A 54,597-nucleotide genomic window follows, 5' to 3' on the forward strand; every position below is an offset into this window, starting at 1 on the left:
CCGCCGAGCGCGCCCTGCGCGAGGCGGGCATCGACGTCCGCACGGTGCGCGTCACCGACGACGTCGCGTCCGCCCCGGCCGCCGAAGCGCACAAGCGCCGCGGCATCGCGGGGGACCTCTGCGTGTTCAAGGTCGCCGGTGCCGCCGCGGAACAGGGCATGACCCTGGACGAGGTGACCGCGATCGCGGAACGTGCCAACGACCGGACACGGTCCTTCGGCGTCGCCTTCTCCGGCTGCTCCCTCCCCGGCGCCGACGAGCCCCTGTTCACCGTTCCCGAGGGTCGCATGGCGATCGGGATGGGCATCCACGGCGAACGCGGCATCGACGAAGCCGACGTCCCGAGCGCTGCGGACCTGGCCCGGCTCCTGGTGGAGCGCCTGCTCACGGAACTCCCGTCCGGCGTGGAACTGCCGGGCGCCCACGTCGTCCCGATCCTCAACGGCCTCGGCAGCGTGAAGTACGAGGAGCTCTTCGTCGTCTACGCCACCGTCCAGCGCCTCCTCGCGGACGCCGGCGCCGTGGTCGTCGAGCCCGAGGTCGGCGAACTCGTCACGAGCTTCGACATGGCCGGCGTCTCCCTGACCCTGTTCTGGCCGGACGCGGAACTCGAGCAGCTCTGGGCAGCGCCCGCCGACACCCCCGCGTACCGGAAGGGCGGTGCCGTACCGCAGGAACGCCTCCCCGAAGACGTCCTCACCGCCCACGTCGCCGCGCCGGTCGGACCCGCATCCGACGCCTCTCGCGCCTCCGGCAAGCGGCTGGTCGAGGTCGTCGCCGCCGTGCGCCGGGTCGTCGACGCCCACGCCGACGAGCTCGGCAGGATGGACGCCGTGGCCGGTGACGGGGACCACGGCATCGGCATGCAGCGCGGCTCCACCGCCGCCGACGCGGCCGCTCGGGACGCCGCAACCCGCGGTGCCGGAGCGGGCAGCGTCCTCGCGATCGCCGGGGACGCCTGGTCCGACAAGGCCGGCGGCACCTCCGGCGCCATCTGGGGTGCCGCCCTGGAGGCCCTGGGTCGCGTCCTCGGCGACACCGACCGGCCCGACCCGGCCACCGTCCAGAGCGCGGTGCACGCCGCGACCGACGCGGTCCTCGCCTTCGGCGCGGTCGTCGGCGACAAGACCATGGTCGATGCCCTCGTCCCGTTCGACGCGGTGCTCTCCGAGCGGATCGACGCCGGGGTCCCGCTCCGCGAGGCCTGGCGGGCCGCCGCGGACGCCGCGCAGGAGGCCGCCGACGGCACCGCCGCGCTGCTGCCGCGGATGGGCCGCGCGCGCACCCACGCCGAGGACGCGGTCGGGACGCCGGACCCCGGAGCGGTGTCGTTCGCGCTCATCGTCGACGCGGTCGCCGCGTGCTGACGATCGGCGTCTCGCTGAAGACGTACCTCGGCCACGCCAGCACGATCGCGTGGGCCGAGGCCGTGGCCGACGTCGCCCGGACGCACCCGGCCCTGCGGGAGGGCGTCGCGGAGCTCTTCGTCGCCCCGACCTTCCCGGCACTCGTCCCCGTGCGGGCTGCGCTGGCCGGGTCCGGGGTGCTGCTCGCGGCGCAGGACCTGGCGACCGCCGACGAGGGGGCCTACACCGGCGAGGTCTCCGGTCGGGAACTCGCGGAGATCGGCGTCGACCTCGTCGAGGTCGGCCACGCGGAGCGGCGCACGCTGTTCCACGAGGACGACGCGACCGTCGCGGCGAAGGTGACCGCGGCGTTCCGCAACCACCTGCGACCGCTGCTCTGCGTCGGGGAGCCGACCCGGGCCTCCCTGCCGGACACCGTCCGGGCGGTGACCGGCCAGCTCGACCGCGGTCTCGCACCCGCCCTCGGGGCCGGGCATGTCGGCCCGGTGGTGGTCGCGTACGAGCCGGTCTGGGCGATCGGCGCCGCGCAGCCGGCGCCGGACGACCACGTCGTCGAGGTGCTCCGGGGCGTCGAGGAGGCGCTGGCGAGCCGGCCGGCACTCGAGGGGAGCGTCGCGATCTACGGCGGCAGTGCCGGCCCTGGGCTGCTCACCCGGGGCGCTGGCCGGATCGGTGGCCTGTTCCTCGGCCGGTCCGCCCACGACCCTGCGGCCGTGCGAGCGGTCCTCGACGAGGCGCTCGCACTGCACCGGTGACGTCGCTGGCGTCCTACCGGCTGGCGGGCGAGTCCTCTGACGCGTCCGTGCGGCTCGTCTCGGCGTCGGCCTTGTCGTCGGCGTCGCTCGACCCCACGTCCTTGAGGTCCGAGCGGGTGCTGGCGTGGATCGGCTCGGCGTGACCGAACGTCCGAGCGGCCGCACGGAGGCGTTCGACGAAGTCGCCGTCCTCGTCCTCGAGCTGGTCGTCGTCGGCGTCCTCGACCACGACCTCGCTGGTCGGCCCGATCAGGATCTTCGTCGTGGTGCGCGTGCCGTCCGGGGCGATCGACGGCACCGCGACGGTGTCGGCTCGGTCGCCGCCGGCGAGGGCGGCCGCGTACTCGATCACCGCGTCGGCGATGTCGTCGCCGGTCAGGATCGTCGTGTTGTCGTAGTGGATGTGTTTCATCGTTCCCTCCCTGCGTCCATCTTCGCGCGGCAGTGGGGGACCGTCGTCCAGACGCCGCGCGATCCGCACAGGACGGAGCGCGGCGGCGTCACTCCCGGGCGCCGGCGAGGCCGTGGTCGTTCGCGTAGACGACGAGCTGGACCCGGTCGCGGAGCCCGAGCTTGCCGAGGACGCTGCTGAGCTGGGTCTTCACGGTGGACTCGGTGACGAACTCGCGCGCCGAGATCTCGCTGTTCGACAGGCCCCGCGCCGCCCAGCCGAAGACGATCCGCTCCCGCTCGGTCAGGGTGCCGAACTCGGCGGGCTGCGGGGTCGGTGCCCGTTCGACGTCCTGCCCGAAGAGCTGGGCGAGGTCGTTCGGCGCGATCACCGAGCTGCCCTCGTGCACGGCCCGGACCGCGGCGAACAGGAAGGACGGCGTCGCGTCCTTGAGCAGGAACCCGCTCGCGCCGAGCCGGATCGCGGTGGCGGCGGCGGGGTCGAGGCCGAAGGTGGTGAGCACGATGACCCGGGGCAGGGGCTCCGGGAAGGCGCCGTCGAACAGTCGGCGGACGGTCTCGAGGCCGTCCATCCGGGGCATGCGCATGTCGAGCAGCACGATGTCCGGGTGCAGCTCGGTGACCAGCGTCAGGGCCTCGGCGCCGTCGGAGGCCTCGCCGATCACCTCCATGTCCTCCTGCGCGTCGAGGACCACGCGCAGGCCGGCGCGGAACAGCGCTTGGTCGTCCGTCAGCAGGATCCGGATGGGGGTGGTCACGAGGCGACTCCTTCGTCGAGGTCGAGCGGGATGCGGGCACGGGCGGCGAAGACGTCCTCGACGACCGCTGCGTCGAACGACCCGTCCAGGGCGGCGAGGCGGGAGCGCATGCCGGCGATGCCCCGGCCGGAGCCGCCGGTCGCGCCGGTGCCGACGACGTTCTCGACCTCGAGCACGACGTCACCCGAGCGCCAGGTCTCGCGGACCGTCACGCGGCGCCCGGGTGCCCCGTGGCGCAGGGCGTTCGTGAGCATCTCCTGCAGCACGCGGCGGATCGCGGTGCCGGTGTCCGAGCGCATGGCCCTCGGGGTGCCGCGGACCGTGCGGTCGACGTCCACGCCGGCGTCGCGGATGCCCTGCACGATCTCCTCGAGCGACCCAGGGTCCACGCGGTCGCCGGTGCCGTCGATGTGCCCGAGCACCTGTCGGACCTCGAGCAGGGAGCTGCGGGCGGTGCTGGCGATGGTGGCGCTGACCTCGCGGATGCGGGCCTCGTCGTGCAGGAACGGGACCGAGTCGGCCTGGGCGATGATGACGGCGAGGGAGTGCCCGACGACGTCGTGGACGTCCCGGGCGATGGCCCCGCGGATGCGCTCCGACTCGGCCTCGTCGACGGCGCGGGTCGCGACCTCCTCGGCCTGCACGCGGAGCTCGGACTCGCGCACGCGGAGAGCGGACTCGCGGTTGCGCGACGTCAGCGACCGGACGGCCAGACCCGTCGCCCACACGACGAGCAGGGACGCGACCGGGGCGGCGAGGGCGATCAGCGCCTGGTCGAGCGGCCCGTTGATGAGCAGCGCGAACCGGAAGCCGGTGGTCGCGAGGTACACGGTCGCACCGACGCCCGCGACGACGGCGAGGGCGCCCGACAGGACGACCTCCACCTTGTTGCCGACGATGACCGTCGTGCCGATCACGACGTAGAGCGCGATGTCGACCAGCGAGGGCCGCTCGGACCCGACGACCTGCACGGCGCCGAGCACGACGACGGCGAACATCGAGCCGGAGGGGGAGATCCGACGGACCGCGATGGCGACGACGGCGAGCACGACCGCCCAGGTGCTCGCCTGCTCGAGCTCGACGTCGACCGGCGCGATGAACACCAGGCCGGCGACGAGGCCGAGCGTCAGGTCGATGACGACGGAACCGGGCGCGAGTGCCCTGATGAACCCCCGCCGATCCGTCACCACGCGATCATCGCACGGGCGCGTCCGGTCGTCGCGAGCAGGGCGGCCACGAGGTCGACGTACGGCAGGCCCGTCGCGGCGAACATCCGGGGGACCTGCGACTGCTCGGTGAACCCGGGCGCCGTGTTCACCTCGTTCAGCACGACGCCGGTCGGGGTGACGAAGAAGTCGAAGCGGGCGACCCCGGCGCAGCCGAGCACGTCGTAGAGGGTCCGTGCGGCCTGCTCGAGTCGGGCGTGCTCCTGGGCGGTGATCCGTGCGGGCAGCGTGAAGTCGGCCGAGCCGTCGTACTTCTGCTCGCGGCCGAAGACGTCGCCGGGTCCGACGCCGATCTCGAGCGTCGAACCGGCACGTACGCGGCCGTCGCGGTCGCGGAACAGCGCGATGTCGACCTCGCGCCCGGTGACGAAAGCCTCGACGAGGGCGTGCTCACCGGCCGAGAACGCCCGGTCCAGGGCGGGCCCGAGGTCGGCGACGTCGCGGACGACGGAGACGCCGTTGCTCGAACCACCCGTCGTCGGCTTGACGACGACGGGGAGCTGGACGGCGATGGCGGGCAGGTCGTCGCGCGCCCCACCGGGTCCGGCAGTGTCGTCCCGGTGCACGAGCTGGCTCGGCGCCGTGCGGATGCCGACCGCCTCGGCGATGGTCTTCGTCACCCACTTGTCCATCCCGAGTGCCCCGGCACGGACGGGTGACCCGACGAACGGCACGCCGAGCAGCCCGAGGAGCCCGGCGATCGCCCCGTCCTCACCGCCGACGCCGTGCAGGACGGGGAACGCCACGGCGCAGGACGTCAGCACGCTCACCGCGTCGGTCGGCGTGAGCACGGTGCCGTGCTCGTCGACCCACCCGCCGGCCCGGTCGATCGTCAGCGGGACCGCGTCGTGTCCGAGTTCCCGGAGCGCCCGGGTGACCGCTGCGGCCGATGCGAGGGAGACATCGTGCTCGTCGTTGGCGCCGCCGCCGATCACGGCGACGGTCTGCGGGGTGTCATGCACGGAGTGCCTCCAGGGTGCGATCGGTGCTCACGGTCTGGGCGACGCTCGTCGAACGGTGGACACGTGCCACCCGCGTCCCGATCCGCGTTACGATCTCGTGCTCGATGGTGTCCGACCACGCGGCCCACTCCGCCACGGTGGGTTCCCCGAGGCTGCCGGGACCGAAGACCGTGACGGGCTCCCCGGCGTCCAGGCGGTCGTCCCCGGTGTCGACGACGACCATGTCCATCGAGAAGCGGCCGACCAGGGGCCGCCGACGTCCGCGGACGAGCACCTCCGCCCGCTCGGACGCCGCACGGGGCAGCCCGTCGCCGTAGCCGATCGGCAGGAGCGCCAGGTTGGTCCGACGGTCCACGACGTGGTCCAGGCCGTACCCGACGCCGGTGCCCGGTTCGACCTGCCGTGCCGCGGCGACCTGCGTGGTCAGCGAGAGGGCGGGACGCAGCGCCGAGGAGGTGCCGGACGGGTCGATGCCGAACAGGCCGGCGCCGATGCGGTGCAGGTCGAAGCCGTCGCCGACGCCGGTGATGGTCGCGGCGGTCGCGGCGAGGTGGGTCACGGACGGCGTCAGTCCGCTGCGCCGTGCCGTCCGCACCGCGTTCCGGAAGAGCAGGCGCTCGCGGGCGTTCTGCGGGTGGTCGGCCCGGTCGGCGCAGGACATGTGCCCCATCACCCCGACGACGCCCACAGCCCCGAGCGCCTCGGACTCCCGGGCGAGTGCGCACAGGGACGGCCAGGCCTCGGCGGGGGAACCGTCCCGCGCCATGCCGACGTCGACGTGCAGGTGGACCCGGGCCCGCTGGCGCACCGCGAGCGCGGCGAGCCCCACGGCGTGCAGGACCGCCGGGCTCGACACCGCGACGTCCACGTCGGCGAGGACGGCCGCGGCGAAGTCGGCGTCCGGCGGGTTCAGCCAGGCGAGGATCCTGGCGTCGACCCCGGCGGCGCGGAGGGCCAAGGCCTCGTCGATCGTGGCGACGCCCACGGCCGTGGCGCCGCTGGCGAGCACGGACGCGGCGACGGCGCCGTGCCCGAACGCGTCGGCCTTGAGCACCGCCATCAGCCGGTTGCCGGTCAGCGCAGCGAAGTACGCGGTGTTCGCGCGGATCGCGTCGTCGTGGACGACGAGTTCGGACGGCGCGGACATCAGCCGACCGTGCCGGCAGGGGTGCCGACGGTGACGGTGACGACCCCGCGGGGGAGCGCGGAGCCGGACGTCGGGGAAGACGCGGGCGACGACATCGACGACGACGTGGTCGCGGTCGGGTGGCTGCCGTCGATCGCCCAGCACGCGGTCCCGATCACGACGACGATGGCGACGAGGGTGGCGGCGGTGCTCCTGGTGGTCCTGCTGGTCATGGGACAAGCGTCCGGCAGGGGACCCTGGCCGGGCATCGTCCTGCCGGTCGAAGCCCCTCAGCCCTCCGGGTGAGATCGACTCAGATGACGACGGACCCCAGCACCCTGTGCGCGATCGAGATCGACTCGCCCGACACCGCCGACAGCGGCGAGGACAGGAACGCGACCAGGTCGGCGATCTGCGTCGGGCTCGACTCCCCGCCGGCGCCGCGCTGGACCTCGGCGCTGGGCTCGTCGGTGACCGTGCCCGGGTTCACGACGTTCACCGTGACACCTGATCCCGCGACCTCGTCCGCCAGGTTCTTCGCGATCACGCTGACCGCCGTGTTCCGGAGCGAGGCCGTGATGTTGCCGGACAGGTAGGCGTTCTGGCCGCTCACCACGACGACACGACCGAAGCCCGCGTCCCGCTGCGCCGGCAGCACGGCGTTCGCGACCCGCAGGAACCCGAGGGCCTTGCCGTCGATCGCCTGCGCGACCTGGTCCGGGTCGGACGACTTCGCCGGGTCCAACGTGCGGGCACTCGGCGCCGCCGTCACGACCAGCACGTCGATACGTCCGTGCTCGGCGAGCACCCGCGCGACACCCGCGTCGACCGAGGCCTGGTCCGCGGTGTCCATCGCCACCGACGAGGTCGCCACTTCCTCGTCCTCCGACGCGCTCCGCGAGGCCACCACGACGGCCGCCCCCTCGGCCCGCAGGCGGTCGACCACCGCGGCACCGATGTAGCCCTTCCCACCGACGACGAGAGCGACACGGTCACTGAGCTGCAGGTCCATGCCCGTCACGCTAGCCCCCGGTGCCACGACCGTCCGAGCAGTTCGGTGCGCGAAACGTACAGTGACCGAACCGTTCATTGCGTGAACCGTTCACGTCCTGAAAGACTCTCACCCGTCCACTCCGGACGGCAGCTCGACGAGGAAGGCGGAACCAGGCATGCGCAGCACGTACCACGGGGCTCAGCGGAGCACCTCGCTCTTCGGCACCCACACCCGGGTCGGCCTCACCGCCCCCGCCGTGATCGCCGCCTACGTCAACGCCCGCATCGAGGACCCCTCGCTGCTCTCGACACGGACCGAGCCGTCCTACGCCGACTTCTTCGCCACCCAGCAGGCCTGAGCACCCGGAGTCCATGACCCCATGCCGTTGACCGTCGTCCGCCGCGAGCACCACCACCTCTACACCCGCGAGCCCCGTTCCACCGCCGCCCGCAGTGCCGTCGAGGCCATCCTCCGACTGCAGCACGCCGAGGAGCAGCAGATCGAGCACGCCCGCACCGAGAGCGGCCTGTCGAAGAACGAGTTCCTCGCCGTCCGGTACCTGCTCCAGGCGCACCGCGACCACCGCGCCATGGGGCCGAAGGACCTCGCCGTGATGCTCGCCGTGTCCAACGCGTCGGTCACGAAGCTCGTCGACACCCTCGTGGAGAAGGGCGACCTGGTCCGCACCGCCCACCCCACCGACCGCCGGGCACAGGTGCTCGAGCCGACGGAGCAGGCGGCCGCCAAGATCGACGCCTCGTACGCGCGATTCCACGAGGTGGTCGTCGAGGTCCTCGACCGGCTGCCCGCCCCCGAGAACGAGGCCGTCACGCGGGCGCTCGGCCAGGTGGTCGAGGCGCTCGCCGAGGCGGTGCCGGAACCCGAGGACGAGTACACGGTGACCGACGGCGCTCGCTGACGCGACCAGGATCCGGACGGGAGGCTCGTGGCGGCGCCGCCACGAGCCTCCCGTCTTCTGCCCCACCGGAAACCTTCCAGCGGTAAGTTGTCTGCATGACCGCCGCCGAGGACGCCGACGCCGCTCCGCGACGCGGGTACCGCAAGGGTGCCGAGCGGCGGGTGCAGATCCTCGACGAGATGATCCGGATGGTCGCCGAGCAGGGTGTCGACGCGTCCTCGTTGCGCTCGGTGGCGGAGGCGCTCGGGATCACCCACGCTGCGCTGCGGCACTACTTCCCCTCGCGGGACGAACTGCTGCTGGCGGTCTACCGGGAGCACGAGGTGCGCGAGCAGAACTCACCGGACCGGCTCGCGTCGGCGATCGGCGACATGCGGGACAGCGCCAGGCGCAACCGCGAGGTCCCTGGGCTCGTGCAGCTCTACACGACCCTGGCCGCGGACGCCGTCGGCGAGGGGCACCCGGCGACGAGTGACTTCATGCGCGAGCGCTTCGCGCGGCTGCGGTCGGAGCTCGCCGCGCTGATCCAGCGTGACCAGGAGCTCGGGCGGATCCGGGGCGACCTCGACCCGACGGACCTGGCGTCCCTGAGCATCGCGGCGTCCGACGGGCTCCAGGTGCAGTGGCTGCTCGACCCCGACGCGGTCGACGGCGAGCGGGTCCTGCGCCTGCTCGAGCAGCTGGTCCCGCCGCCCGCGTCCTGACGCGAGCACGTGCTGCATGCGCACGTGCCCCCGCACGTGCATCGAGGGAGCGGACGACGTCGGGTGCCCGGGGGCCACTCGACGTCGTCTGCTCCCTCGATGGGACGTGCGTGCGTCCTACGCGGTCAGCACCGCCGCGGCGGGGTCGAAGTCCTCGGGGAGCGGCGGGATCGACGCCACGGTGGAGGTGATGTCGACGGCCGTGTGCGACTCGGCGGCGTCACGGATGCCGAGCAGCACGTCCAGGACGTGCAGCGCGGTGGCACCCGAGGCGCGCTCGGGACGGTCCTCGGCGATGGCGCGGGCGAGGTCGACGACCCCGGTGCCGCGGCCCCAGGTCGACCCGACGGCGGCGATCGTCTCGGGCTCGTCCTGGCCGTACCGCCACAGGGTGGAGTCGCCCTCGAACGTGTTCGGATCCGGGAGCGAGATCGTGCCGAGCGTGCCGTTGATCTCGACGAAGCCCTGGCGCGGCATCGCGTGCTGGAACGAGAACGTCGACTGTGCTGACTGCCCGCCGGCGAACTCGATGAGGGCCGCGTGGTGCGTGGGGACCTCGACCGGGAACGTCTCACCCGCGCGGTCACCGGACGCGATGGTCCGACGCTCGAGCGACTTCGACGACACGGCCTGCACGCGGGTGGCCGCGCCGAGGGCGTGCACGAGCGTCGTCACGTAGTACGGGCCCATGTCGAACAGGGGACCGGCACCCGTGGCGAACAGGAAGTCCGGGTTCGGGTGCCACGCCTCGGGCCCGGGCACGTGGAACATCGTCGTGGCGCTGAGCGGCTCGCCGATGTCACCGCGGGCGATGGCCCGGAGCGCGGTCTGGATGCCGGCGCCGAGCACGGTGTCCGGTGCCGTCGCGACGCGGAGGCCCTTCGCCGTCGCGGATGCGAGCACCGCAGCGGCGGAGTCGTGGTCCGTGGCGATCGGCTTCTCGCTCCAGACGTGCTTGCCGGCGTCGATGATCTGCTGGTCGACCTCGGCGTGCGCGGCCGGGATCGTCAGGTTGATGACGATCTGGACGTCGTCGCGGGCCAGGAGCTCGTCGACCGAGCCGGAGGCCCCGACCCCGTACTCCGCTGCCTGCGCGGCGGCGCGGTCGAGCAGCACGTCGGCGACGAAGCGGACCTCGACGTCGGCGAACTGCGTCAGGTTCGTCAGGTACTGCGTGGAGATGTTGCCGGCACCGATGATGCCGATCCCGACACGGCTCACTTGTCGTTGTCCTTGAGCCACGTGAGGGACTCGGCGATACCCTCGAAGACGTCGCCCTTGTACGCGTCGAACTCGACGACACGGATCGCCTGGGGCGCCGCGGCGAGGATGGACGCCACGTCGACGTCACCCTGGCCGGCGGGGGTCTGGTTCTCGAAGGCACGCTGCAGGGCCTCGGGGACGATGAGGGCGCTCTCGGACGAGGGCAGGGCGTCGCGGATGTCGCCGTCGACCTGGCCGTCCTTGACGTGGATCGCGACGACGCGGTCGCCGAGGGAACGGAGCACGGCGGGGGCGTCAGCGCCGCCGACGGTCGCCCAGAAGGTGTCGACCTCGAGGACGGTCTCGGGGGCGAGCTGCTCGACGAAGAGCTCGTAGACCGTGCGGCCCTCGACCTTGTTCGTGAACTCCCACTGGTGGTTGTGGTACCCGAACTGCAGGCCACGGGCTGCGGCCTCGGCGGTGAGCTCGTTGACGCGGTCGGCGATGGCCTTGACGTCGTCGGCGGTCTGCCAGCGGTCGGTCGGGATGAACGGGTCGATGACCGTCGTGATGCCGAGGCGCTCGGCGGCGTCCCAGATCGGCGCGATGTCGGTGGCGTCGATCACGGCGACGTGGCCGGACGGGGCCGTGAGGCCGGTGGCGGCGAAGGCACGCTCGAGGTCGGCGGCACGCTCGACGAACGCGTAGGGCTCGACGTTCTCGTACCCGATCTCGCGCACGCGGGCGATGGCCGCATCGAGGTCGTCGGCGATGGCGTCTCGCAGCGAGTACAGCTGCACGGAGGTGATGGGCATTGCGCGGGGCTCCTTCGGTCCTGACTGGGCTGTGCTGACCCGTCGAGGACGCGATGCTCCGCGGCGAGATCGAGGACGACGCTACACCGAAAACCACCCGGTGGGTAGTTTTGCGTCGCCCGTGTCCGCGCCGCGGGCCACCAGCGTCCGCGCCCCGTCACCGGCGGCCGGCGTACCGGGCGCGCGCCGAGCCTCCCGGGCTAGCGTGGACCGGTGCTCCACGACGCGACCATGACCTTCGACAGCCCCGCCGGGCGCATCCGCGGCCAGCGCGAGGACGGGGTGGTGCGGGTCCGCGGGATCCCGTACGCGCAGGCCGAGCGCTTCCAGCCGCCGCAGCCGGTGCCGCCGTTCCCCGACGTGTTCGAGGCGGACACCCCGGCGCCCCTCGCACCGCAGTCGGCCTCCCCGGTGGTCGACCAGCTCCTGCACGTGGTCGAGGCCGAGGTCGACGAGCACTGCCAGCGGCTCTCGATCACGCTGCCGGCTGACGTCCGTGACGACGAGCGACTGCCGGTGATGGTCTGGGTGCACGGCGGCTCGTACGTCATCGGCGGCGGCGACCTGCCGATGAACGACCCGGTCGACCTGGTCCTGGAGCAGCGGGTGGTCGTCGTGACCGTCACCTTCCGGCTCGGGGTGCTCGGGTTCCTCGGCGACGGCGAGCGGGTGCCGGCGAACCTCGGGCTGCTCGACCTCGTCGCGTCGCTCCGGTGGGTGCACGAGAACATCGCCGCGTTCGGCGGCGACCCCGACCACGTCACCCTGTTCGGCCAGTCCGCCGGCGGTGACGCCGTCGCGCACCTGATGATCAGCGAGGGCACCGAGGGCCTGTTCCACCGCGCGATCGTGCAGAGTGCGCCGCTGGGCCTGTCGCGGGGGCGCTCCCGGATGAACCGCGCCATGGTGCGGACCATCGGCGCGGTCGGCTCGGAGACCACGCTCGAGGACCTGCTCGACCGGCAGGCCCGAGCGGAACGGATCGCGATGCCGTTCGGCCTGCGCGGCGGTATGCCCTACGGCACCCAGTACGGCTTCGCGCCGCTGCCGGCGGAGCGCGACCTGGCGGATGCCTGGCGCCGGGTGGCACCGCGCATCGAGCTGATGATCGGGTCCGCCGCGGACGAGACCGCGATGTACGTGCCGGTCCTGCCGGGCGTGCGCCAGGTCGCCCGCACCCGGGTCGGCCGGTCCCTCGTTCGGTGGTGGCTCGTCCGACCGCTGACCGAGGTCATCTACGGCCGCGACGCGCGACGGTTCGCCGAACGACACCGCGCCGGCGGCGGCACGGCGATCCGCTACCGGCTGCTCCGCGGCGCCACGCGGCGGCCGACCGGCGCGGCGCACATGGGGGAGCTCCCGATGCTGCTCGGCCGGCGCGAGGCCTGGGCCGGCAGCACGTTCGTGTCCGAGCGCGACTGGCCCGAGGCCGAGCGCCGTGGCCCCGGCATCCGGGCGATCTGGGCCGAGTTCGCGCGGACCGGGCGGGTCACGGCGCCGAGCGACGAGACGCTGGCGTTCGACCGGGGGTGACGGTCACGGGTGGCACCGGGCGGCACCGGGGTGGCAGCGGCGGGCTGCACCGGGCGGCGGTGGCGTGCGGCCCGGGGCGGCACCCCCTGAACTGGCGGTATCCACGGTCGTTCCACCCCCGGAGAATCAGGGCATGCCCGTGTCCGTGGATCCCGACCTCCGTGCCCGCATCGTGGCCGCGGGGATCTTCGCGTACCGTGCCGCCGACTTCCACCAGGTCGGACCCGAGGAGGTCGCGGTCCACGCCGACATCACCGTGGAGGAGTTCCGTCTCGCCTACCCGGTGTGGGAGCTCTTCATCGTCGCCGTGGTCGACCGCTGGAACACCGCCACGCGGCAGATCCTGCGGCCCATCGCCGAGCGGGAGGGCGCCGTCGCCTACGTCCGCGCCCGCCTGGAGACCGGCGAGGGCGACCCCGCACTCGTCCGCCTCCGCATCGCCCTGCTGAGTGCCGCGTCGAACCCCGGGCACGCCGCCGCCGGGTGGTTCCGCAAGCAGTACGCACGGTCGTTCGAGGACCTCACGCTGACCCTCGCCCGCGACGTCGTGATGGGGCGTGAGGCCCGCGGGACCGCACCCCGCCATGGTGCCGAGCAGCTGCTCGCGCTGTACGAGGGCCTGCAGCTCCAGTCCCTGCTCCGCGACGACGTCGACCTGCTCGGTGGGTACGACCGCGCGGTGGCGCGGATGCGCGTGGGCTGGGCGAGCGGCCCGGTCGCGCTGCCGGCCCGCTAGCAGCAGGACCGGGACCAGCCCGACGGGAGGCTCGGCGCGGCACGCGTGCGCTCGCGCGGCTTCCTGGGATGGTCGGGTCATGGAGTACACGGACTACGACACCCGGCTGGCGGCGTACGGCGTGGTCACGCACGAGGGCCGGGTGCTGCTGGCGATGCAGCGCTTCCCCGAAGCCGGGACCTGGGCGCTGCCCGGCGGCGGGGTCGAGTACGACGAAGGGGTCGAACAGGCCGTCGTCCGCGAGTTCATGGAGGAGACCGGGTACGAGGTCGCCGTCGGGGGACTGCTCGGCGTGCGGCACCACCTGGTGCCCGCGGAGCGACGGATGCACGAGAACGGTCGGCCGATGAAGGCCGTGCAGGTCGTGTTCCGCGTGCGCATCACCGGCGGAGCCCTGCGGGACGAGGCCGATGGCTCCACCGAGCGGGCGGACTGGATCCCGATCGCGGAGTTGCCGCACCACCGGCACGGCCTGGTCGTGCCGATCGCGCTCGGGTGGGCGGGCGCGCTCAGCTGAGCAGGGCCCTACCGCCCGAAGTCGGCAGCGGGGCCTCGACCTGCCAGCCGAGTTCGCGCAGACCTGCCGCGACGTCGATCGGATGATCGTGAGCCAGGAGCCTCGCTTGCATCGACTGCCATCGGGCTCGGCCCTCGGCGACCGCAGTGCGCCACCCGGGTCGGGCATCGAATCCGCACTCCTCCACGAGGAACAGGAGGAAGTCCTCGAGTGAGGGGCGGAATTGGGGCCCGCCGACGAGGTAGTGCACCGAGGAGATCCGCGATGGTTCACGTCGCCCTCGACCTGTGGCCGCCGACGTGGCGAGCAGGTCCGTGAAGGCCCCGCGCTCAGCGTGCACGTGCCAGTGCGCGACCGGTGCCCGGGTGACAGCGCGGTCGTACTCGAGGCGGACGAGCGGGTCGCGGTCAGTGTCGGCGGCGAGGCGGAACTGCGACGTCTCGGTGACGAGCCGCCCGGTCCTCGACTCGACCGAGAGTGAGAACCGTACGACGGCCGTGGCCGCGGTCTGTCCCGCGATGAACAGCGGGATCGGCGCCAGCTCGCCCGAGGCATCGACCGGGCGGATGAGGATCCCGCCGCCCTTGCGGTGCTCGACGAAACGGATGCCGTGATCGGGCAGGACGCCGTCAACGACCAGCTGGAGGTCACGGACGACCCCGCTGGCTCTCGCTGCGAGGACCCGTCTCACAGGTCGTCGCCGAGCACGAACTCGATCCCGTCGAGTTCGTTCTCCGCCTGCCACTCGTCCCCGTGGAGGTCCCGGTGCTCGAGCACGGGCGCGAATCCTCGTTCGTCCAGACCCCACTGCCGGAGGATCTCGGTGCGACGGGCTCTGAGTGCGTCCGCTCGAGGACGTTCGATGGTGATGCTCGGCATGCTCCGCTCCTTCTCTGCTCGTGCGGAGACGGTAGTACGGGGAAGGACCACCCCTCAAGCGATTCGTACACGGTATTTCAGCGCGGTCGTCACTCCGCGATGACGCTGAAGACGTTGCCGGAGGGGTCGGTGAACCAGGCGATGAGCGGGCCGCCCCTGCGGTTGACGCCCTTCGCGTCGGTCATGCCCTCGTACTGCAGGAACGTCACGCCCTTCGCGGTGAGTTCGTCGACCGCGGCGTCGACGTCGGGCACGGGGAAGTTCAGGACGGTGAAGGCCGCGGGCTCGTGCGCCGGGCCCTTCGGGTAGGCCAGCACCCATCGGCCGCCGCCGAGTTGGAGCGCGAGCATGCCGTGGTCCTCGGTGACCTCGAGCCCGAGGACGTCCTCGTAGAACGCCTTCGCCTCGGCCGGGTCCCGGACGGAGAACCCGCTGAACGCCTTCGTCGCGTCGATCGTCATGCCGTCAGTGAACTCCTCTGGGAGGATGAGGGCGTGCGCACGGAGGGAACGGTCGACGACGCCGTCCGACGCGCGGTCGAGCTGGCGGCGGGTGGCGAGCGGGTCGTGCTCGGGATCGCGGGAGCCCCCGGTGCGGGCAAGTCGACCCTGGCCCGACGCGTGGTCGTCGCCGTCGACGAGCACCTCGGCGCCGGCACCGCCGTGCAGGTCCCCATGGACGGCTTCCACCTGTCGAACGCCGCACTCGACCGCCTCGGACGGCACGACCGCAAGGGCGCGATCGACACCTTCGACGCCGACGGGTACGTCGCCCTGGTCCGCCGGCTGGTCGACGGTTCCGAACCCGTCGTGTGGGCGCCGGACTTCGACCGCCGCGTCGACGAGCCCGTCGCCGGCAGCATCGCCGTGCCCCAGGCAGCCCGCCTCGTGGTGTCGGAGGGCAACTACCTGCTCGACGACTCGACCCCTTGGGACGCCCTCGCCGACCTGTTCACCGAGACCTGGTTCTGCACGGTCGACGACGACGTCCGCGTCGACCGCCTCGTCGGTCGGCACATGCGGCACGGCCGCGACCACGAGGCAGCCCGCACCTGGGCGGTGGAGGTCGACGGCGTGAACGCCGCACGGGTCGCTGCCACGGTGAGCCGAGCCTCCCGGATCGTCCGGACCTGACCACCCGCGGGTCGCGACCCGCGCCACACGACAGGAGCCCACCATGACCATCGCCATCACCGGTGCGACCGGCAACATCGGCGGCGCGGTCGCCCGCGCGCTCGCCGCGGACGGCGTGCCGTTCCGCATGGTCGTGCGCGACGCAGCCCGTGCGCCGGAGCTGCCGGGCACCGAGGTGCGCACCGCGACGTTCGCGGACGCCGAGGCGTCGCGAGCCGCGCTGGACGGCGTCGACCTGCTGCTCATGGTGTCCGGAGCGGAGGCTCGGGACCGGTTGCAGCAGCACCGCACCTTCGTCGAGGCGGCTGCGTCGGCAGGCGTCCGGCACGTCGTCTACACGTCCTTCATGGGCGCCGCGGAGGACGCGACCTTCACGCTCGGGCGCGACCACTGGGCGACGGAGCAGGCGATCCGCGCGACCGACATGGGGCACACGTTCCTGCGGGACAGCTTCTACCTGGACTTCGTCGAGGACCTGGTCGGCGAGGACGGCGTGATCCGTGGCCCGGCGGGTGACGGCGCGATGGCAGCGGTCGCGCGGGCGGACGTGGCGCGGGTGGCGACGGCCGTGCTCCGGGACCCGGCGGCGCACCTCGACCGGACGTACGACCTGACCGGGCCGGCGGCGATCACGCTCGCGGAGGCGGCCTCGGTCGTGAGCGCGGAACGTGGTCGTGCCGTGCGGTACCAGCCGGAGACGGTGGAGGAGGCCTATGCCTCGCGGGCGCGGTGGAACCCCGAGCCGTGGCAGGCGGACGCATGGGTGAGCACGTACACGGCGATCGCGGAGGGGGCGCTCGCGCGGGTCACGGGTGACGTCGAGCGGGTGACGGGTCGGGCGCCGATGTCGTTGCGGGACGTGTTGCGCGCGGGCTGAGGTCCGCGCGGCTCAGGGCACCCGGCGCGCGGCCAAGGTGCCGACGACACCGAGGACCAGCACCGCCACGAGCACGACGAGCAGCGGCGCCGTCCAGTCCCCGGTCGCGCCGTGGAGCGCCCCGGCGACGATCGGCCCCGCGGAGCCGAGCAGGTACCCGCCGCCCTGCACGAACGCGGACATCCGGCGGGCGTCGTCGTCGTTCGAGACGAGCCGCACGATGATGATGAAGATCACCGTGATGCCGCCGCCCTGGGCCGCACCGCCGAGGATCGACCACAGCAACCAGAGCTGCGGCGCGAACAGCAGCCCGAGGGGCATCGCGAGCCACAGGGTCCCGACGAGGGACAGGATCGCGCGGGGTCGCCAGCGCGCCGCGAGGACCGGGACGCCGAGCGCCCCGACCACCGCGAGGATCTGGAACACGGACGAGCTCGCCCCGGACGACGCCTTCGAGAAGCCGATCTCGTCGTGCAGCAGCGTCGGGATCCAGGCGGTCAGGGCGTAGTACGAGAAGGCCTGCCCACCGAAGGCGAACGTCAGCCCGATCGTCACCCAGCGGGTCGGGCGGACGACGGAGACCCGAGTCGGCCCGGTCGCGGTGCGGACCGCGCCGGTGTCGAGCACCTGGTCGATCGGCCCGGTGACCGGCAGCGGTTCGGCGACCGCACCCGACCGTGGGCCGAGCCAGGCAGCACGCGCACCGACGGTGTACGTCCAGGCGAGGCCGGCGATCAGCGCGAACACACCCCACAGGGCGATGGCCACCGGCCAGCCCCACAGGTCGGCGATCGGGGCGGTGCCGAGCGAGGTCGTCATCGACCCCACGTTGAGCGCCGACGTGTAGACGCCGGTGACGATCCCCACGCGTTCCGGCGAGGTGTCGCGGCGGATGACCACCGGGACGACGACGTTGCCGATCGTGATGCCGATGCCGATCACCGCGGTGCCGATGAGCAGTGCGGCGGCACTCGGCAGCGACCGGATCACGGTGCCGATGAGCACGACGACGAGCGACAGCGACACCGCCCGCTCCGGGGTGGCCTTCGCGATCACCCAGCTGGCCAGCGGTGTCGCGAGGGCGAAGCAGAGCACGGGGATCGTCGTCAGCAGCCCTGCGACGGTGGTGGTGAGCCCGAGGTCCATCCGGACGTCCCCGATGACGGGTGCCGGCGCGACGATCGGCCCGCGGAAGTTCAGCGCGACCAGGACGATCGCGACCGGCAGGACCCAGCCCGCGCGGCGGACCAGCTCGCCCCGGGTGCTCACGCCCGGCCGGCGAGGTCGGCCGCGGACGTCCCGGAAGCGTCCGAGCCGGCCGCGTCGGACCCGGGAACGTCCGACCCCGGCAGCAGGATCGGCAGCAGGTCGAGCGGGGTGGCGGCGGTCGCGATGGTGTCGACGGCTTCGGCGGGGGAGCCGTAGCCCCACTCGGCGAAGACCACGGGCACGCCGTGGACCGCTGCGCCCTCGACGTCGTGCAGCCGGTCGCCGATCAGCACCGGGCGGCTGATGTCGAACCCGCGGGCGTCGAGGCGCTTGAGCGCTTCCTCGACCACGTCGGCCTTCGAGGACCGGTCCTCGTCGTCACTCGCCCCGGTGATCACGTCGATGTCCCCGACGAGTCCGTAGTGGTCGAGGATGTACGTCGCCGGGGTCTCGGGCTTGCTCGTCGCGGTCGAGATCGGCAGGCCCGCCTGGTGCAGGGTGCGGAGGACGACGTCAATGCCCTCGAACATCCGGGAGTCGAGCGCCCCGTGCGAGAAGTAGTGCTCGCGGTACACGGCGAGGGTGCGGTCGGCGAGCTCGTCGTCCATGCCCATCGCGATGTGGAAGGTGTCGAGGATCGGCGGACCGACGAACGACATCATCGTCGCGCGGTCGGGGACGGGCACACCGACCCGGCGGAACGTGTACGTCAGGCTGTCGAGGATGCCCGGCGCCGAGTCGCTGATGGTGCCGTCGAGGTCGAAGAGGATGGCGGTGAACGGGCTGGTCATGTCAGGACCAGCCTAACCGGGGCCGTGGAGGCGACCGTCAGCGGGCGGGACGGGCGCTGCGGACGCGGGCCGAGCCTCCTGGCCGGTGGGTGTTCCTTCCCATCACGGCCGCGTTGGCAGGCGGGATCGCGCGTTGCGGGTCCGAAGGAACGACTCGCTACGCGCGATTCGACTCGCCGAGCGCGGAAGGACCCGCCACGCGCGCGACGACCCGCCACCCGCGCGACCCACCCCCTCAGAACAGGCGGGTGTGCCCACCCTCGATGCCGCGCATCGCGTCGTAGTCGAGCACCAGCACGCGGATGCCGCGGTCCTCGGCGAGCGTGCGGGCCTGCGGCGCCACCGTCTGCGCCGCCAGCACACCCTGCACCGGACGGAGCATCGGGTCGCGGTTCATCAGCTCGAGGTAGCGCGTGAGCTGCTCGACCGCGTCGATGTTGGCGTTCCGTTTCATCTCCACGGCCACGCTCGCTCCCGCGTCGTCCCGCGCCAGGATGTCGACCGGGCCGATGGCGGTCATGTACTCGCGACGGACCAGCGTGTGCCCGTCGCCGAGGAGCTCGATCTGCTCGGACAGGAGCTGCTGCAGGTGGGCCTCGACCCCGTCCTTGACCAGTCCAGGGTCGACGCCGAGGTCGTGGGTCTGGTCCGCGATGACCTCGTGGATGCTGACGACGAGCTTGTCCTGGGTCTTCTTCTGCGTGACCGTCCAGACCTGCTCGATGCCGGCCGAGGCCTGGTCCTCCGAGGGCTCGCCGATCTCGATCGAGCACGGCGGGCTCATCCAGTTCAGCGGCTTGTAGCTGCCGCCGTCGGAGTGGACGAGCAGCGAGCCGTCCGCCTTGAGCATGAGGAGCCGGGTCGCGAGGGGCAGGTGAGCCGCGAGGCGACCGGCGTAGTCGACGGAGCAACGGGCGATGACGAGACGCACCCGGGAAGCCTAACGGCCGTCGCGTCGCGCTCCGGTCACGTCGGCGGGTCGGGACGCGTCGGTCGCGTCGGCCCCGGTGGTTGCGTTCGTCCCGTCGGTCGCGTTCGTCCCGTCGGGTCCGGCCGGGAGGCTCGGGCCGGCCCCGGTGGTCCCGGTCGCCTCGGGCGTCCGCTCGTGGGCAGCACCGGACGCGAGACCAGCCGCGATGATGAACACGAACACGATGAGCAGGCCGTTGAGCAGCCCGAAGTGCTCGCCGACGAAGCCGATGATCGGCGGGCCGGCGAGGAACGCGACGTAGCCGATGGTGGCCACGGCGCTGACGCGGGCGGCTGCCGTGCGGGGGTCGTCCGCGGCGGCGGACATGCCCATGGGGAAGCCGAGCGACGCCCCGAGGCCCCAGAGGACCACGCCGACGATCGCCAGCGGCACGCTCGGCACGAAGATCAGCATGCCGAGGCCCACGACGGCCACGGCCGCGCTCGCACGGAGCACGGGGACGCGGCCGAACCGGTCGATGAGCGGGCTGCCGGCGACGCGGCCGATGGTCATGGCGGCGAGGAACACCGTGAGCACGGCCGAGCCCTCGTCGTTCTCGAGCCCGTGGCCGTCGATCACGGCGAGGGGCAGCCAGTCGTTCGCGGAGCCCTCGGCCAGGGCCATGCCGAGCACGATCACGCCGATGAGCAGCGTCGACGGCTGGCGCCAGACGGCCCAGCGCGAGACGGGGAGCGGCACGGGGCTGGTGTCGGTGGCCTCGGCCTCGATGACCCGCTCGTCGCCGAACCAGCGCACGACGGTGACCATCGCCAGGCTCGTGACGATCCCCAGGACGATGAAGTGCAGCGCGACGGGGACCTCGAGCCGCTCGGCCAGGGCACCGAGGCCGGCGCCGGCGAGCGTGCCGAGGCTGAACGCGGCGTGGAAGAGCGGCATGATCGTGCGGCCGCCGAGCCGTTCGGCCGTGGCGCCCGTCACGTTCATCGAGACGTCGCACAGCCCGTTGCCGAAGCCGAACGCGATGAGGCTGATCCAGATGGCGGCGAAGCCCCAGCCGAGGCTGACCGAGATGCCGGCCATCACCAGGCCGAGCGCCAGACAGACGGCAGCGATCTGCACGCCGCGCTTGGCCCCGAGGCGCCCGACGATGTGGCCCGCGAACGTCAGACCGGCGATCGACCCGACGCTCATCCCGACGACGAGCAGTCCCATCGTCAGGGTGCTGGCGCTGAGCTCGTCGCGCACGCTGGGGATGCGTCCGAGCCAGGTGGCGATGTCGAGCCCCGAGAGCGTGAACACGACGAACACGGCGTTGCGCCACGCTCGGGTGCTCGGTGCGGTCGTGGTGGCAGACGCCGTCGTCATGGTGCTTCCGATCGAATCGATTCGAGTGTGGTTCTCCGATACGCTAACCGGCGATGGACGACACGGCAACACACGGCGGCGCGTCGGGGACTCCCCGCGCGGTCGGCATCGTCCCCGCGGTCACGCGGGCGGCCCGGCCGACGCTCGTCGCCGTCGCCCGGGCAGCCGGGGTGGCGCCGTCCACCGCGTCCCTGGCCTTCAGCGGCACCGGACCGGTGTCCGAGGAGACCCGCGCCCGGGTCCTCGCCGCGGCGGCCGAGCTCGGCTACGACGGCCCCGACCCGCGCGCCCGGTCGCTGCGCCGCGGCCGGTCCGGGGTCATCGGCGTCGTGATGGACGAGCGCCTGAGTGACGCCTTCCGCGACCCGGTCAACGTCCTGACGCTCGACGGCATCGCCGAGGTCGCCGGCGAGGCCGGGGCCTCCCTGTTGCTGGTCCGCAGCCCGCTCGACGACGAGCGCGGTGCCGGACCCCTGGTCGACGCCCCGATGGACGCCGTCGTGCTCGTCGGGTGCAACGTGCGGGTCGACCCCGCGGTCGCCGTGCTCCGTCGCCGCGGGATCCCCGTCGTCGCGATCGAGGCCGACGACATCGAGGGCGCCGTCCCGATCAAGCTCGACAACCGCGAGGGCTCCGCGCGTGCTGCCGAGTACCTCCGCGACCTCGGCCACGCCGCCGTGACGGTCGTCGCGCTGCCCCTCGACGCCTCGCACCACCGCGGGCCGATCAGCCCGGAGCGCTTCGCCGCCGGCGCTGCCTTCACCACCATGGAGCGGCTCCGTGGCGTGTGGGACGTGTTCCCCGACGCCGTCGCGATCGAGGCCGGCGGCAGTTCGGTGGAGGAGGGCCGGATCGCCGGTGCCGCCCTCTTCGCGGTCGACGGCAGTCGTCCGACCGCGGTGGTGGCGCAGAGCGACCTGCTCGCCGTCGGGGTGATCTCGGCAGCGCTCGAGGCCGGGCTCCGCGTGCCGGAGGACGTCAGCGTCGTGGGCTTCGACGGCATCCAGGTCGACGACAGCCTGTTCCACCGCTCCCCGATCCGGCAGCTCACGACGCTCGTGCAGCCCTTCGTGCAGAAGGGCCAGGCAGCGGCGCGGGCGGCCCTGGCGATGCTCGAGGGCGAGTCGCCCGAGGGTGCCGCGTTCCGCTCCGAGCTCCGGGTCGGCGACACGACGGCGGCCCCGCGAGGTTGAGGCCTGGCGCGGTCGCGTCCCGCACGGCACCGTGCCGGCCCGCGCCAGCGCCAGCGCCAGCGCCAGCGCCTGCGCCTGCGCCTGCGCCTGCGCCAGCGCCTGAGCCTGAGCCTGCGCCTGCGCCTGCGCCGCGCCGCGCCGCGGTCGCACCGTGCGCGGTCCCTCGGCTGGTGCGAGGTTGCACACCCCGTGCGACCCGCCGACCTCGCACCGAGTGGCCATCCCCGCACCACACGCCCGCACGCCGCCGCGCCCCGCCGCGCCCGCCCCCGCCTACCGCGCCATCGCGACGGCGATCCACCCCGGTCGGTGCGCCCGTACGCCGAGCGTCACCGCGCGCACCCCGATGTAGCCGAACGCGAAGACGGCCCACAGCGAGGCGAGCCCGTCCCCGACGAACCACAGCAGCGGCAGGTACACGACGAGGTTCGCCGCTCCCGCGACCGCCAGGTAGCGGGCGTCCCCGGCCCCGATGAGCACCCCGTCGAGCACGAACACGTACCCGGCGACCGGCATCCCCGCCGCGATGAGCACGAGCACGAGCGGCAGCGCTCCCCGCACCGCCGCCGAGTCCGAGAACACCGGCCCGAGCACCCCGCTGACGGCGAGCGTGAGCAGCCCGAGCAGCACCCCGCCGCCGATGCCGAGCACCACGAGCCGGGTCGTCACGAGCCGGACCCGGTCCGCGTCCCGGGCACCGAGCGCGTGCCCGACCAGCGCCTGCCCCGCGATCGCCAGCGCGTCGAGTGCGAAGGCCAGGGTGCTGAACACCGTCAGGCCGACCTGGGTCGTCGCGAGCCCGACCGTCCCGAGCCCGGCGGCCACCCCGACGGTCGCGAGCATCGCCACGCGCAGCGACGCCGTCCGCAGGAACAGCCAGGCGCCCGACCGCAGTGCCCGCACCACGCCGGAGGCACCGGGACGCAGGGGAGCGCCCACACGACGAGCGGCCCGCACGGCGATCACCACGTACACCGCGGCCATCGCCCACTGCACGAGCACGGTGCCGGCCGCCGAGCCCGCGACGCCCCACCCGAGCCCGTAGATGAGCAGGGCGTTGAGCAGCCCGTTCGCGACGAACCCGACCGACGCGACGACGAGTGGCGTCCTGGTGTCCTGCAGCCCGCGGAGCAGCCCGGTCGACGCCGTCACGACCAGGATCCCGGGCAGCCCGATCAGCGACACGAGGAGGTACGCGGTGGCTGCGCTGGACACCTCGGCCGAGGCGCCGAACACCGACACGAGCGGTCCGGCGAGCGGCCAGCCGACCAGGGCCAGCACGACGCCGAGCACGAGCGCGAGCCACATGCCGTCGATGCCCGCGTGCACGGCACCGCGACGGTCACCGCCGCCCAGCGCCCGGGCGACCGCCGGCGTCGTCGAGTACGCCAGGAACACCAGCAGCCCGGTCACGGTCTGCAGCACGGCACTCGCGAGCCCGACGGCCGCGAGCGGGGTCGCCCCGAGGTGCCCGACGAGCGCCGTGTCCGTCAGCAGGAACAACGGCTCGACGACGAGGGCACCGAGTGCGGGCAGCGCCAGCCGGACGATGTCACGGTCGACGGCACGGCGGGACGAGGGCACCAGGACATCATGCCGCCGACTAGCCTCGTGCCGTGGACGTCCTCGCGCTCGTGCCCGGTGCCGTGGGCCTGGCGCTCAGTCCCCTCACCGTCGCCTCGGTCGTCTTCCTGCTCGGACACCGCCGCGGGTACGGCTCCGCCGTGGCGTGTGCGACCGGCTGGATCACCACGATCGCCGTCGCGCTCGTGGTCGCGGTGCTCGTCGGTGAACGGCTGCCGGCACGGACCGGCGCTGGCGGGATACCCGTCGAGGCGCTCGTCGCCCTCGGTGCTGGCGTCGTGCTGCTCGCGCTCGCCGTCTGGCAGTGGGCGGTCCGACGGCTGCCAGACGGGTCACCAGCCAGTTCCCGCTGGTCCGCGGCGATGGAGTCGATCGGTCCGGTCCGTGCGTTCGGCGTCGGCGTCCTCTGGTTCGTCTCCAGTCCCAAGGCGCTCGTCCTGGCGCTCGGTGCCGGCTTGGCCTTCGGCGACGCCGATCCCGCTGCAGGCGAGACGGTCATCGCCGGCGCGCTCTTCGTGCTGGTCGGCGGATCGACGGCGTTCCTGCCGATCGTCCTTGCCGTCACCCTCGGCGACCGTGCCCGACGCGCGCTCACTGCGATGCGCAGCTGGATCGCCCGCTGGGGCTCCGTGTTCCTGGTGGTCGTGCTGGTGCTGCTCGCGGTCGTCCAGCTCGTGACGGGCGCGGTGGGCCTGCTCGCCTGACGCGACGGGTCGCGTCGGACCGGACGGGAGGCCGTGGTGCGGCCGTGCGCGCAGCCCGCGCCGGCGGGGCGGTCGCGACCAGGGCCTCCAGTCCGACGGCCCTCAGCGTCGGTCGACGCGCGGCTCCGCCGGGACCGCACCGGTGGCGGCGTGTGCGGACTCGGAGGCCTCGGGCTCGGCCGGGTCGGTACCCCGCGCGCGACCGATGGAGTCCATCAGGTGGTAGACGACGATCGCCGCGACGGTGCCGACGATGATGCCGCCGAAGCTCGCCTGCCCGAACGAGAACGTGAAGTCGGCGATGCCGATGATGAGCGCGATGCCCGCGGTGAGCTGGTTCTTCGGCTTCGCGAAGTCGACGCGGTTCTCCACCCAGATCCGGATGCCGATGACGCCGATCAGGCCGTAGAGCGCCGTCGTCGCCCCACCGAGCACGCCCGCGGGGACCGACGAGATGACCGCGCCGATCTTCGGGGACAGCCCGAGCAGGACGGCAGCGATCGCGGCGACCCAGTACGCGGCCGTGGAGAAGACGCGGGTGGCGGCCATCACGCCGATGTTCTCGCCGTAGGTCGTCGTCGCGGAGCCACCACCGATGCCGGCCAGGACCGTCGAGATCCCGTCGGCGAACAGCGCCCGGCCGGTCAGCGGCGTGAGGTCACGACCGGTGAGCTGGCCGACGCCCTTGACGTGCCCGACGTTCTCGGCGACGAGGGCCAGGACGACGGGCACGAAGGCCAGGTAGATCGGCAGCTGCGCGGGGTCGAACGCGGGGGCCGTGAAGGTCGGCAGGCCGATCCAGGGGACGTCGGCGACGCCGGAGAAGTCGACCTGGCCGCCGATCAGGGCGGCCACGTAGCCGATCACGACGCCGATGACGATGGACAGGCGTCCGATCAGCCCCTTGAAGAGGACGGTGACCAGGATGATCGCGAGCAGGGTGATGAGCGCGATGACGGGCGACTTCGTGAAGTTGTCGCGCGCAGCCGGCGCCAGGTTGAAGCCGATGAGGGCGACGATCGCGCCGGAGACGATCGGCGGCATCAGGCGGTCGATCCAGCCGGCACCGGCCAGGTGGACGACGAGGCCGACGACCGCGAGCAGCGCACCGACCACGATGATGCCGGACAGCGCGAGCGGGATGCCGCCGATCTTCGTCGCGGCGCCGATCGGGGCGATGAAGGCGAACGAGGACCCGAGGTAGCTCGGCAGGCGGTTGCCGGTGACGAGCAGGAACATGATCGTGCCGATGCCGCTGAAGAGCAGCGTCGTGGACGGCGGGAACCCCGTCAGCAGGGGCACCAGGAAGGTCGCGCCGAACATCGCCACGACGTGCTGCACGCCCAGCCCGATCGTCCGCGGCCAGGTGAGGCGCTCGTCCGGCGCCACGATCGTCGTCGCGGAGACGGTCGCACCGTCACCGTGCAGCTTCCACGGAAGTCCCATGCGATGACCGTACCGGCACGGCGGCCCTCGGCGGAGGGGGGATGGACGAGCTGTGCGTCCCTGGATACGGTATGTGCAACATCAGTGAGGAGCCACCATGCCCGCGTCCACCAGCACCGTCGCCGGTCTCGGCGTCTGCACCGCCCTCGCCGTCACCCTCGTGGTCACACCCGCCGGGCCGGCGACCGCAGCTGCCCCCGGTCACGCCGGGCCGCCCGAGCAGGTCGCTGCCGCTGCTGCTGCTCCCGCCACCGCGGCCAGCGATCTGCCCCGGGACACGGCCTTCACCGCCGCCGTCACCTCCATCGACCACGGACTGGGCGTGGTGCGCTTGTCCGGGACAGCTCCCGCCGGGTCGTCCGTCGAGATCGGCGCAGACGTCGTCGCTCCGGTGAGCGCCGAGGCAGGGACGGACGGCCAGTGGACGGCCACCGTGCACTGCCGGTCCGGCGAGCGGGTGCTCACGGTGACCTCGGCGGCGACCGGTGAGGTCGTCGAGCTCCCCGTCGACCTGCTGGTCCTGACACCGCCCGGGATGATCGCGACCGTCGACGGCATCGCGCGGACGATCGCGCTCGAGGGGACCGGGTACCCGCGAGCCCACTTCGTGATCGAGGACGACGGCGTCGTGGTGGGGGAGACCGACGCGGACGACACCGGCGCGTGGGCGGTCACGCTCCGCGACCTCGCGTTCGGTCGACACCACATCGCCGCGTGGCAGTACTTCGACGGCACGCACAACGGCGGCGTCGACGAGGTCTACACCGTGTCCGGCAACGCGGTCGTCGCCGAGACCTCGGCGTCCCGGCAAACCGAACGCATCGTCCTGTCAGGGCGCGCCGCCGCGGGGACCATCCTGACCTTCGCCGACCGGAACGGCCCCGTCGCCGGCCCCGACGGGCACCCGCTCACGGTCGCGGTGGACGCCAGCACCGCGTGGACCGCGACGCTGCCGATCCCGGCGGACGCCCGGTTCGAGACCGTCACGGTGACCACCAGGGACGGCGACGTCGAGCTCGGCACGACCGACGCGCACGTGACGGTCCCGCTGCGGCTGACCGCGACCGCCGAGGAGCGCGCCGACGGGACGGTCCGGCTCGCGGGCACCGGCGAGATCGGTGGTGAGGTCGTGCTCGAGGACGAGACCGGCGAGCCGGTGACGGGGACGTCGGGTGCTCCGGTCTCGACCACGATCGGCCGGTCGTGGTCGATCGTCATGCCGCGTCGAGCGCTCCCGGCCACCGGGGTCGTCGCACAGCAGCGGGTGGACGGCGTCGACCAGGGCACCGTCCGACTCGCACTGTCGGCGCTGCCGGGCGGACCGGAGCAGCCGGAGCAGCCGGGGCCCGCAGGCCCGGGCGACGCGGGCGGACCGGGGTCGGCGGGCGGGCCAGGAGCGCCGACGGCCACGGACCGTGCCGGCGGCCACGACGGGGCGGCTGCCACCACCACCGGCGCCGTGGCCAGGAGCGGGCCGAGGGCGCTCGCGTTCACGGGCGCCGAGATCGGGTCGGCCGCGACGGCCTCCGCTGCGCTCCTGCTCGCCGGCGGCGCGGTGCTCCTCACCGGCGCGGTGCGTCGCCGTCGCCGTGGCGTGACGAGCGACTAGCGCCCCTCGGACGACGGGGTGGTCCGGAGGCGCCCGGTGACTATCGTGGAGCGCATGACCGACGTCGCAGGCACCACCGGAATCCACACCGACGAACTCGACCCTGACGTGTCCCCGAAGGACGACCTCTACCGGCACGTCAACGGGAAGTGGATCGCGGCGACGCCGATCCCCGACGACAAGGCGCGGTACGGCTCGTTCACGGTGCTGGCCGAGGCTGCAGAGGCCGCCGTGCGCACCATCGTCGAGCGCTCGCAGCTGGCTCCGGAGGGCACCGAGGAGCGCAAGGTCGGCGACCTCTACACGGCGTTCACGAACGAGGAGGCGCTCGAGGCCCTGGGCACCGGGCCGATCGAACCGCTCCTCGCCGAGATCGCCGCGATCGAGTCCACCGCGGACGTCGTCCGGATGGTCGGTCGCTTCGAGCGACTCGGCCTGCCGAGCTTCATCCAGCTCTTCGTCGACAACGACCCGGGCGACCCGGACTCCTACGTCGTCTTCCTCGAGCAGTCCGGGCTCGGTCTGCCCGACGAGTCGTACTACCGCGAGGAGCGCTTCGCCGACATCCGCGCGAAGTACCGCGAGTTCGTCGCCGCGATGTTCCCGCTCGCCGGGTTCGAGGCCGGCGCCGAGCGCACCGAGCACGTGATCGCGCTCGAGACGGCGCTCGCCGCGACCCACTGGGACAACGTCGCCACCCGCGACAGCCAGAAGACCTACAACAAGCTCCCGTGGGCCGAGGTCGCTGCGCTCGCACCCGGCGTCGACCTGCAGCGCTGGTGGGAGGCGATCGGCGCCCCCGCCGGGGCCTTCGAGACCGTGGTCGTCCGGGAGCCCTCGTTCCTCACCGGCCTCGCCGAGCTGCTCCGCGACCAGCCGCTGACCGTCTGGAAGGACTGGCTCAGCTGGCAGGTCATCCGGGGCTCGGCGCCGTACCTGACGAGCGCGTTCTCGGCGACGAGCTTCTCGTTCTACGGCACGGCCCTCACCGGTGCGCCCAAGCAGCGCGAGCGGTGGAAGCGTGGCATCTCGCTCGTCGAGGGCGCGATGGGCGAGGCGGTCGGCCGGATCTACGTCGCCGAGCACTTCGACGAGACCTCGAAGGTCACGATGGACGACCTCGTGGCGAACCTCGTCGAGGCCTACCGCCAGAGCATCACCGCGCTCGACTGGATGACCGACGAGACCCGGGCCCGTGCGCTCGACAAGCTCAGCAAGTTCACGCCGAAGATCGGGTACCCGGTGAAGTGGCGCGACTACTCCGCGCTGCCCGTCGCGGCGGACGACCTGCTCGGCACCGTCCGCGCCGTGGCCTCGTTCCAGGTCGACCGCGAGCTCGGCAAGATCGGCACCCCGATCGACCGCGACGAGTGGTTCATGACGCCGCAGACGATCAACGCGTACTACAACCCCGGCTTCAACGAGATCGTCTTCCCGGCCGCGATCCTGCAGTTCCCGTTCTTCGACGCCTCCCGCGACGCCGCCGCCAACTACGGCGCGATCGGTGCCGTCATCGGCCACGAGATCGGCCACGGCTTCGACGACCAGGGCTCTCAGTACGACGGCGACGGTCGTCTGCAGGACTGGTGGACCGAGGCCGACCGTCAGGCGTTCGAGGAGCGCACCAAGGCCCTCATCGCGCAGTACGACGCCCTCGTCCCGACCGAGGTGCCCGACGGCCACGTCAACGGTGCGCTCACGATCGGCGAGAACATCGGCGACCTCGGCGGCCTCTCCATCGCGTGGAAGGCGTACCTGATCTCCCTCGACGGCCAGGAGCCCCCGGTGATCGACGGCCTGAGCGGAGCCGAGCGGTTCTTCCTGAGCTGGGCACAGGCCTGGCAGATGGCGATCCGACCGGAGGAGGCCGCCCGCCTGCTGTCGATCGACCCGCACTCGCCGACCGAGTTCCGCTGCAACCAGGTGGTCAAGAACATCGACGTGTTCTACGACACCTTCGGCGTGACGGAGCAGGACGCGATGTACCTCGACCCCGCCGAGCGCGTCGCCATCTGGTGATGGTCGAGCCCGACGCGGCGCCGTCGTCGCGGCGCCGTCGCCACGACGGTCGCTCCGGCGCGGGGACCCGCGCCAGGGGACGGCACCGTGGCGGCGTCGAGGACCGATTCGTCGCGACGGTCGACGCGCTGGGCTCCCTGGCCCACGACGGCGCCGGGGTCAGCGCGTCGGTCATCGACACGTCGACCGGCCGGGCGTTGCTGGCGGTGGACGACCGGCTCGTGCAGCCCGTCGGCAGCCTCGGGCGGGTGCTGCTCCTGACCGAGGTCGCGGCACGGCTCGAGGACGGCCGGCTGCACGGCGACCGGCTGCAGCGGATGGCCCGGGACACCGCGACCGGGCCCGGCCTGTGGCAGTTCCTGCAGGAGCCCACCATGCAGGTCCCCGACCTGGCGACCCTCGTCGCGGCGACCGCCGACGCCTGGGCGACGAACGCCCTGCTCTCGCTGGTCGGGATCGACGCCGTCCGCGAGCGTGCCGAGGCACTCGGCGTCGAGCGCTCGGCGTTCATCGACCGGGTCCGGGACCGTCGTGGTCCCGACGACGCCCCCGACATCGCCGTCGCCGCCTCGGGTGAGCTCAGCTGGCTGATGCGCGGGCTCGCCCTCGGCGAGGTCGTCGACGAGGGGGTCTCGAACCGGGTCCTCGGGTGGTTGTCCCTCGCGGCCGACCTGTCACTCGTCGCCGGGGCCTTCGGTCTCGATCCGCTGGCGCACCGCGCACTGGACCACGGCCTCCAGGCGGTGTCCGTCACCGGTGTCGGACGCGGGGTCCGTGCCGAGGCCGGGGTCCTGCGGGGCCCGGGTTCCTCGGTGAGCTACGCGGTGACGGTCACGTTCGCCGACGACACCCTCGACCAGCGGCTCGCCGTGGTCGAGGCCCTGCGCACGATGGGCACCGAGGTGCTCGAAGCCGTGCACGTGACCGCCACCCGCTGACCGCGACCGCCGACGCAGAACGGCCCCGACACGTCACGTGTCGGGGCCGTTCCTGACCAGCCTCAGCCGTGCTTCTTCGCGGCCTTGGTGATCTTCTTCGCGAGCTTCTTGCGTCCCTTGCGGGCGCGGGGGTCGTTCCACATCTTCCGGGCGGTCTCGCCCTTGGACTGCTTGATGACCGGGCGGTTCGACCGCGATCCGATCACGAACGCGATGAGCACGACGGCTCCGATGACGATGACGCGGTTGCGCATGGGGGTTCCCTTCGGTGGTGGGCACCGGCTGGTCAGCCGGTGACCCGTCGGACGAGGTCAGTGATGATGGGCCAGACGTCGCCGGCTCGGTCGGCAGACCCGACGGCGACGGTGACGAGCGGGTAGACGGTCACTGCGAGGGTGACCAGCACCGCGAGGACCACGGGGATCCATGCGGCCACCGTACGGCGTCGGGTGACGGCGAGGACCAGCAGGCCGAGGACCACCAGACCACCGAGGACCGTCACGAGCGTGACCCGGATGACCGGGAACGGCACCAGGCCGGCCGTCGTCGCGGTGACGCCGGCGAGGAAGCCGACGAGCGGCAGGAAGCCGGCGGTGAAGACGAGCAGGACGACCAGCACGCCGACGACCGTGGCGATCCAGACGCCGCGGGCGCGGGGCGGACGCTCGCGTCCGAACCGACGGCCGCTGCGTCCGGACCAGGCGGTCATGCGCGGGTGTCCTCGGTCGTGTCCGCGGTGGTGCGGGCGTCGTCGGCAGCGGCGCGGGCCGCGTCAGCGGCGTCGCCGGCGCGCTCGGCACCGGCGTCGACGGACGCCGTCGCCTGGTCTGCCTCGGCCTCGACGACGTCGTGCAGCTGGTCGGCGGCGCTCGCGGCGGCGTCCCGGGCGGCGTCGGCGGCGTCGGCGGCCTTGTCGGCCACGTCGGACGCCGCGTCGGCGGTGCGGTCGCGGGCGGTGTCGACCGCGTCGGCGGTGGCGTCGACCGCGTCGGCGGTGCGGTCGCCGGCGGTGTCCGCAGCGTCCTCGACGGCGTCACGGGCGTGGCGGGCGGTCTGCTTGGCCGAGTCGGCGGCAGCGGCGGCGGTCTCGGAGGCGCGCTCGAGCGCCTCGGTGCCGGCCGTGCGGGCACGGTCCGCGGTGTCCCGGACGCGGTCGGACACGTCCGACGCGGTCGCACGCGCCTGGTCGGCAGCGTCGGCGGACGCTGCACGCACCGACGACGCAGCGTCGGCGGACGCCTCCCGCACGGATGCCGCAGCATCGGCGGCCGTGTCACGCACCGTCGAAGCAGCGTCGGACGCGGTGGCACGCACCTGGTCGGTGGCGTCCTTGACGGCGTCGGAGGCCTTGTCGATCACGGACGGCTCGTCGTCGAACGGCCCGTGCACGTCGGTCACGTGGACCTCGACGTGGGCGGGGCGGTGCGCCGTCTGCTCGACGGCGCGGGCGACCTGCGACCGGACCTCGTCCGCGACGGCGGTGACGGGCTGGGGGTACTCGACCACGAGCGACACCCGGACGTCGAGCGCCGTGTCGGCGTCGTCGACGGTCACGCCGAGGGCGCTGCCGGCCCGGCCGAGACGGGAGCGCACCTGGTCGGCGGCTCGCTCCACCAGGCTGCCGAGGTGGTGCACACCGTCGACGCCGAGGGCGGTGACGGCCGCGGTCCTGGCGGCGATCGTCAGGGTGCTCGCGTCCTCGGGCAGTGGATCGGTGAGCGACGCGGGCAGCTCCACGTCGATGACGTGGGTGCGGGCGTGGGTGTCGTTCTGCATGGTCTCTCCTCCTCGGTCAGGGTGCGTCCGGTGCCGGACAGGCGACGACGGGGCACCCGTGGCGGGTACCCCGTCGTCGTCGGTGGTGGTGTCCTAGCGCTTGAAGACGTCCTTGACGTCCTCGCCGGTCTGCTTGACGTCAGCGGCGGCCTGGTCCTTCTTGCCCTCGGCGACCTTGGAGTCGTCGTTGGTCGCGTTGCCGAAGGCCTCCTTCGCCTTGCCGGCGATGTCCTGAGCGGCGTTCTTGATCTTGTCGTCGAGTCCCATGAGGGGTCCTTTCTCGAGGTGGGCGCGAGCCCGGTGGGGTGGAGGGTGAGCCGGGAGGCTCGGGGTGCGTCCGCCGGTCGGCGTCAGCCGACGCGGGACGGCTTGGCGAGGACCGAGCGGGTCCCGCCGGTGAGGTGGACGAGCACGGGGACCGGCCGTCCGAGGGTGCGGTCCAGGACCGCGAGGGCGTGGTCGACGGCGTCGAGGACGGCGACGGCGTCGCCACCGCGGCGCACGGCCACCTTGATCCGGGCGGCGCGCTGCCGGCGGACCAGGAAGACGTCGACCTTCGCGTTGACGACGTCCCGGACCTCACGGAGCTCGTGTTCCACGACGTCACGGACGAGCGCGACGTTGATCGTCACGGCGTCGTCTCCGGAGCGTTCCCGGACGGCGATGGACGTGCCGCCCCCGCCGCGGGTGAACACCCAGATCATGGCGAGCACGATGACGACCGCGCACGCCACGGCCACGATCCACAGCGACGCCGCGGGGACGTCGATGCTGCGGGGCAGCTCGAGGTACGGACGGACCGCGTCGCGGACCGCCGGGAGGACGCCGGCGCCGATGGTCAGACCGACCAGGACGGCGATGATCCCGAGGACGAACAGGATGATGCGGTTGAGGGTGCGGTTGCTCCTGGTCATGACAGCGTCCCCTGTTCTGCGATGCGGACCTTGACCCGACGACCGAAGCGCTCGTCGAGCTGGCCGAGGCGTTCCTTGACGGCGTCGCGCACGACGCCCTCGTCCACGGCGATGCCGGAGACCGGGACGACCCGGACCTCGGTGCTGGTGCCACGTGAGGTGGCGGTGGTGTTGCCGTCCGGGACGCCCGCTGCGGTGCCGGCGGCGTTCGCTGCCGTCGCCGCGATGATGCGGGTGTCGATGATGACCGCGCCGCGCTCGTGCGGGACGGGGGAGCGGTGCTGTCGACCGGGCTTCAGTGCCAGCACGACCAGGACGATCCCCAGCACGACGAGCACGCCGGCGATCACCTCGGCGATCGTGACGAAGGCGGCGTCCGGGCGGAGCGCCGTGTCGACGGCCGTCTGCGGGTCGGCGAGCAGGGGTGCTGCGCCGACCGCGCGGAGGACGGACTCGGTGCCGATCCAGGCGGCGACCAGGGCGAGCACCACGAGCGCGACGGACACGGCGGTGGAACGGGAGCGGTGCACGCTCCGGCGCCGGATGCGTCGCTCGACGCCGCTGGCGCCGTTGGGACTGCTGCTCATGATGGTCTCCTAGCGGACCCGGGTGTCGCGCTCGCGCACGATCCCGGTCAGTTCGATGTGGGCACTGCCGACCCGACGGCCGGTGAGCTCGCTCACGCGGTCGCGGACCTCGGAGGCCGAGGTCGTGGCGCGGCCGACGAGGTCGTCGGCCGCGGCCATCGGGCCGGTGATGTCGAGTGCCAGGGACCCTCGGTGGTCACCGAGGGACACCCGGACACGACGGGCCGGAGCACCGAGGTGTTCGGCGGCCACGGCGCGGGCGCACGAGGTCAGGGCGCGCGCCGTGATCTCGACGCGGCCCGGGACCTCCGGGCCGCCGGTCACTTGGAGCTCCGGCGTCCGGTCAGCACGTCGGTCAGGGCACCGCGGTCGATGCGTCCGGACACGAGGGCGGCCACGAGGGCGCCGACCGCGGCGAACACGACGACGAGGACGAAGCCCCAGAAGCCGAACTGCAGTGCGACGACTGCGAGGATGGCGCCGATCAGGGCGCCTGCGAGTGTGGTGCTCATGCGACGCGCGCTTCCTTCTTGTCGTCGTCCTCGTCGTCGTCACCCGGGATGAAGACGTCCTGGACGGTCACGTTGACCTCGGCGACCTCCATGCCGACGATCTGCTCGAGGGCACGGGCGACGGAGGAGCGGACGCCCTCGGCGACCTGCTGCAGCGGCACCGGGTACTCGGCGACGATGGTGATGTCAGCGGCGACCTGCTTCTCGCCGACCTCGACCTTGACGCCCTGCGAGAGGTCGCGCTGGCCGATGGCGTCACGGAGTGCGCCGATGGCACGGGCTGCGCCGCCGCCGAGTCCGTGCACGCCGTTGACCTCGCGGGCGGCGATGCCGGCGACCTTCGAGACGACGGTGTCGTCGATGACGGTCTTGCCGGTGGTGGAGCCGTTCGTGTTCGCGTGCGAGCGGGTCGCGTTCGCGGTCGTCGCAGCGGTGGTGGGGGTGGTCGTGGTGTCGGCCATGGGTGTCTCCTTCCGAGGGCCCGCCGGGTGTTCCCAGCGGTTGCTGTTCACGGATGAGACGGGCTGGGGTCGAGAGAAGTCACACGCCGATCGCGGTTCCCAGACTTCTGCCAGACAGCAGCCCGTTCGGGCCGTCCTTGTCCCCCGATCGGCGGACGGATCAGCGCTCGACGCCGTTTTCGTCCGTCGCGTTGCGTTCTGCCCGTTCGGCAGCCGCAGCCCGGACGACGCGGAGATGGGCCATCGGCGTGGTGCCGCACTCGTCCTGGAACAGCTGCTGCAGTCGACGAGGACGTACCCCGGTCGCGTCGGCGATCGTGGCGACCGTCAGGGGCTCCTCGGCGTGCTCGGCGATGAACATCAAGGCCTGTCGGACACGGGCGGAGGGCTCCCCGGTCGCGAGCTGCGGGCCCCGTGCTGCCGTGAGTGTCTCGCCGGGGCTCTCCCCGAACCGCTCCCGGTACGTCGCGGCGAACCGGCCGGCGTTCGTGAAGCCCCAGCACCGTGCGACGTCGACGACGCCGTCGTCCCCACTGCCGTGCAGGAGCTGCCGACGGACCTCGTCCAGGCGGTGGTCGCGGAGGAACCGGCTCGGGGTGACGCCGAGCGTGCGGACGAACACGTCCTGCAGGCTCCGTTCGCCGAGGCCCGCCGCGGCCGCGATCGCCCCGACGGAGGGCCGCTCGCGAGCGTGGTCCTCGATGTACCGGATCGCGTCCCGCAGGCGGTTCGCCAGCGGGACGTCGTCGTCGACGTCGCGCAGCGGGAACGTGTCGAGCACGACGACGGCCAGGCGGCGGTTCAACGCCGTGCGCATGGCCCCCTGCACGCGGTCGTCGAGGAGCGCCGGGGTGAGTTCGCGCAGCAGCCGTCGGAGTGGCTCGCGCCGGGCGACGACCTCGTCCTGCTGGGCGAACAGCAGCGGGCCGTCGGGCTGCCGGTACCCGAGCTCCCGCCCGACCATGCGGAGGAACCGGTCCGCGACGTGCACGCCGTTGTAGACCGTCTCCTCGGACTCGAACCGGTAGGCCTCGGACGCCGAGGCGATGTAGGGAGCGCCCGGTCGGACGACGCGGACCCGGTCGGCGAAGTGCATCTCGAGCGTGCCCTGGGACAGCCAGAAGACGACGTGGTCCTCCCGCGGGCCGATGACGCCCGTGCGCCGACCGCCCGTCGCGCGCATCGTCCGGAGGGACAGGTCGTCGTCGCCGACCACCGTGTACTCGTACCGGGTGCCGGGCGCGACCTGGGTCTCGGTCGCGAACTCCGACCCGCGGTACTCCGCGCTGAAGATGGCGTCGTAGTCGGTGCCGTCCTCGTCCGAGAACCGCAGTCGGCGGAATCCGTTGGACGACGTGCTCACGCGTCCATCCTCACACCCGTGCCCGGCCCGGGTCGATGACCATCATCGGGGGCCAGTGCCCCGCGGTCTGCCCGGTCCGGAGGACACTCAGGGTGCACGAGCACACTCGCCAGCACACGGCAGCGATGCCGCCCACGCACCCTGGAGGACGACCATGGCAGGCAAGCACGAGCAGATCCGCGGCGAGTCCGACCGCGCCGACGGCGTCGAACCAGCCGCAGGCGCCTTCGTCGACAGCGACATCCCCGGCGAGGCCACGCCGCGGTCCGAGGAGCCCGTCGGCGAGTTCGTCGAGAGCGACATCCCGGGCGAGGCGACGCCGACCAACACGGACACCGACGGCGAGTACGTCGATTCGGACATCCCGGGTGAGGACGCGGACGAGGACACGGCACGGGCCTCGGCCGAGGTCGGCCACTACGTCGACACCGGCACGGGCACCGACGACACCGAGAACGGCTGAGTCCGCGTCGTCAGTCGACGAGCTGCGCCTGCGTGAGCAGGCGCAGCGTCTCCACGCCCGCCGGCGGGCACCGGTCCGCGTCCGCCGAGGTGACCCACTCGACCTCGTCGACCTCTGCGGAGGCGACGGGCGAGGGGGTGTCCAGCGGGCCTCCCGGCCTGGCCAGGAAGAGCGTCATCGCGACCACCGTGCCGGGCGCCTGCCCGTGCGCCGGTTCGGTCACGACCGCGAACTCGTCGACGTCGGCCGCGGTGAACCGCAGGCCGGTCTCCTCGAGGGCCTCACGTACGACGGCCTGGACGGCCGTCTCGCCGGGTTCGACCTTGCCGCCGGGCAGGTAGAGGACGTCCCGTCCGCGCGCCCGCACCATCAGGACACGGCGTTCGCGCACCAGCAGGAGCGCGCTCACCCGCAGGACCGGTGCGTCAGCCGGGAGGCTCAGCTGGCGTCCGCAGCGTCGGTGCCGTGTGTCGGGGCGGTCCGGTCCGCCAGCGGCACGACGGGCGCGGGCACGTCCAGCTCCGCCTCGGGCTCCGGCCGGACGCCGTAGAGGGCGTCGAGCGCCTGGACGAACTCGTCGCCGCGCCCAGCGCGACCGAGCTCCCTGGCGCGGACCGACGGCCGGTGCAGCAGCACCCCGACCAGGTGCCGCAGCGCCCGCTCGGTCTGCTCCGCGGACTCCGGCGTGACGTCGCCGCGCCGGGTCGACCGCTCGATCTCGGCGTCGAGGATGTCGAACACGTGCTTCCGGAACGCCACGAGCGCCGGCGTCGTCGACTGCTCCATCGCCTGGGCGCGGAACCGGGAGACGGCGTCCTCGACCATGGCGCGGGCCTCGGACTCGGCGTTCAGCTCGGAGACCGGCGCGTGGATGCTGATCGTCTCGAGGTCGAGGAGCTCCGTGCCCTGCACCTGTGCGGCAGCGGGGTCGACGTTCCGGGGGAGTCCGAGGTCGATCACGATGCGCCGGACGCCGTCGTCGAGGTCGGCGGCGCTGATGACCGGGACCTGGCTCGAGGTGCAGGTGATGACGACGTCGCTCGACGCGATCGCCTGGCGCAGGTGGTGCGCGGCGACGAGGTCGTGCTTGGCGGCGAACCACGGGGCGCGGCCGGACGGCGAGTAGACCTGGATCCGCTCGGCGCCGCGGTCGCGCAGGGCGGCGATCGTGGTGGCGGCGTAGCTGCCCGTGCCGACGAGCAGGACGTTCGCACGGGCCCAGTCGGTCACGCGGGACGACGCGAGCTCGAGCCCGAGGCGGACGAGCGAGCGGCCGGCGGCACCGATGCGCGTGCGGGTCTTGACGCCCCGGGAGGTGTGCGCTGCCTCCTGGAACAGGCGCTCGAGGTCGGAGGTGGTGGTGCCGTTGGCGCGGGCGTCCTCGAGCGAGCGGCGGACCTGCCCGGAGATCTCGGTCTCGCCGATGACGACGGACTCGAGGCCGCTCGAGACGGCGAAGAGGTGCTGGACGACGTCCTTGCCGCCGAGCACGGACACGGACTCGAGGACCTCGGTGCCGACGAGCCCGCTGGCCTGGGCGACGGCGTCGACCGTGGCGGTCACCGCGGAGTCGCGGTCGTCGCCGGCGATGTCGAGGTAGGCCTCGAAGCGGTTGCAGGTCGCGAGGACCACGGCGCCGTCGAGGACGTCCGAGTCGGTGACCAGTCTGCTGGCCGCCGCGGGTGCGCCGATGCTCAGTCGCTCCAGGAGGTCGAAGCTGGCGTTGCGATGCGACGCCGTGAGACAGATGAGCACGTACTCGATGGTACCGCGCTCGGTGGGAGAATCGTGCGGTGACCGACGCATCCACAGCCGCACTGCCAGCCACGCACCCGCTCGCCGACGGACGGACCGCCGGATCGGCCCTGGTCCGGGCCCTGCGGGGCGACCGTCCGGAGACCCTGCCGGTGTGGTTCATGCGCCAGGCGGGCCGGTCGCTGCCCGAGTACCGCGACCTCCGCGTCGGCACGGCCATGCTCGACGCCTGCCTCGACCCGGCGATGGCGTCGGAGATCACACTGCAGCCGGTCCGTCGGCACGGGGTCGACGCCGGCATCTTCTTCAGCGACATCGTCATGCCGATCAAGCTCGCCGGCGTGGACGTCGAGATCGTCCCGGGCCGCGGACCCGTGCTCGGCTCGCCGATCCGCACGGTGGCGGACGTCGACGCGCTCGAGGCCCTCGACCCCGCCGCGCTGGCACCCATCGCCGAGGCCGTCACCCGCACCGTGGCCGAACTCGGCAGCACACCGCTCATCGGGTTCGCCGGGGCGCCGTTCACCCTCGCGGCCTACCTGGTCGAGGGCGGCCCGTCGAAGGACCACATCCGCGCCCGCACGCTCATGCACGCCGACCCGGTCACGTGGTCGCGGCTGCTGGCCTGGGCGGCCGAGGTGTCCGGCACCTTCCTCCGGGCACAGGTGCTCGCCGGCGCCTCGGCGGTCCAGCTCTTCGACTCGTGGGTGGGGTCGCTGTCGCGGGAGGACTACCTCGCCCACGTCGCACCGCACTCGGCCCAGGCCCTGTCGCACGTGTCCGACCTCGGCGTCCCGCGCATCCACTTCGGCGTCGGCAGCGGCGAGGTCCTGCGGGACATGACGACCCTCGGTGGCGACGCGGTCGCGGTCGACGCCGTCGGGGTGGACTGGCGCCTGCCGCTCGACCAGGCCGTCGAGCGGGTCGGCACCGGTGTCACCGTGCAGGGCAACATCGACCCGGCGATGCTCTCCGCCCCGTGGGAGGTCCTCGAGGCCCACGTGCGGCAGGTCGTGCGTCGTGGCGGTGCCGCTCGTGCCCACGTCGTGAACCTCGGCCACGGTGTCCCGCCGGAGACCGACCCCGCCGTGCTGACCCGGGTCGTCGAGCTCGTGCACGCCCTCGGGAGCGGCGCCGGGACCTCCGCATGACCGAGGCGATCGTCGTCGGAGGTGGGGTCGCCGGGCTGCTCGCGGCGCGGGACCTCGCCAAGGCCGGCGTGCACGTGGTGCTCGTCGAGGCCTCTGGCGTGCTCGGCGGGATGATCCGCCGGCACACCGTCGCGGGGATCGACCTCGACATGGCCGCCGACTCGTTCGCCACCAGGACCGACGCCGTCTCCTCGCTCGCGATCGAGCTCGGGCTCGGCAACGAGATCGTCTCCCCGGACCCGCGCGGTGCCTGGCTGATGACGCGCGACGGCCGCACCGCCCCGATGCCGGCGACCGGGCTCCTCGGCATCCCCGGCGTCCCGATGGCGGCCGACGTCCTCGCCGTCGTCGGGCAGGCCGGCGGGCTCCGCGCGCAGATGGACTCGCTGCTGCCGGCGCCCGTCGGTGCCCGGGCGACGTCCCTCGGCGCGATGGTCCGGAAGCGGATGGGAGCGAAGGTCCTCGACGACCTCGTGGTGCCCGTCGTCGCCGGTGTCCACTCCACGCACCCGGACGACCTCGACCCCGACCGGGTGGCGCCGGGGCTCCGCGACGCGCTCCTCCGCGAGGGCTCCCTCGCCCGGGCCGTCCTCGCGCTCCGGGCACGAGCGACCGCCGGGTCCGCCGTGCAGGGCATCCGCGGCGGCATCGTGCGCATCGTGGACGAACTCGTCGCCGACCTCGAGACCTGGCACGTCGACGTCCGGCTGCACACCCGCGTGACCCGGGTCGACCGGGCCGCGGTCGAGGTCGTCGGCGCCGACGGCACGACCGAGCGCCTGGTGGCCGACCACGTGCTCTCGGCGGTGTCCGACCCGACACGGACGACGGCGGCGACCCGCACGGGCATCGAGCTGGTCACACTCGTCGTCGACCAACCGGACCTCGACGCGGCGCCCCGCGGAACGGGCATGCTCGTGCACCCGGCGGCCACCGGGGTCCGGGCGAAGGCCCTCACGCACGCGACGGTGAAGTGGCCGTGGCTGGCCGACGCCGCCGGCGGGCACCACGTCCTGCGGCTCAGCTACGCGACCCCGGCGGCCGACGCGGCGGACGTGGCCACGAGCCTCCCGGTCGACCCCGCCAGCGAGACGGGCGTCCGGGCCACGACGGACGCGAGCGCCCTGCTGGGCCTGCCGGTGGACGCGGCACGCGTCCTGGGCGCCGCCTCCGTGCGCTGGCACGGCCCGGACACGCAGGCCGCCGGACTGGCCGAGGGGGTCGTCGGCATCGGCGAGGCCTCGAGCGGACGCGGGCTCTCCGGCATCGTCACCACGACCAGGGCAGCCGTCCGCGAGCTCCTCGGATCCTGAGCGGACCGCCGACCCGCCGAGGGCTACTGTTGGTGGAACGCCGGGACATCCTGCTCGGCGCATGAAACGCACACTGACTTTCGGAGGAACCATGCGAGGCAGGCTCCTGTTCGTCGCCGGCGCAGCACTCGGGTACGTCCTGGGATCGCGAGCCGGTCGGGCGCGCTACGAACAGATCAAGACCGTCAGCGGCAAGATCTGGAACAACGACAACGTCCAGAAGAGCGTGCACGGCGTCGAGGAGTTCGTCGCCGACAAGACGCCGGACGTCGCCGACTTCATCGGTGAGCAGACCAAGAAGGTCGTCCGCAAGGTCGGCCAGAAGAAGGACGCACCGACCTCATGACCGACACGCGTGACCGGAAGTCGCGATCGCTCTTCGGTCTCGTCGGGGACGTCCCCCAGCTCGTCAAGAACCTCGTCAAGGGCGAGATCGCGCTGCTGAAGGCCGAGCTGATGGGGAAGGCGAAGGTCTTCGCCCTCGCCGCCGGGCTCCTCATCGGTGCGCTCGTCATCGTGCTGTACGCCATCGGCGTGCTGCTGACGGCGGCCGTCATGGGCCTCGCGACCGTCATGCCGGCGTGGCTCGCCGCGCTCGTGCTCGCGTTCGTGATGCTCGTGGTCGCCGCGATCCTCGGGTTCGTGGGCTGGAAGCGGTTCAAGAAGGGGCTGCCGATCACGCCGAAGCGCACGATCGACAGCGTCAAGAACGACATCAACGCGGTCAAGGGCCTGGGCAAGAAGCCCACGCCCGAGGTCCAGCACGCGTCCCGCAAGCCGGACGTCAGCGGCCGGTTCTGACGCCCGACGTGTCGACCGTTCCCGCACCACACCGAGGAGTCCCAGTGACCGACCAGCACGACGACATCGCCGACCGCGTCGCATCGACCCGCGCCCAGCTCTTCGACACCCTCGACGCGATCGAGGACAAGCTCAACCTGCCGAAGCAGCTCGGCATCGCCGCGTCGAAGGTGAAGCGCGGCGTCGTCGAGAAGCGCCCCGAGTACCTGGCCGGGGTCGCAGCGGGCGTGACGGTGGTCGGGGGTATCGTCGTGCTGGTACTCCGACGGCGGTAGATCCGACAGGGGTCGCCCGCGGTCACGGGGTGCTCGCCGGTGTGGGGACCGGCGACGACCATTCCTTGCAACCGATAGGACAATGGACCTCATGAGTTCCACCGTGCCCGCGCACGACAGCACCAACCCGAACGACAGCACCTCCCCTCACAGCAGCTCGGCGCACGAGACCGCGCCGGACTCGGGCATCGACCCGAACCTGCTGACGGCCTACGCCCTCTGGGCCGTGTTCCGCCGCCCCGTCGGGCAGGTCACCCGCGTCGGTGACGACGGCGTCGCCGAACTGGACGCAGTAGTCGCCCGCGGCGCCGAGCACGGCGTCACGATCCGCGGCTTCTACGACGTCTCCGGCTTCCGCGCCGACGCCGACGTGATGATCTGGCTGCACGGTGACGACGCCCAGGCGATCCAGGCGGTGCTGCGCGACGTCCGTCGGACCGCGCTCTTCCAGGACGCCGAACCCGTCTGGCACGCGATGGCCATGCACCGCGAGGCCGAGTTCAACAAGCGGCACACCCCCGCGTTCCTCCGCGGCAAGGACCCCGAGGCCTGGATCACGGTGTACCCGTTCGTCCGGTCCTACGAGTGGTACCTCCTGCCGGAAGAGGAACGCTCGAAGATGCTCCGCGACCACGGCATCCAGGGCGCCAAGTACCGCCGCGTCCTGACGAACACCATCGCGTCCTTCGCGCTCGGCGACTACGAGTGGATCCTGCCGCTCGAGAGCCCCGACCTCGTCGACCTCGTCGACCTGATGCGCGACCTCCGCTACACCGAAGCCCGCATGCACGTGCGCGAAGAAGTCCCCTTCTACACGGGTCGTCGCGTGACGACCGCCGAACTCCCGGAGGTGCTGTCATGACCGACACCAGCCAGATCTCGAACGGTCGCCCCGTCCTCGCCGCCACGGCAGCTGCCGCGTCCGGCCCCGAGCACGTCGAGGTCCCGACGACGTACGACGCCATCCTGCTCGCCGGCTTCGGCGGTCCCGAGGGCCAGGACGACGTCATCCCGTTCCTCCGCAACGTCACCCGTGGCCGCGGCATCCCGGACGAGCGACTCGAAGAGGTCGCCCACCACTACCGGCACTTCGGCGGCGTCAGCCCGATCAACGCGCAGAACCGCGCGCTCAAGGCCGCGCTCGAAGCCGAGCTCGAGCGTCGTGGCATCGACATGCCCGTGCTCTGGGGCAACCGCAACTGGGACCCCTACCTCGCCGACGCCTTCAAGGAGGCGGCCGACAAGGGCTACGGCAAGCTCATCGCGATCGCCACGAGCGCCTACTCGTCGTTCTCCAGCTGCCGCCAGTACCGCGAGGACTACGCGCGCGTGCTCGACGAGACCGGCCTGATCGACACGATCCAGATCGACAAGGTCCGGCAGTTCTTCGACCACCCCGGCTTCGTGCAGCCCTTCGTCGACGGCGTCCGTGACGGCCTCGCCCGCGCGATCGCCGAGAACGACGGTCTCGACATCGCCACCGAGCTGCGCATCCTGTTCTCCACCCACTCGATCCCGTCGACCGACGCAGCCAAGTCGGGCCCGGACTTCCGGGGCTTCGGCGACGGCGGTGCGTACGCCGCCCAGCACGAGGCCGTCGCACAGGTCGTCCTCGACCAGGCCTGGGCCGAGCTCACCGAGCAGCCGGAGCACGCGCACCTGCAGGGCACGACGAAGCCCACGTGGAAGCTCGTCTACCAGTCGCGGTCGGGCCCCCCGACGCAGCCGTGGCTCGAGCCCGACATCAACGACTACATGAACGAGGAGCTCAAGGGCGGCCCCACCCGCGCCGTGCTCATCGTGCCGCTCGGCTTCGTCAGCGACCACATGGAGGTCATGTGGGACCTCGACGAGGAAGCCACCGAGACCGCCGGTGAGCTCGGCTACTGGTCGCTCCGCACGCAGACGCCCGGCATCGACCCGGCCTACGTCGCGGGCCTGATCGACCTGGTCCTCGAGCGCGTCAACGGCGTGCCGACGTCCGAGCGTCCGCACGTCACGGACATCGGCCCCTGGTACGACGTCTGCCGTCCCGGCTGCTGCGAGAACGAGCGGGCCGGGTTCAAGCCGGCTGCCGCGGGTCTGGCGCCGTGACCGAGGACACCCCGACGCCGATCCGCCTCGGCACCCGCGCCAGTCGCCTGGCGGTCGCCCAGTCCCAGGACGTGGCCGACCGCCTGGCGGCGGTGTCGGGGCGCCCCGTCGAGCTCGTCACCGTCACGAGCGAGGGCGACACGAACCGCGCCTCCCTCGCGAGCCTCGGCGGCACCGGCGTGTTCGCCAGTGCCCTGCGGGAGGCCCTCGTCGCGGGAGAGGTCGACGTCCTCGTCCACTCCCTCAAGGACCTGCCCACCGCGCCGTACCCGGGGCTGACCATCGCCGCCGTGCCCAAGCGCGCGGACGCCCGCGACGTCCTGGTCGCCAGGAACGCCGCGACGATCGACACCCTGCCCGAGCACGCCAAGGTCGGTACGGGGTCACCGCGTCGCGCCGCGCAGCTCCGTGCGAAGCGCCCGGACATCGACGTCGTGGACATCCGCGGCAACATCGACACCCGGCTCGGTCGGGTGGACGACGACCTCGACGCCGTGGTGCTCGCCGCCGCCGGACTCAGCCGCATCGACCGCCTCGGCGAGGCCACCGAACTGCTCGACCTCGGCTTCTGGCCGAGCGCGCCGGGGCAGGGCGCGCTGGCGATCGAGACCCGCGCTGACGAGTCCGACCGCAACCTGCTCGCCGCGCTGCGCAAGATCGACCACGCCCCGACCCGCCTCACGGTGGCGGCGGAGCGGGAGGTCCTCGCCAAGCTCGAGGCCGGCTGCTCGGCCCCGATCGGTGCCACGGCCATCGTCGACACCGAGATGCTGCTCGTCTCCGCCACGGTCTACCGTCCCGACGGCACCGAGTACCGCACCGCGTCCCACGCCGCGGTCCTCGACGGCTCCCCGCAGGACCGCCTCGACGAGGCCCTCGAGGTCGGTGGTCGCGTCGCGACCGAGCTGCTCGAGAACGGCGCGGGCGAGCTCGCCGACCTGGCCGACACGGTCGCCGAGGACACCACCGACGGCCCGTACACCGCAGGCCCGGGTCTCGCGACCCCGGCAGAGTAGGACGACCACCACGACCCCCGCCGTCGCCGCCACGGACCAGGACCCACCCCCGGTGGTCCTCGTCCCGCGCGGTGGCGCGTGGGGTGACCGGGTCGCGGCAGCCGCACGCGAGCGCGGGCTCGACCCCGTGGTCGTGCCGCTCATCGCGACCGAGCCGCCGGTTGACGCAGCCGAGCTCGACCGTGCGGTCGGTCGTCTGGTCGCCTCCCACCCGGACGGGAGGCCCCACTCGCCCTCCAGCGTCGGTGACCAGCCCGACGTGGCCGGGTACACCTGGCTCGTGGTGACCAGTGCGACGGCCGTCACGGTGCTCGCCGGACGCGTGCCGAGCCTCCCGTCCGGTCTGTCGGTGGCGGCGGTCGGTGAGCCGACCGCGCGTGCCGCCCGTGCTGCCGGGTGGCCCGTCGCCCTCGTGCCGCAGGACGCCTCGGCGGCGGCCCTCGTCGCTGCCCTGCCGGACACCGACGGCACCGTCCTGTTCCCCCGCTCCGAGATCGCCGCACCGACCCTCGTCGACGGGCTGCGCTCCCGCGGCATCGCCGTCGACGACGTGGAGGCGTACCGTACCGTGGGGACCGGCGACGAGCCGGTCGCCCTCGACCCGACGCCCGACGCGGTGCTCGTGACGAGCGGCAGTGTCGCCCGCGAGATCGCCCGCCGGATGACCCCGCTCGACCCCAGGACCCTCGTGGCCTGCATCGGTCCCGGCACCGCCACCGACGCCCGGGCAGCCGGTCTGACGGTCCACGTGGTCGCACCGACCAGGTCCGCCGAAGCCCTCCTCGACGCCGTCGTCGAGGCCCTGCACCAACCCGCCCCCCACCAGGAAGGTCACCCGTGACTGGACGCTTCCCGCAGGTCCGCCCCCGACGACTGCGTGCCACCCCCGCCATGCGACGGCTCGTCGCCGAGACCCGGCTGCACCCGGCCGAGCTCGTGCTGCCGATGTTCATCCGCGAAGGCGCCACCGACGCCGTCGACATCTCGAGCATGCCGGGCGTGCAGCAGCACTCGCTCGACTCGTTCCGTCGGGCGCTCGTGGGTGCGGCGGAGCAGGGCGTCGGCGGGGTCAACCTGTTCGGCGTACCTGTCACGAAGGACGCCGACGGCTCCGGCGCGACCGACCCGGACGGCATCCTCAACGTGGCGATCCGGGTGGCGCGTGAAGAGGTCGGGGACGCCCTCGTGGTGCAGTCCGACCTGTGCCTCGACGAGTTCACCGACCACGGACACTGTGGCGTGCTGGCGGCTGACGCCTCGGTCGACAACGACGCCACGCTGCTGCGCTACCGCGACATGGCGGTCGCCCAGGCCGAGGCGGGCGCCGAGCTCGTCTGCCTGAGCGGGATGATGGACGGCCAGATCGCCGCCGCGCGGGACGCCCTCGACACCGCCGGGCACTCGGGCACCGCGCTGCTGGCGTACGCCGCGAAGTACGCCTCGGCGTTCTACGGCCCCTTCCGTGAGGCCGTGTCGTCCTCGCTCGTGGGGGACCGGCGGACGTACCAGATCGACGCCGCCAACGGTCGACAGGGCCTGCGCGAGGTCGCCCTCGACGTCGACGAGGGCGCCGACATCGTCATGGTGAAGCCCGCGATGAGCTACCTCGACGTCCTCGCCGAGACCGCGGCGACCTCGCCCGTGCCGGTGTGGGCGTACCAGATCTCCGGCGAGTACGCGATGATCACCGCGGCCGCCCAGAACGGCTGGATCGACCGTGACGCCGCCGCGATGGAGTCGCTCGTCGGCATCAAGCGCGCCGGCGCGGACGCGATCCTGACCTACTTCGCCGTGGACATCGCGCGGAAGCTCAACGAGGAAGCGGGCCTCCGCACCTCGGGCAGCACCGCGGACGTCGCCGGCATCGCCTCGACCGGGAAGGCCCCAGAATGACCACGGCACCGACCACGAACGGCCAGCTCTTCAGCCGTGCGAAGAACAGCATCCCCGGCGGCGTGAACTCGCCCGTCCGCGCGTACGGCTCGGTCGGCGGCACGCCCCGCTTCCTCGTCGCCGCGAAGGGCGCGTACGTCACCGACGCCGAGGGTCGCGAGTACGTCGACCTCGTCGCCTCGTGGGGCCCGGCGATCCTCGGGCACGCCCACCCGGGCACCGTCGAGGCCGTGCAGCAGGCCGCCGCGCGCGGGCTGTCGTTCGGCGCGTCGACGCCGGGGGAGACCGAGCTCGCCGAACTCGTGAAGCAGCGGGTCTCGGTCGACGGCGACGGGCCCATCGAGAAGCTCCGCATGGTGTCCACCGGCACCGAGGCCACGATGACGGCGATCCGTCTCGCCCGCGGCTACACCGGCCGTGACCTCCTGGTGAAGTTCGCCGGGCACTACCACGGCCACTCCGACTCGCTGCTGGCCGAGGCCGGTTCCGGCGTCGCGACCCTGGCGATGCCGGGCAGTGCGGGCATCACCGCCGAGACGGCCGCGCAGACGCTCGTGCTGCCGTACAACGACCTCGACGCCGTGCGCGCCGCGTTCGACACCCACTCCGAGCGCATCGCCGCCGTCATCGTCGAGAGCGCTGCCGCCAACATGGGCGTCCTGGCGCCCGATCGCGGCTTCAACCGCGAGCTGGCCCGGATCACGCAGGCGCAGGGCGCGCTGCTCATCGTCGACGAGGTGCTGACCGGCTTCCGCGTCGGTGCGGCCGGCTGGTGGGGCCTCGAGGCCTCGAAGGTCGTCCCCGACGGCGCCGGGTGGAAGCCCGACCTCATCACGTTCGGCAAGGTCATCGGCGGCGGCATGCCCCTCGCCGCACTCGGTGGTCGTCGCGAGGTCATGGACTTCCTCGCCCCGCTCGGCCCCGTCTACCAGGCCGGCACCCTGTCCGGGAACCCGCTCGCGGTCGCCGCGGGCATCGCCACGCTCCGTGCGGCGACGCCGGAGGTCTACGCGCACCTCGACCGCACCGCAGCGACCATCGCGGCCGCGACGAGCGAAGCACTCTCCGCCGAGGGCGTCGCCCACAGCGTGCAGCGTGCCGGCAACCTGTTCTCGTTCGCGTTCTCCGAGCAGGCGCCGCGCAACTACGACGACGTCCGGGCGCAGGACGTCTGGCGGTACGCACCGTTCTTCCACGCCATGCTCGACGCCGGGGTGACCCTGCCGCCGAGTGTGTTCGAGGCGTGGTTCGTCACCGCGGCCCACGACGAGCGTGCCGTCGGGCGGGTGCTCGACGCGCTGCCGGCTGCGGCGAAGGCTGCGGCGGCCGCGACGGTCTGACGCGCGGGCGGCGCCGGCGTCCCGAGACGCCGGTGTCTGGCGCGAGACGGGGGTGTCTGGCGAGTGTGGAGTGTGTCGAGACGCCGGTGTCTGGGTGAGACGCCGCCGAAGTCTCCAGACGCCGCGGAAATTGGCGGCGTCTCGGCGAAGGTGAGGCGTCTCGTCGAGACACCGGCGTCTCGCACCACTCGGGCGGTCGGATCCTCACCGAAACACCGGCGTCTCACGTGTGACGGTCCTGTCCTCGTCGAGACACCGGCGTCTCGGCGACACCCCGAGGGGCCGGCCGTAGGCCGAGACGGGCGTCTCACGCCCCGCGCGACGACCTGGAGGCTCGCCCCGGCTCCGCAGCGCGGCGTGCGTGCCAGCGCCCCTCGTCCCGCACGATGACGAGCGGGAAGTCGAACGCGTGGGACACCGCCGCCGAGGTGATGACGTCCTCCGCGGGACCCTGCGCGACCGCGGCACCGTCCCGCAGCAGGAGCGCGTGCGAGGTCGAGGTCGGCAGGTCCTCGAGGTGGTGCGTGACCATCACGCTCCCGAGCTCGGGGTGCCGCTGACGCAGTGCGTCGACGGTGTCGAGCAGGTGCTCGCGGGCGGCGACGTCGAGCCCGGTCGCGGGCTCGTCCAGCAGCAGCAGCTCGGGCTCCGCCATCAGCGCCCGGGCGATGAGCGCACGGCCGCGTTCCCCCTGCGAGAGCACGGGCCAGCGGGCGTCGCTCCGTGGCGAGAGCCCCACGTCGGCGATGTGCTGCTCGGCACGCTCGACCTCGTCGTCCGTGGGGGACCACCGCGTCATCAGGTCGGTCGTGCCCGTCAGCCCGGTGAGCACGGTCTCGCGGACGGTCAGCGGCGAGAGCATGCGGTGGCGCGGGTCGACGTGGCCGATGCGCTCGCGGAGCGCCCGGACGTCGACCCGACCCAAGCGGTTCCCGAGGATCTCCACCGTGCCGGCGGAGGGGTGCCCGGTGGCGCCGAGCACGGCGAGCAGGGTCGACTTGCCGGCACCGTTCGGCCCGAGGAGCGCCCAGTGCTCCCCGCGCCGGACGGTCAGGTCGACGTCGTGCAACAGGTCACGGCCCGAGCGCGTCACGCGGACGCCCTCGGCGTGCAGGAGGACAGAGTTCACCACCCCATCGTCGCGCATCCGGAGACCGACCCCGGACCCTGCCGCGGGTGTCAGGCCCGTGCGGCGCGGAGCGTCTGCAGGTGGTCGTCGAGCGTCCGGGCGAGTGCGCGGATCACGGCGGCGGCCGCTTCGCCGTCGCGCCCGGTCACGGCGGCGCGGAGCGGGTCGAGCGCCTGCTTGACGTCCCAGAAGATGAACTCCTCGGCGGTCAGCGCGAGGAACTGCACGCGCGGCACGAGGGAGCCCGTGAAGGTCTCGAGCAGGGCGTTGTCGGTCGCGCGCACGAGCAGGACCAGCAGGGCGGTGAGGTCACGGTTGACCGCGCGGTCCTCGGACTCGGCGTGGGAGCGGAGGTCCTCGATGATCCCGAGCGCTGCCTTCTCGCCGGCGGCGTCGAGCTTCGGGACACCCCAGCGGGCGCCGAGTTCGGCGAACCCGAGCATCACCTGGAGTGCGTCGTCGAACTGCTTCGCCGAGGGCGTCGCGATGCGGGTGTAGCGGTTCGCCTCCATGTCGACGAGGCCGTAGTCGACGAGCTTGGCGATCGCCTCGCGGATCGGCGTGCGGCTGACGCCGAGCCAGCGGACGAGCTCGTCGTCGTTGAGCCGCTCACCGGCCTGGAGCGTGCCGTCCTGGATCGCAGCGAGCATCTTCTCGAGCACCACGTCGCGCAGCAGCTTGCGCGGGGAGTTCTCGACGGTCGACTTGGGTACCGGCATTCCGGACTCCTCACGTGACGGACGGTCTTGTATCCCACATCCTAACGAGTCATTCTGCAAACGTTTGTGAATCGTGATGTTCCAGGGGTCACCGGGTGACGTCGACGATGGTCCGCCCGTGGACGGCGCCCGCGATGACGTCCGGTCCGAGCGCGATCGCGTCCTCGAGCCCGACCGTGCGGGTGACTCGGGAGAGCAGCCGCGGGTCGAGGTCAGCGGCGAGCAGGTCCCACGCCGCACGACGCAAGGCGGCGGGGGCGTCGACGGAGTTGATGCCGAGCAGGGAGACCCCGCGGAGGATGAAGGGCAGCACGGTGGTGGGCAGCTGCACGTCCTGCGCCAGCCCGCACGCCGTCACGGCCCCACCCCACCGGGTCGACGCGAGCAGGTTCGCCAGGGTCGCCCCGCCCACACTGTCCACGGCGCCGGCCCACACGGCCTTCTGCATGGGCCTGCCCGGTTCGCTGAGCGTGGCGCGGTCGACGACGTCCGTCGCACCGAGCGCCTGCAGCGACGCCCGGTTGGACAGTCGCCCGGTGGAGGCGGTCACCGCGTACCCCCGGGCTGCGAGCAGCGGGATCGCGACCGAGCCCACACCGCCGGACGCCCCCGTGACGACGACGGGACCGTCGGCGGGGCTGACGAAGCGTGCGAGCGCCAGCACGCTCAGCGCAGCCGTGAAGCCGGCCGTGCCGATCGCGGCGGCGAAGTCGTCGGACACGGCGTCGGGGAGCACCACCAGCGACGCCGCGGGGACGACCGCCCGCGTGGTCCAGCCGCCGTGCCGGTGCTCACCGGCGCCGGCACCGTTCAGCGTGACCCGGTCACCGATCGCGACGTCGTGCACGCCCGGCCCCACGCCGGCGACCGTGCCGACCACGTCCACGCCGGGCACGAGCGGGTCGATCCGCGCGACGCCGGGGTCACCCGCGAGCGCGAGCCCGTCCTTGTAGTTGACGCTCGAGTACGTCACGTCCACCAGGGCCTCGCCCTCGCCGGGGTCTGGGACGTCGACCTCGGTGATGGTCGGGGCGGTGGAACGGGAGACGAGGACGGCGCGGCTCATGCGCCGGACGCTACCCCGAGCCTCCCGGCCGGGTGCACCAGGCACAGTGACGGACGGGACCCGCCCCAGGCGTCAGCCGAACAGGATGGCGGCCTCGTCGAAGCGCGACTGCGGCACGGTCTTCAGCTCGCCGAGCGCGTCCTCGAACGACACGTGCACGATCTCGGTCCCGCGCAGCGCGACCATGCGGCCCCAGCGCTGCTCGACGACGGAGTCCACGGCGGCGAGTCCGAGCCGCGTCGAGAGCACGCGGTCGTACGCGGTCGGCGTGCCACCGCGCTGGATGTGTCCCAGCGTGGTCGCACGGGTCTCGATGCCGGTCATCTCCTCGATGAGCGGGGCGAGTCGCTCGCCGATCCCGCCGAGCCGCGGTCGGCCGAAGGCGTCGAGGCCGCGCTCCGAGTGGGCGTTGTCCTCGTGGTCGGGGACGAAGCCCTCGGCGACGACGACGAGCGGGGCGCGTCCGCGGTCGTAGGCCGAGCGGACCCACGAGGCGATCTGGTCGAGCGACGTCTTCTGCTCGGGGATCAGGATCGCGTGCGCGCCGGCGGCCATGCCCGACTGCAGCGCGATCCAGCCGACGTGCCGGCCCATCACCTCGGCGACCATGCAGCGCGAGTGGGACTCACCCGTCGTGCGGAGGCGGTCCATGGCCTCGGTCGCGATCTCCACCGCGGTGTCGAAGCCGAACGTGTAGTCCGTCGCGCCGAGGTCGTTGTCGACGGTCTTCGGCACGCCGACGATCTTCAGTCCGGCGTCCGTCAGGCGCTTGGCGGCGGCCAGGGTGCCCTCGCCGCCGATCGCGATGATGGCGTCGATGCCGTGTCGGGTGAGCACGCGCTCGATGTTCTCGACGCCGCCGTTCGGGCCCTCGAAGGGGTTCGTACGGCTGGTCCCGAGGATCGTCCCGCCCTGCTTCGCGATGCCCTGGATGTCCTTGCGGCCGAGCGGGACGATGTCGCCCTCGACGACGCCGCGCCAGCCGTCCCGGAAGCCCACGAACTCGTACCCGTGGATCGCGATGCCCTTGAGGACCGCAGCCCGGATGACGGCGTTGAGACCGGGGCAGTCGCCGCCGGAGGTGAGGATGCCGATGCGCATGGGAGGGCTCCGATGTCGGGTGGGTGGGACGGGTCCCATCTTGGCCGACAGTGGTTTCGCTTACCATCCCTGTCATGCAGCAGGTCCGTCTCGAATCGCGTCCCACGGGCGGCGCGCGTCTCGACACGGTCTACCGGCCAGGAGGCCCGCTCGACCTGGCAGCGACCCTCCGGCCCCTGCAGCGCGGCTCCGGCGACCCGGCCTTCCGCGTGGTCGGCTCCGACGTGTGGCTCGCGCTCCGGACGCCGGCGGGTCCCGCGTCCGTGCTGCTCCGGCGGACCGGGGACGCGGTCGCGATCTCGGCGTGGGGCGACGGCGCCACGTGGGCCGTCGAGCACGCCCCGGACCTGCTCGGCCGCGGGGACGACTGGTCCGACCTCGACGTCACCGCGCACCGGTTCGTCGCCGACGCCCGGCACCGGCAGCCCGGGCTCCGGCTGTGCCGCACGAACACCGTCGTCGCGATGCTCGTGCCGGCGATCATGGAGCAGAAGGTCACTTCGCGTCAGGCCTGGGGTGCGTGGCGGTACCTGCTGCGGCGTCACGGCACGGCGGCTCCCGGACCGGCACCCGTCGGCATGGTCGTGCCGCCGTCCGCTGCGGAGTGGGCGCGCATCCCGAGCTGGGAGTGGCACCGCGCCGGCATCGAACCCGGGCGGAGCGCCACGGTCATGCGGGCGGTCAAGGTCGCGGCGTCCCTCGAGCGCACCCTGTCCCTCGGCCGCGGTGGCGCCGTCGTGGCCGCGCGGCTGCAGTCGATCCCGGGCATCGGGGTGTGGACGGCCGCCGAGACCACGCAGCGCTCCCACGGCGACCCGGACTCCCCGAGCGTCGGGGACTTCCACGTGCCGGCGCTCGTCGGGTGGGCGCTGACGGGCGGCCCCGTGGACGACGACGGCATGCTCGAGCTGCTCGAACCGTGGCGCGGGCACCGGCACCGGGTCGTCCGGCTGATCGGCGGCAGCGGCTTCCGGAAACCGGCGTTCGGACCGCGCATCACGATCCAGGACCACCGCCACCACTGACGGCGGTGTCCGGGCCGCGTGCCCTGCTGCTCAGTCGACCAGGTCGGCCGGGCCCAGCGCGCTCTGGAGGCGGGCGCTGACGGACCGGAGCGTGTCCGCGTCGTCGGCCACGGGCCTCCAGAACAGCTGCTCGAGTGCCGCGGTGTGCGCGCGGATGCCGGCGAGCACCGCTCGGCGCCCGTCCGGGGTCATCACGACCCAGCTGCCCCGTCCGTCGGTCGGGCAGTCCGTGCGCTCGACGAGTCCGCGGGAGACCATGCGGGTGACCTGGTGGCTGACGCGCGACTTCTCCCAGCCGATGCCCGCCGCCACGTCGCGGACACGCAGGCGGTGGTCGACCTGGCGGTGCAGGCCGATGAGGATCTCGAACTCGGGCGTGGAGATGCCGGCGCCCTGCTGGACGGCGTGGTCGAGGGCCCGGTCCAGTCGTCGCCAGACGTCGTGGTACGCGTCCCACGTGGCCCAGTCATGGACCCCGTCGCCCTGCTTCGACATGTCGTCAGCGTATCCACCCAGACGGCCAGCCGTGGGCAGGCCGTCCGGGTCGCCCCACCGGATCATCCGTCGGGATGACGCTCAGCTGACTCTTCGCCGTCGTCCGGCGCGCTCCGAGGTCATGCCGGTGGGTCCCCATACGATCGATCCATGGCGACCGCTCGACTCCAGGACTGCACCGACGACGTCGTCGCCCTCGTGCGGCGGTGGGTCGCCGCGTCCGCCGACGTGAAGCCCGACCCGGGTGCGGCGCGGCTGGCGGCGGTCCTGCGCGACGAGCAGGGCCTCGACTTCACGCTCGGGTTCGTCGACCGGGTCGTCCGACCAGAGGACCCGCGGGTCGCCGCTCGGCAGCTCGAGGAGATCAGCCAGGACGTCCCCGACGAGCTCGCGTGGTACCTCCGCGGTGCCGTGACGCTCGGCGGCGGCTTCGCGACGATGGCGCCGTGGGCCGTCGTCCCCACCGCCCGCCGGATCCTGCGCCGGATGGCCGGGCACCTCGTCGTCGACGCGACGCCGGCCAAGCTCGGACCGGCCCTCGCGAAGGTCGCTGGCGGCGCGACCGTGCTCGACGTCCACCTCCTCGGGGAGACGGTGCTCGGGGTCGCGGGGAGTGACCGACAGCTGCAGCGCACCATGGACCT

At 73.0% G+C, this 54,597-nt stretch carries 64 protein-coding genes (1 of these 64 cut by a window edge); 29 read left to right on the forward strand and 35 right to left on the reverse strand.

Annotated features, from left to right (window positions below):
• Together BIU98_RS15715 and BIU98_RS15720 are read left to right on the forward strand one after the other, a co-directional pair.
• Positions 1-1,367, forward strand: a 1,367-nt coding sequence (locus BIU98_RS15715; protein ID WP_071278659.1) for a dihydroxyacetone kinase family protein, incomplete at its 5' end; no start/stop codon positions are given.
• The gene (locus tag BIU98_RS15720; RefSeq protein WP_071278661.1) at positions 1,361-2,122 is read left to right on the forward strand and encodes a triose-phosphate isomerase family protein; all 762 of its coding nucleotides are present in this window, start codon (positions 1,361-1,363) and stop codon (positions 2,120-2,122) included. The genes BIU98_RS15715 and BIU98_RS15720, both read left to right, overlap by 7 nt.
• Positions 2,123-2,135: 13 nt before the next feature.
• Here BIU98_RS15720 and BIU98_RS15725 read toward each other — a convergent pair whose 3' ends face one another.
• The 7 genes from BIU98_RS15725 to BIU98_RS15755 form a co-directional block, all read right to left on the reverse strand.
• Complete coding sequence (locus BIU98_RS15725; RefSeq protein ID WP_071278663.1) at positions 2,136-2,534, reverse strand: hypothetical protein; 399 nt, start codon at positions 2,532-2,534, stop codon at positions 2,136-2,138.
• 88 nt (positions 2,535-2,622) lie between these two features.
• Positions 2,623-3,291 (reverse strand): response regulator transcription factor, encoded by a 669-nt coding sequence (locus BIU98_RS15730; RefSeq protein ID WP_071278665.1) that lies wholly within the window; start codon positions 3,289-3,291, stop codon positions 2,623-2,625.
• The gene (locus tag BIU98_RS15735) at positions 3,288-4,478 is read right to left on the reverse strand and encodes a sensor histidine kinase (protein WP_254787964.1); all 1,191 of its coding nucleotides are present in this window, start codon (positions 4,476-4,478) and stop codon (positions 3,288-3,290) included. Before BIU98_RS15735 ends, BIU98_RS15730 begins: the two co-directional genes overlap by 4 nt.
• On the reverse strand, positions 4,475-5,479 hold the full coding sequence (locus BIU98_RS15740; RefSeq protein ID WP_071278667.1) for a D-alanine--D-alanine ligase: 1,005 nt from the start codon (positions 5,477-5,479) through the stop codon (positions 4,475-4,477). Before BIU98_RS15740 ends, BIU98_RS15735 begins: the two co-directional genes overlap by 4 nt.
• Positions 5,472-6,626, reverse strand: a complete 1,155-nt coding sequence (alr, locus tag BIU98_RS15745; RefSeq protein ID WP_083393316.1) for an alanine racemase — start codon at positions 6,624-6,626, stop codon at positions 5,472-5,474. The genes BIU98_RS15740 and alr overlap by 8 nt, the downstream gene beginning before the upstream one ends.
• Positions 6,626-6,838 (reverse strand): hypothetical protein, encoded by a 213-nt coding sequence (locus BIU98_RS15750; protein ID WP_071278669.1) that lies wholly within the window; start codon positions 6,836-6,838, stop codon positions 6,626-6,628. The genes alr and BIU98_RS15750 overlap by 1 nt, the downstream gene beginning before the upstream one ends.
• Before the next feature lie 80 nt (positions 6,839-6,918).
• A complete protein-coding gene (locus tag BIU98_RS15755) occupies positions 6,919-7,617 on the reverse strand; it encodes an SDR family NAD(P)-dependent oxidoreductase (protein WP_071278671.1) in 699 nt (232 codons plus the stop codon).
• A 157-nt stretch (positions 7,618-7,774) separates the two neighbouring features.
• Here BIU98_RS15755 and BIU98_RS15760 point away from each other — a divergent pair, with 157 nt between their 5' ends.
• The 3 genes from BIU98_RS15760 to BIU98_RS15770 all read left to right on the forward strand — a co-directional run bounded on the left by BIU98_RS15760 (position 7,775) and on the right by BIU98_RS15770 (position 9,222).
• On the forward strand, positions 7,775-7,957 hold the full coding sequence (locus tag BIU98_RS15760) for a hypothetical protein (protein WP_071278673.1): 183 nt from the start codon (positions 7,775-7,777) through the stop codon (positions 7,955-7,957).
• A gap of 21 nt (positions 7,958-7,978) precedes the next feature.
• A complete protein-coding gene (locus BIU98_RS15765; RefSeq protein WP_071278675.1) occupies positions 7,979-8,518 on the forward strand; it encodes a MarR family winged helix-turn-helix transcriptional regulator in 540 nt (179 codons plus the stop codon).
• 95 nt (positions 8,519-8,613) lie between these two features.
• Entirely contained in the window at positions 8,614-9,222 is a 609-nt protein-coding gene (locus tag BIU98_RS15770) for a TetR/AcrR family transcriptional regulator (RefSeq protein WP_071278680.1), read from the forward strand.
• A 117-nt stretch (positions 9,223-9,339) separates the two neighbouring features.
• Here the strand turns inward: BIU98_RS15770 and BIU98_RS15775 are convergent, their stop codons facing one another.
• Together BIU98_RS15775 and BIU98_RS15780 are read right to left on the reverse strand one after the other, a co-directional pair.
• Positions 9,340-10,443 (reverse strand): Gfo/Idh/MocA family protein, encoded by a 1,104-nt coding sequence (locus tag BIU98_RS15775; RefSeq protein WP_071278682.1) that lies wholly within the window; start codon positions 10,441-10,443, stop codon positions 9,340-9,342.
• Positions 10,440-11,240 (reverse strand): sugar phosphate isomerase/epimerase, encoded by an 801-nt coding sequence (locus BIU98_RS15780; protein WP_071278684.1) that lies wholly within the window; start codon positions 11,238-11,240, stop codon positions 10,440-10,442. The genes BIU98_RS15775 and BIU98_RS15780 overlap by 4 nt, the downstream gene beginning before the upstream one ends.
• Before the next feature lie 213 nt (positions 11,241-11,453).
• Here BIU98_RS15780 and BIU98_RS15785 point away from each other — a divergent pair, with 213 nt between their 5' ends.
• The 3 genes from BIU98_RS15785 to BIU98_RS15795 all read left to right on the forward strand — a co-directional run bounded on the left by BIU98_RS15785 (position 11,454) and on the right by BIU98_RS15795 (position 14,026).
• Complete coding sequence (locus BIU98_RS15785; protein ID WP_254787965.1) at positions 11,454-12,773, forward strand: carboxylesterase family protein; 1,320 nt, start codon at positions 11,454-11,456, stop codon at positions 12,771-12,773.
• A 133-nt stretch (positions 12,774-12,906) separates the two neighbouring features.
• A complete protein-coding gene (locus BIU98_RS15790; protein ID WP_071278686.1) occupies positions 12,907-13,509 on the forward strand; it encodes a TetR family transcriptional regulator C-terminal domain-containing protein in 603 nt (200 codons plus the stop codon).
• A gap of 79 nt (positions 13,510-13,588) precedes the next feature.
• Positions 13,589-14,026 (forward strand): NUDIX hydrolase, encoded by a 438-nt coding sequence (locus BIU98_RS15795; RefSeq protein ID WP_071278688.1) that lies wholly within the window; start codon positions 13,589-13,591, stop codon positions 14,024-14,026.
• Here BIU98_RS15795 and BIU98_RS15800 read toward each other — a convergent pair.
• From BIU98_RS15800 to BIU98_RS15810, 3 genes are all read right to left on the reverse strand, one after another.
• Positions 14,019-14,717: a hypothetical protein gene (locus BIU98_RS15800; protein ID WP_071278690.1), complete on the reverse strand. Its 699-nt coding sequence runs from the start codon at positions 14,715-14,717 to the stop codon at positions 14,019-14,021. The genes BIU98_RS15795 and BIU98_RS15800 overlap by 8 nt on opposite strands.
• Positions 14,714-14,905 carry a hypothetical protein gene (locus BIU98_RS15805; RefSeq protein WP_071278692.1) on the reverse strand — a complete coding sequence of 64 codons (192 nt, stop codon included), beginning with the start codon at positions 14,903-14,905 and terminating at the stop codon, positions 14,714-14,716. The genes BIU98_RS15800 and BIU98_RS15805 overlap by 4 nt, the downstream gene beginning before the upstream one ends.
• Before the next feature lie 89 nt (positions 14,906-14,994).
• On the reverse strand, positions 14,995-15,366 hold the full coding sequence (locus BIU98_RS15810) for a VOC family protein (RefSeq protein WP_071278694.1): 372 nt from the start codon (positions 15,364-15,366) through the stop codon (positions 14,995-14,997).
• A 33-nt stretch (positions 15,367-15,399) separates the two neighbouring features.
• On the opposite strand from BIU98_RS15810, the gene BIU98_RS15815 reads away from it, so the two are divergent.
• The gene (locus tag BIU98_RS15815) at positions 15,400-16,038 is read left to right on the forward strand and encodes a nucleoside/nucleotide kinase family protein (RefSeq protein ID WP_071278696.1); all 639 of its coding nucleotides are present in this window, start codon (positions 15,400-15,402) and stop codon (positions 16,036-16,038) included.
• Positions 16,039-16,081: 43 nt separating this feature from the next.
• Entirely contained in the window at positions 16,082-16,915 is an 834-nt protein-coding gene (locus tag BIU98_RS15820; protein ID WP_071278698.1) for an SDR family oxidoreductase, read from the forward strand.
• Positions 16,916-16,927: 12 nt separating this feature from the next.
• On the opposite strand, the gene BIU98_RS15825 is transcribed toward BIU98_RS15820, so the two are convergent.
• The 4 genes from BIU98_RS15825 to BIU98_RS15840 form a co-directional block, all read right to left on the reverse strand.
• Complete coding sequence (locus BIU98_RS15825; protein WP_071278700.1) at positions 16,928-18,184, reverse strand: CynX/NimT family MFS transporter; 1,257 nt, start codon at positions 18,182-18,184, stop codon at positions 16,928-16,930.
• Positions 18,181-18,915 carry an HAD hydrolase-like protein gene (locus BIU98_RS15830; RefSeq protein WP_071278702.1) on the reverse strand — a complete coding sequence of 245 codons (735 nt, stop codon included), beginning with the start codon at positions 18,913-18,915 and terminating at the stop codon, positions 18,181-18,183. The genes BIU98_RS15825 and BIU98_RS15830 overlap by 4 nt, the downstream gene beginning before the upstream one ends.
• Before the next feature lie 235 nt (positions 18,916-19,150).
• A complete protein-coding gene (nucS, locus tag BIU98_RS15835; RefSeq protein WP_071278704.1) occupies positions 19,151-19,846 on the reverse strand; it encodes an endonuclease NucS in 696 nt (231 codons plus the stop codon).
• Positions 19,847-19,855: 9 nt separating this feature from the next.
• The gene (locus BIU98_RS15840; RefSeq protein ID WP_071278706.1) at positions 19,856-21,211 is read right to left on the reverse strand and encodes an MFS transporter; all 1,356 of its coding nucleotides are present in this window, start codon (positions 21,209-21,211) and stop codon (positions 19,856-19,858) included.
• A gap of 53 nt (positions 21,212-21,264) precedes the next feature.
• On the opposite strand from BIU98_RS15840, the gene BIU98_RS15845 reads away from it, so the two are divergent.
• Positions 21,265-22,404: a LacI family DNA-binding transcriptional regulator gene (locus BIU98_RS15845; RefSeq protein ID WP_083393317.1), complete on the forward strand. Its 1,140-nt coding sequence runs from the start codon at positions 21,265-21,267 to the stop codon at positions 22,402-22,404.
• A gap of 273 nt (positions 22,405-22,677) precedes the next feature.
• On the opposite strand, the gene BIU98_RS15850 is transcribed toward BIU98_RS15845, so the two are convergent.
• Complete coding sequence (locus BIU98_RS15850; protein ID WP_071278708.1) at positions 22,678-23,988, reverse strand: MATE family efflux transporter; 1,311 nt, start codon at positions 23,986-23,988, stop codon at positions 22,678-22,680.
• Positions 23,989-24,020: 32 nt separating this feature from the next.
• Here BIU98_RS15850 and BIU98_RS15855 point away from each other — a divergent pair, with 32 nt between their 5' ends.
• Positions 24,021-24,692 carry a GAP family protein gene (locus BIU98_RS15855; RefSeq protein WP_071278710.1) on the forward strand — a complete coding sequence of 224 codons (672 nt, stop codon included), beginning with the start codon at positions 24,021-24,023 and terminating at the stop codon, positions 24,690-24,692.
• Positions 24,693-24,794: 102 nt separating this feature from the next.
• Here BIU98_RS15855 and BIU98_RS15860 read toward each other — a convergent pair whose 3' ends face one another.
• Positions 24,795-26,138, reverse strand: coding sequence for a uracil-xanthine permease family protein (locus tag BIU98_RS15860; protein ID WP_071278712.1), 1,344 nt, complete (start codon positions 26,136-26,138; stop codon positions 24,795-24,797).
• Between the two features lie 97 nt (positions 26,139-26,235).
• Between BIU98_RS15860 and BIU98_RS19595 the strand changes: the two genes are divergently transcribed.
• The 3 genes from BIU98_RS19595 to BIU98_RS15875 are packed head-to-tail and all read left to right on the forward strand — an operon-like array spanning position 26,236 to position 30,704.
• Positions 26,236-27,747, forward strand: a complete 1,512-nt coding sequence (locus tag BIU98_RS19595) for a hypothetical protein (protein ID WP_071278714.1) — start codon at positions 26,236-26,238, stop codon at positions 27,745-27,747.
• 54 nt (positions 27,748-27,801) lie between these two features.
• Positions 27,802-29,766: a M13 family metallopeptidase gene (locus BIU98_RS15870; RefSeq protein WP_071278716.1), complete on the forward strand. Its 1,965-nt coding sequence runs from the start codon at positions 27,802-27,804 to the stop codon at positions 29,764-29,766.
• Positions 29,766-30,704, forward strand: coding sequence for a serine hydrolase (locus BIU98_RS15875; protein ID WP_071278718.1), 939 nt, complete (start codon positions 29,766-29,768; stop codon positions 30,702-30,704). The genes BIU98_RS15870 and BIU98_RS15875 overlap by 1 nt, the downstream gene beginning before the upstream one ends.
• Positions 30,705-30,766: 62 nt before the next feature.
• On the opposite strand, the gene BIU98_RS15880 is transcribed toward BIU98_RS15875, so the two are convergent.
• From BIU98_RS15880 to BIU98_RS15925, 10 genes are all read right to left on the reverse strand, one after another.
• The gene (locus tag BIU98_RS15880) at positions 30,767-30,958 is read right to left on the reverse strand and encodes a hypothetical protein (protein ID WP_071278720.1); all 192 of its coding nucleotides are present in this window, start codon (positions 30,956-30,958) and stop codon (positions 30,767-30,769) included.
• 32 nt (positions 30,959-30,990) lie between these two features.
• Positions 30,991-31,413 (reverse strand): MFS transporter permease, encoded by a 423-nt coding sequence (locus BIU98_RS15885; RefSeq protein WP_071278722.1) that lies wholly within the window; start codon positions 31,411-31,413, stop codon positions 30,991-30,993.
• Positions 31,410-32,480 carry an Asp23/Gls24 family envelope stress response protein gene (locus BIU98_RS15890; protein WP_071278724.1) on the reverse strand — a complete coding sequence of 357 codons (1,071 nt, stop codon included), beginning with the start codon at positions 32,478-32,480 and terminating at the stop codon, positions 31,410-31,412. Before BIU98_RS15890 ends, BIU98_RS15885 begins: the two co-directional genes overlap by 4 nt.
• Positions 32,481-32,573: 93 nt before the next feature.
• Complete coding sequence (locus BIU98_RS15895) at positions 32,574-32,747, reverse strand: CsbD family protein (RefSeq protein WP_071278726.1); 174 nt, start codon at positions 32,745-32,747, stop codon at positions 32,574-32,576.
• Between the two features lie 83 nt (positions 32,748-32,830).
• Positions 32,831-33,394, reverse strand: a complete 564-nt coding sequence (locus tag BIU98_RS15900; protein ID WP_071278728.1) for a hypothetical protein — start codon at positions 33,392-33,394, stop codon at positions 32,831-32,833.
• Entirely contained in the window at positions 33,391-33,981 is a 591-nt protein-coding gene (locus BIU98_RS15905) for a DUF6286 domain-containing protein (RefSeq protein WP_071278730.1), read from the reverse strand. The genes BIU98_RS15900 and BIU98_RS15905 overlap by 4 nt, the downstream gene beginning before the upstream one ends.
• Before the next feature lie 9 nt (positions 33,982-33,990).
• Positions 33,991-34,305 carry a hypothetical protein gene (locus BIU98_RS15910; RefSeq protein WP_071278732.1) on the reverse strand — a complete coding sequence of 105 codons (315 nt, stop codon included), beginning with the start codon at positions 34,303-34,305 and terminating at the stop codon, positions 33,991-33,993.
• Positions 34,302-34,493, reverse strand: a complete 192-nt coding sequence (locus tag BIU98_RS15915) for a DUF2273 domain-containing protein (protein ID WP_071278734.1) — start codon at positions 34,491-34,493, stop codon at positions 34,302-34,304. The genes BIU98_RS15910 and BIU98_RS15915 overlap by 4 nt, the downstream gene beginning before the upstream one ends.
• On the reverse strand, positions 34,490-34,954 hold the full coding sequence (locus BIU98_RS15920) for an Asp23/Gls24 family envelope stress response protein (RefSeq protein WP_071278736.1): 465 nt from the start codon (positions 34,952-34,954) through the stop codon (positions 34,490-34,492). Before BIU98_RS15920 ends, BIU98_RS15915 begins: the two co-directional genes overlap by 4 nt.
• A gap of 160 nt (positions 34,955-35,114) precedes the next feature.
• Positions 35,115-36,317, reverse strand: coding sequence for a helix-turn-helix domain-containing protein (locus BIU98_RS15925; RefSeq protein ID WP_071278738.1), 1,203 nt, complete (start codon positions 36,315-36,317; stop codon positions 35,115-35,117).
• Positions 36,318-36,471: 154 nt separating this feature from the next.
• On the opposite strand from BIU98_RS15925, the gene BIU98_RS15930 reads away from it, so the two are divergent.
• On the forward strand, positions 36,472-36,780 hold the full coding sequence (locus tag BIU98_RS15930; RefSeq protein ID WP_071278740.1) for a hypothetical protein: 309 nt from the start codon (positions 36,472-36,474) through the stop codon (positions 36,778-36,780).
• 10 nt (positions 36,781-36,790) lie between these two features.
• On the opposite strand, the gene BIU98_RS15935 is transcribed toward BIU98_RS15930, so the two are convergent.
• Positions 36,791-37,189, reverse strand: a complete 399-nt coding sequence (locus tag BIU98_RS15935) for an NUDIX domain-containing protein (RefSeq protein ID WP_083393318.1) — start codon at positions 37,187-37,189, stop codon at positions 36,791-36,793.
• A 29-nt stretch (positions 37,190-37,218) separates the two neighbouring features.
• Positions 37,219-38,535, reverse strand: coding sequence for a glutamyl-tRNA reductase (locus BIU98_RS15940; protein WP_071278742.1), 1,317 nt, complete (start codon positions 38,533-38,535; stop codon positions 37,219-37,221).
• Between the two features lie 38 nt (positions 38,536-38,573).
• On the opposite strand from BIU98_RS15940, the gene hemE reads away from it, so the two are divergent.
• The 11 genes from hemE (at position 38,574) to hemL (ending at position 48,418) form a co-directional block, all read left to right on the forward strand.
• Positions 38,574-39,686 (forward strand): uroporphyrinogen decarboxylase, encoded by a 1,113-nt coding sequence (hemE, locus tag BIU98_RS15945; RefSeq protein WP_071278744.1) that lies wholly within the window; start codon positions 38,574-38,576, stop codon positions 39,684-39,686.
• Positions 39,683-40,999 carry an NAD(P)/FAD-dependent oxidoreductase gene (locus BIU98_RS15950; protein WP_071278746.1) on the forward strand — a complete coding sequence of 439 codons (1,317 nt, stop codon included), beginning with the start codon at positions 39,683-39,685 and terminating at the stop codon, positions 40,997-40,999. Before hemE ends, BIU98_RS15950 begins: the two co-directional genes overlap by 4 nt.
• Before the next feature lie 91 nt (positions 41,000-41,090).
• Positions 41,091-41,345, forward strand: coding sequence for a hypothetical protein (locus BIU98_RS15955; RefSeq protein WP_071278748.1), 255 nt, complete (start codon positions 41,091-41,093; stop codon positions 41,343-41,345).
• Positions 41,342-41,800, forward strand: coding sequence for a phage holin family protein (locus BIU98_RS15960; RefSeq protein WP_071278750.1), 459 nt, complete (start codon positions 41,342-41,344; stop codon positions 41,798-41,800). Before BIU98_RS15955 ends, BIU98_RS15960 begins: the two co-directional genes overlap by 4 nt.
• A gap of 44 nt (positions 41,801-41,844) precedes the next feature.
• The gene (locus BIU98_RS15965; protein WP_071278752.1) at positions 41,845-42,075 is read left to right on the forward strand and encodes a hypothetical protein; all 231 of its coding nucleotides are present in this window, start codon (positions 41,845-41,847) and stop codon (positions 42,073-42,075) included.
• A gap of 91 nt (positions 42,076-42,166) precedes the next feature.
• Complete coding sequence (hemQ, locus tag BIU98_RS15970) at positions 42,167-42,937, forward strand: hydrogen peroxide-dependent heme synthase (RefSeq protein WP_071279215.1); 771 nt, start codon at positions 42,167-42,169, stop codon at positions 42,935-42,937.
• Positions 42,934-44,169, forward strand: coding sequence for a ferrochelatase (locus BIU98_RS15975; protein WP_071278754.1), 1,236 nt, complete (start codon positions 42,934-42,936; stop codon positions 44,167-44,169). Before hemQ ends, BIU98_RS15975 begins: the two co-directional genes overlap by 4 nt.
• On the forward strand, positions 44,166-45,185 hold the full coding sequence (hemC, locus tag BIU98_RS15980; protein WP_071278756.1) for a hydroxymethylbilane synthase: 1,020 nt from the start codon (positions 44,166-44,168) through the stop codon (positions 45,183-45,185). Before BIU98_RS15975 ends, hemC begins: the two co-directional genes overlap by 4 nt.
• Positions 45,186-45,237: 52 nt before the next feature.
• Positions 45,238-46,026 (forward strand): uroporphyrinogen-III synthase, encoded by a 789-nt coding sequence (locus tag BIU98_RS15985; protein WP_071278758.1) that lies wholly within the window; start codon positions 45,238-45,240, stop codon positions 46,024-46,026.
• Positions 46,023-47,078, forward strand: a complete 1,056-nt coding sequence (hemB, locus tag BIU98_RS15990) for a porphobilinogen synthase (protein WP_302847984.1) — start codon at positions 46,023-46,025, stop codon at positions 47,076-47,078. The genes BIU98_RS15985 and hemB overlap by 4 nt, the downstream gene beginning before the upstream one ends.
• Complete coding sequence (gene hemL, locus BIU98_RS15995) at positions 47,075-48,418, forward strand: glutamate-1-semialdehyde 2,1-aminomutase (protein ID WP_071278763.1); 1,344 nt, start codon at positions 47,075-47,077, stop codon at positions 48,416-48,418. Before hemB ends, hemL begins: the two co-directional genes overlap by 4 nt.
• 307 nt (positions 48,419-48,725) lie before the next feature.
• Here the strand turns inward: hemL and BIU98_RS16000 are convergent, their stop codons facing one another.
• The 4 genes from BIU98_RS16000 to BIU98_RS16015 form a co-directional block, all read right to left on the reverse strand.
• Entirely contained in the window at positions 48,726-49,547 is an 822-nt protein-coding gene (locus tag BIU98_RS16000; protein ID WP_254787967.1) for an ABC transporter ATP-binding protein, read from the reverse strand.
• 50 nt (positions 49,548-49,597) lie between these two features.
• Entirely contained in the window at positions 49,598-50,266 is a 669-nt protein-coding gene (locus BIU98_RS16005; RefSeq protein WP_071278769.1) for a GntR family transcriptional regulator, read from the reverse strand.
• 88 nt (positions 50,267-50,354) lie between these two features.
• Positions 50,355-51,332 carry an acryloyl-CoA reductase gene (locus BIU98_RS16010; protein WP_071278772.1) on the reverse strand — a complete coding sequence of 326 codons (978 nt, stop codon included), beginning with the start codon at positions 51,330-51,332 and terminating at the stop codon, positions 50,355-50,357.
• Positions 51,333-51,404: 72 nt separating this feature from the next.
• Positions 51,405-52,433, reverse strand: a complete 1,029-nt coding sequence (locus tag BIU98_RS16015) for a 6-phosphofructokinase (RefSeq protein ID WP_071278774.1) — start codon at positions 52,431-52,433, stop codon at positions 51,405-51,407.
• Positions 52,434-52,507: 74 nt separating this feature from the next.
• Between BIU98_RS16015 and BIU98_RS16020 the strand changes: the two genes are divergently transcribed.
• Entirely contained in the window at positions 52,508-53,458 is a 951-nt protein-coding gene (locus tag BIU98_RS16020) for a DNA-3-methyladenine glycosylase (protein ID WP_071278776.1), read from the forward strand.
• Between the two features lie 30 nt (positions 53,459-53,488).
• Here the strand turns inward: BIU98_RS16020 and BIU98_RS16025 are convergent, their stop codons facing one another.
• On the reverse strand, positions 53,489-53,953 hold the full coding sequence (locus BIU98_RS16025; RefSeq protein ID WP_071279217.1) for a MarR family winged helix-turn-helix transcriptional regulator: 465 nt from the start codon (positions 53,951-53,953) through the stop codon (positions 53,489-53,491).
• A 150-nt stretch (positions 53,954-54,103) separates the two neighbouring features.
• On the opposite strand from BIU98_RS16025, the gene BIU98_RS16030 reads away from it, so the two are divergent.
• On the forward strand, positions 54,104-54,597 hold the beginning of the coding sequence (locus BIU98_RS16030; RefSeq protein ID WP_071278778.1) for a proline dehydrogenase family protein. The gene runs 3,076 nt beyond the window's last position; the window shows 494 of its 3,570 coding nt (coding positions 1-494); it begins with the start codon at positions 54,104-54,106; its stop codon lies off the right edge, out of view.

Origin of the sequence: Curtobacterium sp. MMLR14_010 (assembly GCF_001865015.1) — a bacterium.
In the GTDB taxonomy this organism is placed as follows: Bacteria; Actinomycetota; Actinomycetes; order Actinomycetales; family Microbacteriaceae; genus Curtobacterium.

Excerpts from the sequence above, each read along its gene's own strand:
- BIU98_RS15725 (WP_071278663.1), bottom strand. The coding sequence starts at position 2,534 with ATGAAACACATCCACTACGACAACACGACGATCCTGACCGGCGACGAC.
- alr (WP_083393316.1), bottom strand. The coding sequence starts at position 6,626 with ATGTCCGCGCCGTCCGAACTCGTCGTCCACGACGACGCGATCCGCGCG.
- BIU98_RS15750 (WP_071278669.1), bottom strand. The coding sequence starts at position 6,838 with ATGACCAGCAGGACCACCAGGAGCACCGCCGCCACCCTCGTCGCCATC.
- BIU98_RS15755 (WP_071278671.1), bottom strand. The coding sequence starts at position 7,617 with ATGGACCTGCAGCTCAGTGACCGTGTCGCTCTCGTCGTCGGTGGGAAG.
- BIU98_RS15760 (WP_071278673.1), top strand. The coding sequence starts at position 7,775 with ATGCGCAGCACGTACCACGGGGCTCAGCGGAGCACCTCGCTCTTCGGC.
- BIU98_RS15765 (WP_071278675.1), top strand. The coding sequence starts at position 7,979 with ATGCCGTTGACCGTCGTCCGCCGCGAGCACCACCACCTCTACACCCGC.
- BIU98_RS15770 (WP_071278680.1), top strand. The coding sequence starts at position 8,614 with ATGACCGCCGCCGAGGACGCCGACGCCGCTCCGCGACGCGGGTACCGC.
- BIU98_RS15780 (WP_071278684.1), bottom strand. The coding sequence starts at position 11,240 with ATGCCCATCACCTCCGTGCAGCTGTACTCGCTGCGAGACGCCATCGCC.
- BIU98_RS15790 (WP_071278686.1), top strand. The coding sequence starts at position 12,907 with ATGCCCGTGTCCGTGGATCCCGACCTCCGTGCCCGCATCGTGGCCGCG.
- BIU98_RS15795 (WP_071278688.1), top strand. The coding sequence starts at position 13,589 with ATGGAGTACACGGACTACGACACCCGGCTGGCGGCGTACGGCGTGGTC.
- BIU98_RS15805 (WP_071278692.1), bottom strand. The coding sequence starts at position 14,905 with ATGCCGAGCATCACCATCGAACGTCCTCGAGCGGACGCACTCAGAGCC.
- BIU98_RS15810 (WP_071278694.1), bottom strand. The coding sequence starts at position 15,366 with ATGACGATCGACGCGACGAAGGCGTTCAGCGGGTTCTCCGTCCGGGAC.
- BIU98_RS15820 (WP_071278698.1), top strand. The coding sequence starts at position 16,082 with ATGACCATCGCCATCACCGGTGCGACCGGCAACATCGGCGGCGCGGTC.
- BIU98_RS15830 (WP_071278702.1), bottom strand. The coding sequence starts at position 18,915 with ATGACCAGCCCGTTCACCGCCATCCTCTTCGACCTCGACGGCACCATC.
- BIU98_RS15840 (WP_071278706.1), bottom strand. The coding sequence starts at position 21,211 with ATGACGACGGCGTCTGCCACCACGACCGCACCGAGCACCCGAGCGTGG.
- BIU98_RS15845 (WP_083393317.1), top strand. The coding sequence starts at position 21,265 with ATGGACGACACGGCAACACACGGCGGCGCGTCGGGGACTCCCCGCGCG.
- BIU98_RS15860 (WP_071278712.1), bottom strand. The coding sequence starts at position 26,138 with ATGGGACTTCCGTGGAAGCTGCACGGTGACGGTGCGACCGTCTCCGCG.
- BIU98_RS19595 (WP_071278714.1), top strand. The coding sequence starts at position 26,236 with ATGCCCGCGTCCACCAGCACCGTCGCCGGTCTCGGCGTCTGCACCGCC.
- BIU98_RS15870 (WP_071278716.1), top strand. The coding sequence starts at position 27,802 with ATGACCGACGTCGCAGGCACCACCGGAATCCACACCGACGAACTCGAC.
- BIU98_RS15875 (WP_071278718.1), top strand. The coding sequence starts at position 29,766 with ATGGTCGAGCCCGACGCGGCGCCGTCGTCGCGGCGCCGTCGCCACGAC.
- BIU98_RS15880 (WP_071278720.1), bottom strand. The coding sequence starts at position 30,958 with ATGCGCAACCGCGTCATCGTCATCGGAGCCGTCGTGCTCATCGCGTTC.
- BIU98_RS15885 (WP_071278722.1), bottom strand. The coding sequence starts at position 31,413 with ATGACCGCCTGGTCCGGACGCAGCGGCCGTCGGTTCGGACGCGAGCGT.
- BIU98_RS15890 (WP_071278724.1), bottom strand. The coding sequence starts at position 32,480 with ATGCAGAACGACACCCACGCCCGCACCCACGTCATCGACGTGGAGCTG.
- BIU98_RS15895 (WP_071278726.1), bottom strand. The coding sequence starts at position 32,747 with ATGGGACTCGACGACAAGATCAAGAACGCCGCTCAGGACATCGCCGGC.
- BIU98_RS15900 (WP_071278728.1), bottom strand. The coding sequence starts at position 33,394 with ATGACCAGGAGCAACCGCACCCTCAACCGCATCATCCTGTTCGTCCTC.
- BIU98_RS15905 (WP_071278730.1), bottom strand. The coding sequence starts at position 33,981 with ATGAGCAGCAGTCCCAACGGCGCCAGCGGCGTCGAGCGACGCATCCGG.
- BIU98_RS15915 (WP_071278734.1), bottom strand. The coding sequence starts at position 34,493 with ATGAGCACCACACTCGCAGGCGCCCTGATCGGCGCCATCCTCGCAGTC.
- BIU98_RS15920 (WP_071278736.1), bottom strand. The coding sequence starts at position 34,954 with ATGGCCGACACCACGACCACCCCCACCACCGCTGCGACGACCGCGAAC.
- BIU98_RS15930 (WP_071278740.1), top strand. The coding sequence starts at position 36,472 with ATGGCAGGCAAGCACGAGCAGATCCGCGGCGAGTCCGACCGCGCCGAC.
- BIU98_RS15950 (WP_071278746.1), top strand. The coding sequence starts at position 39,683 with ATGACCGAGGCGATCGTCGTCGGAGGTGGGGTCGCCGGGCTGCTCGCG.
- BIU98_RS15955 (WP_071278748.1), top strand. The coding sequence starts at position 41,091 with ATGCGAGGCAGGCTCCTGTTCGTCGCCGGCGCAGCACTCGGGTACGTC.
- BIU98_RS15960 (WP_071278750.1), top strand. The coding sequence starts at position 41,342 with ATGACCGACACGCGTGACCGGAAGTCGCGATCGCTCTTCGGTCTCGTC.
- hemQ (WP_071279215.1), top strand. The coding sequence starts at position 42,167 with ATGAGTTCCACCGTGCCCGCGCACGACAGCACCAACCCGAACGACAGC.
- BIU98_RS15975 (WP_071278754.1), top strand. The coding sequence starts at position 42,934 with ATGACCGACACCAGCCAGATCTCGAACGGTCGCCCCGTCCTCGCCGCC.
- hemL (WP_071278763.1), top strand. The coding sequence starts at position 47,075 with ATGACCACGGCACCGACCACGAACGGCCAGCTCTTCAGCCGTGCGAAG.
- BIU98_RS16005 (WP_071278769.1), bottom strand. The coding sequence starts at position 50,266 with ATGCCGGTACCCAAGTCGACCGTCGAGAACTCCCCGCGCAAGCTGCTG.
- BIU98_RS16010 (WP_071278772.1), bottom strand. The coding sequence starts at position 51,332 with ATGAGCCGCGCCGTCCTCGTCTCCCGTTCCACCGCCCCGACCATCACC.
- BIU98_RS16015 (WP_071278774.1), bottom strand. The coding sequence starts at position 52,433 with ATGCGCATCGGCATCCTCACCTCCGGCGGCGACTGCCCCGGTCTCAAC.
- BIU98_RS16020 (WP_071278776.1), top strand. The coding sequence starts at position 52,508 with ATGCAGCAGGTCCGTCTCGAATCGCGTCCCACGGGCGGCGCGCGTCTC.
- BIU98_RS16025 (WP_071279217.1), bottom strand. The coding sequence starts at position 53,953 with ATGTCGAAGCAGGGCGACGGGGTCCATGACTGGGCCACGTGGGACGCG.